Source organism: Conexibacter sp. W3-3-2, assembly GCF_009707605.1.
GTDB lineage: Bacteria > Actinomycetota > Thermoleophilia > Solirubrobacterales > Solirubrobacteraceae > Paraconexibacter > Paraconexibacter algicola.
Window position 1 is genome coordinate 1,568,665 of record NZ_WLYW01000001.1, and the last position, 55,724, is coordinate 1,624,388.

Annotated in this window: 51 protein-coding genes and 5 pseudogenes (2 of these 56 only partly in view); 30 read left to right on the top strand and 26 right to left on the bottom strand. The window is 74.4% G+C overall.

Annotated features, from left to right (window positions below):
* Window positions 1-680, bottom strand: the 5' portion of a protein-coding gene (locus GKE82_RS07760; RefSeq protein WP_309233486.1) for an enoyl-CoA hydratase-related protein. The gene continues 103 nt to the left of window position 1, outside the view; only the first 680 of its 783 coding nucleotides appear in the window; its start codon is at window positions 678-680; the stop codon falls past the left edge of the window.
* A 120-nt stretch (window positions 681-800) separates the two neighbouring features.
* Here GKE82_RS07760 and GKE82_RS07765 point away from each other — a divergent pair, with 120 nt between their 5' ends.
* From GKE82_RS07765 to GKE82_RS07800, 8 genes are all read left to right on the top strand, one after another.
* A complete protein-coding gene (locus GKE82_RS07765) occupies window positions 801-1,994 on the top strand; it encodes an acyl-CoA dehydrogenase family protein (protein ID WP_154732909.1) in 1,194 nt (397 codons plus the stop codon).
* A gap of 64 nt (window positions 1,995-2,058) precedes the next feature.
* Complete coding sequence (locus tag GKE82_RS07770) at window positions 2,059-3,630, top strand: helicase HerA-like domain-containing protein (protein ID WP_154732910.1); 1,572 nt, start codon at window positions 2,059-2,061, stop codon at window positions 3,628-3,630.
* A complete protein-coding gene (locus GKE82_RS07775) occupies window positions 3,630-4,832 on the top strand; it encodes an acyl-CoA dehydrogenase family protein (RefSeq protein ID WP_107570345.1) in 1,203 nt (400 codons plus the stop codon). Before GKE82_RS07770 ends, GKE82_RS07775 begins: the two co-directional genes overlap by 1 nt.
* A gap of 91 nt (window positions 4,833-4,923) precedes the next feature.
* Window positions 4,924-5,751, top strand: coding sequence for an SDR family NAD(P)-dependent oxidoreductase (locus GKE82_RS07780; RefSeq protein WP_154732911.1), 828 nt, complete (start codon window positions 4,924-4,926; stop codon window positions 5,749-5,751).
* A gap of 57 nt (window positions 5,752-5,808) precedes the next feature.
* The gene (locus GKE82_RS07785; RefSeq protein ID WP_309233487.1) at window positions 5,809-6,228 is read left to right on the top strand and encodes a GNAT family N-acetyltransferase; all 420 of its coding nucleotides are present in this window, start codon (window positions 5,809-5,811) and stop codon (window positions 6,226-6,228) included.
* Window positions 6,229-6,297: 69 nt separating this feature from the next.
* The gene (locus GKE82_RS07790; protein ID WP_154732912.1) at window positions 6,298-8,586 is read left to right on the top strand and encodes a hypothetical protein; all 2,289 of its coding nucleotides are present in this window, start codon (window positions 6,298-6,300) and stop codon (window positions 8,584-8,586) included.
* A gap of 4 nt (window positions 8,587-8,590) precedes the next feature.
* Entirely contained in the window at window positions 8,591-8,992 is a 402-nt protein-coding gene (locus GKE82_RS07795; protein WP_230316117.1) for a DUF4440 domain-containing protein, read from the top strand.
* A 163-nt stretch (window positions 8,993-9,155) separates the two neighbouring features.
* On the top strand, window positions 9,156-9,938 hold the full coding sequence (locus GKE82_RS07800; protein ID WP_230316118.1) for a hypothetical protein: 783 nt from the start codon (window positions 9,156-9,158) through the stop codon (window positions 9,936-9,938).
* A 27-nt stretch (window positions 9,939-9,965) separates the two neighbouring features.
* On the opposite strand, the gene GKE82_RS07805 is transcribed toward GKE82_RS07800, so the two are convergent.
* The 4 genes from GKE82_RS07805 to GKE82_RS07820 form a co-directional block, all read right to left on the bottom strand.
* Window positions 9,966-10,763, bottom strand: a complete 798-nt coding sequence (locus GKE82_RS07805) for a 1-acyl-sn-glycerol-3-phosphate acyltransferase (RefSeq protein ID WP_154732913.1) — start codon at window positions 10,761-10,763, stop codon at window positions 9,966-9,968.
* 57 nt (window positions 10,764-10,820) lie between these two features.
* On the bottom strand, window positions 10,821-12,287 hold the full coding sequence (glpK, locus tag GKE82_RS07810) for a glycerol kinase GlpK (protein WP_154732914.1): 1,467 nt from the start codon (window positions 12,285-12,287) through the stop codon (window positions 10,821-10,823).
* A complete protein-coding gene (locus GKE82_RS07815; RefSeq protein WP_309233488.1) occupies window positions 12,268-13,638 on the bottom strand; it encodes an APC family permease in 1,371 nt (456 codons plus the stop codon). Before GKE82_RS07815 ends, glpK begins: the two co-directional genes overlap by 20 nt.
* Before the next feature lie 376 nt (window positions 13,639-14,014).
* Complete coding sequence (locus GKE82_RS07820; protein ID WP_309233489.1) at window positions 14,015-14,692, bottom strand: glycosyltransferase family 2 protein; 678 nt, start codon at window positions 14,690-14,692, stop codon at window positions 14,015-14,017.
* Window positions 14,693-14,757: 65 nt separating this feature from the next.
* Between GKE82_RS07820 and GKE82_RS07825 the strand changes: the two genes are divergently transcribed.
* Together GKE82_RS07825 and GKE82_RS07830 are read left to right on the top strand one after the other, a co-directional pair.
* Window positions 14,758-14,970: a biotin/lipoyl-binding carrier protein gene (locus GKE82_RS07825; RefSeq protein ID WP_107570355.1), complete on the top strand. Its 213-nt coding sequence runs from the start codon at window positions 14,758-14,760 to the stop codon at window positions 14,968-14,970.
* A gap of 44 nt (window positions 14,971-15,014) precedes the next feature.
* A complete protein-coding gene (locus GKE82_RS07830) occupies window positions 15,015-15,803 on the top strand; it encodes an enoyl-CoA hydratase/isomerase family protein (protein WP_154732917.1) in 789 nt (262 codons plus the stop codon).
* Between the two features lie 10 nt (window positions 15,804-15,813).
* Here GKE82_RS07830 and GKE82_RS07835 read toward each other — a convergent pair whose 3' ends face one another.
* Window positions 15,814-17,274: a PLP-dependent aminotransferase family protein gene (locus GKE82_RS07835; protein ID WP_154732918.1), complete on the bottom strand. Its 1,461-nt coding sequence runs from the start codon at window positions 17,272-17,274 to the stop codon at window positions 15,814-15,816.
* 48 nt (window positions 17,275-17,322) lie between these two features.
* Between GKE82_RS07835 and GKE82_RS07840 the strand changes: the two genes are divergently transcribed.
* The 4 genes and pseudogenes from GKE82_RS07840 (at window position 17,323) to GKE82_RS07850 (ending at window position 19,474) form a co-directional block, all read left to right on the top strand.
* The gene (locus GKE82_RS07840) at window positions 17,323-17,709 is read left to right on the top strand and encodes a hypothetical protein (protein WP_154732919.1); all 387 of its coding nucleotides are present in this window, start codon (window positions 17,323-17,325) and stop codon (window positions 17,707-17,709) included.
* Window positions 17,706-17,870 (top strand): annotated as a pseudogene (locus GKE82_RS31275) (NAD(P)H-binding protein); the annotation flags it as partial. The gene GKE82_RS07840 and the pseudogene GKE82_RS31275, both read left to right, overlap by 4 nt.
* Before the next feature lie 344 nt (window positions 17,871-18,214).
* Window positions 18,215-18,652: a hypothetical protein gene (locus GKE82_RS28075; protein WP_230316119.1), complete on the top strand. Its 438-nt coding sequence runs from the start codon at window positions 18,215-18,217 to the stop codon at window positions 18,650-18,652.
* 42 nt (window positions 18,653-18,694) lie between these two features.
* Window positions 18,695-19,474: an exodeoxyribonuclease III gene (locus GKE82_RS07850; protein ID WP_107570360.1), complete on the top strand. Its 780-nt coding sequence runs from the start codon at window positions 18,695-18,697 to the stop codon at window positions 19,472-19,474.
* On the opposite strand, the gene GKE82_RS07855 is transcribed toward GKE82_RS07850, so the two are convergent.
* On the bottom strand, window positions 19,471-19,869 hold the full coding sequence (locus GKE82_RS07855; RefSeq protein WP_158276903.1) for a response regulator transcription factor: 399 nt from the start codon (window positions 19,867-19,869) through the stop codon (window positions 19,471-19,473). The genes GKE82_RS07850 and GKE82_RS07855 overlap by 4 nt on opposite strands.
* Window positions 19,870-20,064: 195 nt before the next feature.
* Between GKE82_RS07855 and bioB the strand changes: the two genes are divergently transcribed.
* The 3 genes and pseudogenes from bioB to bioD all read left to right on the top strand — a co-directional run bounded on the left by bioB (window position 20,065) and on the right by bioD (window position 23,241).
* Window positions 20,065-21,276, top strand: a complete 1,212-nt coding sequence (bioB, locus tag GKE82_RS07860) for a biotin synthase BioB (protein WP_154732922.1) — start codon at window positions 20,065-20,067, stop codon at window positions 21,274-21,276.
* A 14-nt stretch (window positions 21,277-21,290) separates the two neighbouring features.
* Window positions 21,291-22,535, top strand: a complete 1,245-nt coding sequence (gene bioF, locus GKE82_RS07865; RefSeq protein WP_309233490.1) for an 8-amino-7-oxononanoate synthase — start codon at window positions 21,291-21,293, stop codon at window positions 22,533-22,535.
* Between the two features lie 56 nt (window positions 22,536-22,591).
* Window positions 22,592-23,241: pseudogene (gene bioD, locus GKE82_RS28080) on the top strand (dethiobiotin synthase).
* Between the two features lie 11 nt (window positions 23,242-23,252).
* Here the strand turns inward: bioD and GKE82_RS07880 are convergent.
* The 3 genes from GKE82_RS07880 to GKE82_RS07885 form a co-directional block, all read right to left on the bottom strand.
* Window positions 23,253-24,782 (bottom strand): fused MFS/spermidine synthase, encoded by a 1,530-nt coding sequence (locus GKE82_RS07880; protein WP_309233491.1) that lies wholly within the window; start codon window positions 24,780-24,782, stop codon window positions 23,253-23,255.
* A gap of 74 nt (window positions 24,783-24,856) precedes the next feature.
* The gene (locus GKE82_RS26860) at window positions 24,857-25,567 is read right to left on the bottom strand and encodes a spore germination protein GerW family protein (protein WP_196189109.1); all 711 of its coding nucleotides are present in this window, start codon (window positions 25,565-25,567) and stop codon (window positions 24,857-24,859) included.
* Window positions 25,568-25,592: 25 nt separating this feature from the next.
* The gene (locus GKE82_RS07885; RefSeq protein ID WP_107571357.1) at window positions 25,593-25,769 is read right to left on the bottom strand and encodes a rubredoxin; all 177 of its coding nucleotides are present in this window, start codon (window positions 25,767-25,769) and stop codon (window positions 25,593-25,595) included.
* Between the two features lie 38 nt (window positions 25,770-25,807).
* Here GKE82_RS07885 and GKE82_RS07890 point away from each other — a divergent pair, with 38 nt between their 5' ends.
* Window positions 25,808-26,437: an NUDIX hydrolase gene (locus tag GKE82_RS07890; protein ID WP_154732923.1), complete on the top strand. Its 630-nt coding sequence runs from the start codon at window positions 25,808-25,810 to the stop codon at window positions 26,435-26,437.
* A 40-nt stretch (window positions 26,438-26,477) separates the two neighbouring features.
* Here the strand turns inward: GKE82_RS07890 and GKE82_RS07895 are convergent, their stop codons facing one another.
* Genes GKE82_RS07895 through GKE82_RS07905 form a run of 3 tightly spaced genes read right to left on the bottom strand, consistent with a single transcriptional unit; the run spans window position 26,478 to window position 29,189 of the window.
* Entirely contained in the window at window positions 26,478-27,506 is a 1,029-nt protein-coding gene (locus GKE82_RS07895) for a hypothetical protein (protein ID WP_154732924.1), read from the bottom strand.
* A 10-nt stretch (window positions 27,507-27,516) separates the two neighbouring features.
* A complete protein-coding gene (locus GKE82_RS07900) occupies window positions 27,517-28,713 on the bottom strand; it encodes an acetyl-CoA C-acyltransferase (protein ID WP_154732925.1) in 1,197 nt (398 codons plus the stop codon).
* The gene (locus tag GKE82_RS07905; RefSeq protein ID WP_107571353.1) at window positions 28,710-29,189 is read right to left on the bottom strand and encodes an alpha/beta hydrolase; all 480 of its coding nucleotides are present in this window, start codon (window positions 29,187-29,189) and stop codon (window positions 28,710-28,712) included. The genes GKE82_RS07900 and GKE82_RS07905 overlap by 4 nt, the downstream gene beginning before the upstream one ends.
* A 99-nt stretch (window positions 29,190-29,288) precedes the next feature.
* Here GKE82_RS07905 and GKE82_RS07910 point away from each other — a divergent pair, with 99 nt between their 5' ends.
* Complete coding sequence (locus GKE82_RS07910) at window positions 29,289-30,710, top strand: gamma-aminobutyraldehyde dehydrogenase (RefSeq protein WP_154732926.1); 1,422 nt, start codon at window positions 29,289-29,291, stop codon at window positions 30,708-30,710.
* 7 nt (window positions 30,711-30,717) lie between these two features.
* Here the strand turns inward: GKE82_RS07910 and GKE82_RS07915 are convergent.
* From GKE82_RS07915 to GKE82_RS07925, 3 genes and pseudogenes are all read right to left on the bottom strand, one after another.
* Window positions 30,718-31,774, bottom strand: a pseudogene (locus GKE82_RS07915) (sigma-70 family RNA polymerase sigma factor).
* Between the two features lie 22 nt (window positions 31,775-31,796).
* Entirely contained in the window at window positions 31,797-32,150 is a 354-nt protein-coding gene (locus tag GKE82_RS07920; RefSeq protein ID WP_154732927.1) for a Rieske (2Fe-2S) protein, read from the bottom strand.
* A gap of 51 nt (window positions 32,151-32,201) precedes the next feature.
* Window positions 32,202-32,381, bottom strand: a complete 180-nt coding sequence (locus GKE82_RS07925; protein ID WP_154732928.1) for a hypothetical protein — start codon at window positions 32,379-32,381, stop codon at window positions 32,202-32,204.
* 54 nt (window positions 32,382-32,435) lie between these two features.
* Here GKE82_RS07925 and GKE82_RS07930 point away from each other — a divergent pair, with 54 nt between their 5' ends.
* The 3 genes and pseudogenes from GKE82_RS07930 to GKE82_RS30630 all read left to right on the top strand — a co-directional run bounded on the left by GKE82_RS07930 (window position 32,436) and on the right by GKE82_RS30630 (window position 35,058).
* Window positions 32,436-33,989, top strand: a complete 1,554-nt coding sequence (locus tag GKE82_RS07930) for an RNA polymerase sigma factor (RefSeq protein ID WP_154732929.1) — start codon at window positions 32,436-32,438, stop codon at window positions 33,987-33,989.
* Window positions 33,990-34,123: 134 nt separating this feature from the next.
* Window positions 34,124-34,333: pseudogene (locus GKE82_RS31280) on the top strand (Glu/Leu/Phe/Val dehydrogenase dimerization domain-containing protein); the annotation flags it as partial.
* Between the two features lie 365 nt (window positions 34,334-34,698).
* Entirely contained in the window at window positions 34,699-35,058 is a 360-nt protein-coding gene (locus GKE82_RS30630; RefSeq protein ID WP_309233492.1) for a hypothetical protein, read from the top strand.
* Here GKE82_RS30630 and GKE82_RS30635 read toward each other — a convergent pair.
* The gene (locus GKE82_RS30635) at window positions 35,055-35,300 is read right to left on the bottom strand and encodes a hypothetical protein (protein ID WP_107571346.1); all 246 of its coding nucleotides are present in this window, start codon (window positions 35,298-35,300) and stop codon (window positions 35,055-35,057) included. The genes GKE82_RS30630 and GKE82_RS30635 overlap by 4 nt on opposite strands.
* Window positions 35,301-35,363: 63 nt before the next feature.
* Between GKE82_RS30635 and GKE82_RS07940 the strand changes: the two genes are divergently transcribed.
* A complete protein-coding gene (locus GKE82_RS07940) occupies window positions 35,364-35,831 on the top strand; it encodes a tRNA (cytidine(34)-2'-O)-methyltransferase (RefSeq protein ID WP_107571345.1) in 468 nt (155 codons plus the stop codon).
* Window positions 35,832-35,840: 9 nt separating this feature from the next.
* On the opposite strand, the gene GKE82_RS07945 is transcribed toward GKE82_RS07940, so the two are convergent.
* On the bottom strand, window positions 35,841-36,644 hold the full coding sequence (locus GKE82_RS07945) for an MBL fold metallo-hydrolase (RefSeq protein WP_154732930.1): 804 nt from the start codon (window positions 36,642-36,644) through the stop codon (window positions 35,841-35,843).
* A gap of 89 nt (window positions 36,645-36,733) precedes the next feature.
* Here GKE82_RS07945 and GKE82_RS07950 point away from each other — a divergent pair, with 89 nt between their 5' ends.
* The 3 genes and pseudogenes from GKE82_RS07950 to GKE82_RS31290 all read left to right on the top strand — a co-directional run bounded on the left by GKE82_RS07950 (window position 36,734) and on the right by GKE82_RS31290 (window position 38,511).
* Window positions 36,734-36,991: an SHOCT domain-containing protein gene (locus GKE82_RS07950; protein WP_154732931.1), complete on the top strand. Its 258-nt coding sequence runs from the start codon at window positions 36,734-36,736 to the stop codon at window positions 36,989-36,991.
* A gap of 40 nt (window positions 36,992-37,031) precedes the next feature.
* A pseudogene (locus GKE82_RS31285) lies at window positions 37,032-37,835 on the top strand (wax ester/triacylglycerol synthase domain-containing protein); the annotation flags it as partial.
* Window positions 37,836-38,031: 196 nt separating this feature from the next.
* Window positions 38,032-38,511: a WS/DGAT domain-containing protein gene (locus GKE82_RS31290; protein WP_375337038.1), complete on the top strand. Its 480-nt coding sequence runs from the start codon at window positions 38,032-38,034 to the stop codon at window positions 38,509-38,511.
* Here the strand turns inward: GKE82_RS31290 and GKE82_RS07960 are convergent.
* Window positions 38,477-39,727 (bottom strand): sorbosone dehydrogenase family protein, encoded by a 1,251-nt coding sequence (locus GKE82_RS07960; protein WP_154732933.1) that lies wholly within the window; start codon window positions 39,725-39,727, stop codon window positions 38,477-38,479. The two genes, GKE82_RS31290 and GKE82_RS07960, sit on opposite strands and share 35 nt — an antisense overlap.
* A gap of 57 nt (window positions 39,728-39,784) precedes the next feature.
* Between GKE82_RS07960 and GKE82_RS07965 the strand changes: the two genes are divergently transcribed.
* On the top strand, window positions 39,785-41,158 hold the full coding sequence (locus GKE82_RS07965) for an NAD(P)/FAD-dependent oxidoreductase (RefSeq protein ID WP_154732934.1): 1,374 nt from the start codon (window positions 39,785-39,787) through the stop codon (window positions 41,156-41,158).
* Window positions 41,159-41,186: 28 nt separating this feature from the next.
* On the opposite strand, the gene GKE82_RS07970 is transcribed toward GKE82_RS07965, so the two are convergent.
* Genes GKE82_RS07970 through GKE82_RS07990 form a run of 5 tightly spaced genes read right to left on the bottom strand, consistent with a single transcriptional unit; the run spans window position 41,187 to window position 50,179 of the window.
* Window positions 41,187-42,620 (bottom strand): MlaD family protein, encoded by a 1,434-nt coding sequence (locus tag GKE82_RS07970; protein WP_154732935.1) that lies wholly within the window; start codon window positions 42,618-42,620, stop codon window positions 41,187-41,189.
* Window positions 42,620-45,637, bottom strand: coding sequence for an MlaD family protein (locus GKE82_RS07975; protein ID WP_154732936.1), 3,018 nt, complete (start codon window positions 45,635-45,637; stop codon window positions 42,620-42,622). The genes GKE82_RS07970 and GKE82_RS07975 overlap by 1 nt, the downstream gene beginning before the upstream one ends.
* Window positions 45,634-47,157, bottom strand: coding sequence for an MlaD family protein (locus GKE82_RS07980; protein ID WP_158277001.1), 1,524 nt, complete (start codon window positions 47,155-47,157; stop codon window positions 45,634-45,636). The genes GKE82_RS07975 and GKE82_RS07980 overlap by 4 nt, the downstream gene beginning before the upstream one ends.
* Window positions 47,158-47,159: 2 nt before the next feature.
* Window positions 47,160-48,752 carry an MlaD family protein gene (locus tag GKE82_RS07985; protein ID WP_107571335.1) on the bottom strand — a complete coding sequence of 531 codons (1,593 nt, stop codon included), beginning with the start codon at window positions 48,750-48,752 and terminating at the stop codon, window positions 47,160-47,162.
* A complete protein-coding gene (locus tag GKE82_RS07990) occupies window positions 48,749-50,179 on the bottom strand; it encodes an MlaD family protein (protein WP_154732938.1) in 1,431 nt (476 codons plus the stop codon). Before GKE82_RS07990 ends, GKE82_RS07985 begins: the two co-directional genes overlap by 4 nt.
* A gap of 146 nt (window positions 50,180-50,325) precedes the next feature.
* Here GKE82_RS07990 and GKE82_RS07995 point away from each other — a divergent pair, with 146 nt between their 5' ends.
* On the top strand, window positions 50,326-51,498 hold the full coding sequence (locus GKE82_RS07995) for an acyl-CoA dehydrogenase family protein (protein ID WP_154732939.1): 1,173 nt from the start codon (window positions 50,326-50,328) through the stop codon (window positions 51,496-51,498).
* Between the two features lie 24 nt (window positions 51,499-51,522).
* Here GKE82_RS07995 and GKE82_RS08000 read toward each other — a convergent pair whose 3' ends face one another.
* Window positions 51,523-52,461: a DUF808 domain-containing protein gene (locus GKE82_RS08000; protein WP_309233493.1), complete on the bottom strand. Its 939-nt coding sequence runs from the start codon at window positions 52,459-52,461 to the stop codon at window positions 51,523-51,525.
* 68 nt (window positions 52,462-52,529) lie between these two features.
* Window positions 52,530-53,414 carry a M23 family metallopeptidase gene (locus tag GKE82_RS08005; RefSeq protein WP_154732940.1) on the bottom strand — a complete coding sequence of 295 codons (885 nt, stop codon included), beginning with the start codon at window positions 53,412-53,414 and terminating at the stop codon, window positions 52,530-52,532.
* A 267-nt stretch (window positions 53,415-53,681) separates the two neighbouring features.
* Here GKE82_RS08005 and GKE82_RS08010 point away from each other — a divergent pair, with 267 nt between their 5' ends.
* Together GKE82_RS08010 and GKE82_RS08015 are read left to right on the top strand one after the other, a co-directional pair.
* Window positions 53,682-54,950 (top strand): NAD(P)/FAD-dependent oxidoreductase, encoded by a 1,269-nt coding sequence (locus tag GKE82_RS08010; RefSeq protein ID WP_154732941.1) that lies wholly within the window; start codon window positions 53,682-53,684, stop codon window positions 54,948-54,950.
* Window positions 54,947-55,724 carry the start of a DUF1365 family protein gene (locus GKE82_RS08015; protein ID WP_196189111.1) on the top strand. Its footprint extends 1,280 nt past the window's final position, so the window shows 778 of its 2,058 coding nt (coding positions 1-778); it begins with the start codon at window positions 54,947-54,949; the stop codon falls past the right edge of the window. The genes GKE82_RS08010 and GKE82_RS08015 overlap by 4 nt, the downstream gene beginning before the upstream one ends.

Here is a 55,724-nt window from a genome sequence, read left to right on the forward strand (position 1 = left end):
TCCAGGGCGTCCTCGAACGGCTGGTCCATCTGGCGGTACATCGCGTCCTTGCCGAGCTTCATCATCAGCGGGGACTTCGCGGCCAGCCGCCCGGCCCACTCGGCGACCTTCGCGGCGTGCTCGTCGCGCGGCACGACGACGTTGACGATGTTCAGCCGCTTCGCCTCGTCGGCGTCGATGCGGTCGCCGAGGAACAGCAGCTCGTTGGTCGTCTTGCGCGGCACGTTGCGGTAGATCAGCGCGGCGATCATGAACGGGAAGACGCCGACGTTGATCTCGGGCGTGCCGAAGGTCGCCTTGTCCGACGCGACGATGAGGTCGCACGCGAGCGCGAGGCCGAACGCGCCGGCGAGGCAGTGGCCGTCGATCGACGCGATCACGGGCTTGCCGAGCTGGCCGATGAGCTTGAAGACCGAGGGGAACCGATCGGTGCCCCGGTGCTTGTGGACGAGCGGCGCGTCGGAGGCGAAGCCGGCGAGGTTGCCGCCGGCCGACCAGGTGGACTCGTGGGTGGAGGCGAGGACCACGACGCGGGCGGCGTCGTCGTCGCGGGCCGCGGCGAGCGCGGCGAGCAGGTCGGTCAGGAGCTCGTCGGACATCGCGTTGCGCGTGTCCGGCTGATCCATCGCGATGGTCGCGACGCCGTCGGTGACGTCGTACTGGAGCGTGTCGTAGGTCACACGCCGATCCTCGCACGTGGGCGGGGCCGCGCGCCGGGGTCGGCGACGGCGACCCGCCATGCGTGGAAAGTGGGAAGTGCCACTGTTTACTTTTGGGGCGGGCGGCGCTACCGTCGCGCCATGGCCACCACCGAGACGGTCCTCAAGCCCGACCACGCGGGCTCGCGCAAGCACTTCATCTTCACCGAGGAGCACGACCGCCTGCGCGAGTCGATCCGCGCGTTCGTCATCAAGGAGTGCGCGCCACACGCGGAGGAGTGGGAGGAGCAGACGTTCCCCGACTCGATCATCCGCCGCATGGGCGATCTCGGGTTCCTCGGCCTCGCGATGCCCGAGGAGTACGGCGGCCAGGGCGGCGACTACTACGCGAGCCTCGTGCTCGCCGAGGAGATGGCCCACGCCGACTGCGGCGGGCTCGCCATGGGCGTCGCCGTCCAGACCGACATGGCGATGCCGCCGATCCACCTGTTCGGCACCGAGGAGCAGAAGCAGCGCTGGCTCGTCCCGGCCATCAAGGGGGAGGCGATCCTCGCGCTCGGCATCACCGAGCCCGACGCGGGCTCCGACGTCGCCGGCATCAAGACCCGCGCCGTCTACGACGCCGCCACCGACGAGTACGTCATCAACGGCTCCAAGACCTACATCACCAACGGCCACCGCGCCGACGTGATCGTCCTCGTGACGAAGACCGACCCCGACGCCGGCCACGGCGGGATCACGCTGTTCCTCGTCCCGATGGACACGCCGGGCGTCATCCGCGAGCAGAAGCTCAAGAAGCTCGGCATGAACGCGTCCGACACCGCGCTGCTCGCCTTCCAGGACGTCCGCGTCCCGGCGAGCGCGATGCTCGGCGAGGAGGGCAAGGGCTTTTACCACATCAGCTGGGAGCTCCAGGGCGAGCGGCTGATCGGCGCCGCGGGCTGCGTCGCCGGGGCGCAGCGCGTCTTCGACCGCACGATGCAGTACGCGCTGGAGCGCAAGGCGTTCGGCCGCGAGATCGGCCGCTTCCAGGTCACCCGGCACAAGTTCGCCGAGATGGCCACGAAGATCGAGACCGCGCGGCAGATGGTCTACATGACCGCCTGGCGGTTCGAGAACGGCGAGTACCCGGTCCGCGAGATCTCGATGGCCAAGCTGTACGCGTCGCGGATCGCGGTCGAGGTCGCCGACGAGTGCATCCAGATCCACGGCGGCGCCGGGTACATGAAGGAGTACGGCATCGAGCGCGCCTGGCGCGACCTGCGGCTCAACCGCATCGGCGCCGGCACCGACGAGATCATGCTCGAGGTCATCGGGCGCTCGTACGGGCTGTGAGCGCGGGCTCGTCGGTCTCGTCGCCCGACGAGACCGGCCCCGGGGCCGCCGGGAGGTTCGGCGCATGAGCGACTTCGCCGCCGACATCACGAAGGCCTACGCGGTGGAGGGGCCGTACGTCGACCTCGGCCGCGGGGTGCTCGACGACGAGACCCACCCCGACGCGATGGTCCGGGTGCCGCTGGCGATGATGAACCGCCACGGGCTCGTCGCGGGCGCGACGGGCACGGGCAAGACCCGCACGCTCCAGGTGCTCGCCGAGCAGCTCTCGGCCGGCGGCGTCGCCTGCCTGGTGGCCGACGTGAAGGGCGACCTCAGCGGCATCGCCGACCCGGGAGACCCGAGCCCCGAGGGCGCGGCCGCCAAGCGCTGCGCGAAGCTCGGCGTCCCCTTCGAGCCGACCGGCTTCCCCGTCGAGTACCTGTCGCTCGGCGGGATCGGCGCGGGCGTCCCGGTCCGCGCGACGGTCAGCGACTTCGGCCCGCAGCTGCTCGCCAAGATCCTCGGCGCCAACGAGACGCAGGAGCAGTCGCTGCAGCTCGTCTTCCACTACGCGGACACGCACGAGCTGCCGCTGCTCGACCTCGCCGACCTGCGCGCGCTCCTGCAGTTCCTCGACAGCGACGCGGGGAAGGCCGAGCTCGAGGGCATCGGCGGGCTCTCCTCCGCGACCGTCGGCGTCCTGCTGCGCAGCCTCATCGGGCTCGAGACCGGCGGCGGCAACGAGTTCTTCGGCGAGCCCCAGTTCGACATCACCGACCTGATCCGCACCGCACCCGACGGGCGCGGCGTCATCAGCTGCCTCGAGCTCGCCGGCGTCCAGGACAGGCCGCAGCTCTTCAGCACCGCGCTGATGTGGATGCTCGCCGAGCTCTTCGAGACGCTCCCGGAGGCCGGGGATCTCCCGAAGCCCAAGCTCGTCTTCTTCTTCGACGAGGCGCACCTGCTGTTCGCCGACGCCACCGACGCGTTCCTGCAGTCGGTCGTCCAGACCGTGCGGCTGATCCGCTCCAAGGGCGTCGGCGTCTTCTTCGTCACGCAGACCCCCAAGGACGTCCCGGGCGACGTGCTCGGGCAGCTCGGCAACCGGGTGCAGCACGCGCTGCGCGCGTTCACGCCCGACGACGCCAAGGCGCTGCGGGCGACCGTCGGGACGTTCCCCAAGAGCGACATCTACGACCTCGAGGAGCTCCTCCCGAAGCTCGGGATCGGCGAGGCGATCGTCACCGTCCTGGACGAGGACGGCGTGCCGACCCCGGTGGTGCAGACGAAGCTCAGCGCACCCCGGGCGCGGATGGCGCCGACCGACGACGTCGCCGCGGCGGTCGCCGCCTCGCCGCTGAACGCGAAGTACGGCACGCGGCTCGACAACCAGAGCGCCCGCGAGATCCTCGCCGCGCGGATCGAGGACGCCACGGCGCCCGAGCCCTCCCCCGCGGCCCCCGCTCCCACCCCCGACGCCGAGCACGTCCCCTACCCCCGGAAGGCGCCCTCCCGCCGCAAGCGCACCCCGGCCGGCGACGCGGTCGGCGGCGGGACCGGCGCGATCGGCGACTTCCTCAACTCCCGCCAGGGCAAGACGCTGCAGCGCCAGGTGGTGCGCGGCATGTTCGACCTCCTCCGAAAGAAGCTGTGATGAGCACCTCCACCGACCAGTACCGCACGTCCGACACGGTCGCGATCCGTCCCCCGTTCACCCAGGAGCACGAGGACCTGCGCGCCTCGATCCGCCGCTGGGTCGCCGCGGAGCTCGCCCCCAACGCCGACCGCTGGGAGGAGGACCGCTGGTTCCCCGACAGCCTCTTCCACCGCATGGCGGAGCTCGGCTTCCTCGGCCTGAAGTACCCGGAGGAGTACGGCGGCCAGGGGGGCGACCACCTGCACCAGGCCGTGATGGCCGAGGAGCTCGCCTGGTGCGGCTCCGGAGGCGTGGCGGCGGGCGTCGGCGCCCACATGGACATCGCGACGCCGCCGATCTTCAAGTTCGGCACCGAGGACCAGAAGCAGCGCTACCTCGTGCCCGCCATCCGCGGCGAGAAGATCGCGGCCCTCGCCATCACCGAGCCCGACGCCGGGTCCGACGTGGCGGGCATCCGCACCCACGCCAAGCGGGTCGACGGCGGCTGGCTCATCAACGGCTCGAAGATGTTCATCACCAACGGCGTGCGCGCGCACGTCCACGTCGCCGCCGTGAAGACGACGCCCGAGGGCGGCCACGGCGGCATGAGCTTCTTCCTCGTCGACGCCCGCGGCGAGGACGGCGAGCTGCTCCCCGGGGTCACGACCTCGAAGATCGAGAAGCTCGGCTGGCACGCCTCCGACACCGGCCTCATCTCCTACGAGGACGTGTTCGTCGCCGACGACCAGCTGCTCGGCGAGCTCAACAAGGGCTTCTACCTGATCATGGCCAACTTCCAGTGGGAGCGGCTGCTCATGGCGCTCGGCGCGATCGGCGGCATGCAGGCCGCGTTCGAGCAGACGCTCGCGTTCGTGCAGGAGCGCCACGCGTTCGGTCGCGCGATCGGGTCCTTCCAGGTCAGCCGGCACAAGCTCGCCGAGATCGCCACGACGATCGAGGCCGGGCGCTGCATCACCTACAACGCGCTGCGCCTCTTCCACGAGGGCCACGACGCGGTCCGCGAGGTCACGATGGCGAAGCTCGCCACCCAGCGCGCCTGCTTCGACGTCATGGACCAGTGCCTGCAGCTGCACGGCGGCGCCGGCTACATGCAGGAGTACGGCATCGAGCGCGCCGCCCGCGACGCGCGCCTGGGTCCGATCGGCGGCGGCACCGACGAGATCATGAAGGAGATCCTCGGCAAGACCATGGGGCTCTGAGCCCCACGGGCATGGCGCCGCCCGCGCTCTTGGCCTCCTGCCAATAGCATCCGCGCCGCAGCACCCGTCCCCACCGAACAAGGAGCAGCACATGGGAGTCCTCGACGACAAGGTCGCCATCGTCACCGGCTCGGCCCGCGGCATCGGCCGCGCGACCGCCGAGCTGCTGAGCGCCCAGGGCGCGAAGGTCGTCATCAACGACCTCGACGCCGACGTCGCCCAGCAGACCGCGTCGGAGATCGCGGGCGAGACCGCCGTCTTCGGCGGTGACCTCACCAAGGGCGATGCGCCCGAGCAGCTGGTCCAGACCGCGATCGACGCCTGGGGCAAGATCGACATCATCGTCAACAACGCGGGCTACACGCTCGACGCGCCGATCCACAAGATGAGCGACGACTGGTGGGACCGGATGGTCGCGATCCACCAGACCGTGCCGTTCAAGGTGCTGCGCGCCGCCGCCCCGCACCTGCGCGAGCCGGCGAAGAAGGAGAAGGAGGAGGGCGTCGAGGTCTTCCGCAAGATCGTCAACGTCGCCTCGATCTCCGGCACGATGGGCAACGCCGGCCAGGCGAACTACTCCGCCGCGAAGAACGGCGTCGTCGGTCTCACGAAGACCGTCGCCAAGGAGTGGGGCCAGTTCAAGATCAACTGCAACGCGGTCGCGTTCGGCTTCGTCGACACGCGCCTGACGCAGTCCAAGGTGGACGACAACACCATGGAGATCGACGGCGAGAAGGTCCAGCTCGGCATCCCGGACCAGATGCGCGCGATGGCCGCGATGATGATCCCGCTCGGTCGCCCCGCGACCGTCGAGGAGGCCGCGGGCGGCATCTTCTTCCTCTGCTCGCCCTGGTCCAACTACGTGCACGGCCAGGTGCTGAACGTCTCGGGCGGCGTCATCAACGGGATGATGTCCTGACCGACGTCGCGATCACCACGGTGCGGGAGGAGGACCTCGACGTCCTCCCTCCCGCTCGTGCGCGCGTACACCCGCTTCTACGAGGAGACCGGCGGGTTCACCCCGCCCACCGACGAGGCGCTGCTCGCGCTCTCACGGGCGCTCCTGGACCAGCCCGACCACGACGGCGTGCAGCTGCTGGCGCGCGACCCGTCGACCGGCGAGGCGCTCGGCTTCGCCACGATCTACTGGACGTTCTCGACCCTGTCGGCCGCGCGCGTCGCGGTGATGAACGACCTCTACGTCACCCCTGCCGCCCGCGGGAGCGGCCTCGCCGAGCGGCTGATCGAGGCCTGCCGGGAGCGGGCCCTCGCGCGCGGCTGCGCGTCGCTGCAGTGGACCACCGCGCTCGACAACCACCGCGCCCAGCGCGTGTACGACCGCGTCGGCGGGACGCGGTCGTCGTGGCTGCACTACGCGCTCCCGACCGACCGGTAGGTCGGTCGCTCGCTGCGCGCACCGCAACCACGGCGCCCACGCGGCGTTGGGGGTTCGATGCCTCGTCCCGTGCGCGCGCTGCTGCCCCTCCTCCTCGTCCTGGCCGGCCTCGCCGCCCCCTCCGCGCAGGCCCGGGTGCTCGTCGTCGCCGACGGCGGGCGCTCCGCCGTCCTGACCGACGTCACCACCAACCGCGTGCTCGTGCGCGTGCCCGTCGGCGGCGTCGCGCGCGCCAGCGCCGTCTCCCCCGACGGCACGACCGGCTACGCGAGCGCCGACGACGCGGTCGCGGGCATCGACCTGCAGACCCGGCGGCTGACCCGGCGCGTCGCGGTCCGCGGGGTCGTCGTCGCGCTGGCGGTGTCCCCGGACGGCGGGCGGCTCTACGCGGTCCGCCGCGGCGGCGTCGACGTCATCGACACCGCGACGTTCACGCTCGTGCGGTCGATCGCGATCCCGCGCTCCTCCCCCGGGCCCGCGGCGCTCAGCCCCGACGGGCAGAAGCTCGTCACCGTCACCGGCGCCCGCCAGATCGGGATCGTCAACGTCGTCGAGGGCCGGTTCGCCCGGCGGCTGAAGCTCGCCGGGGCGACCGGGGTCGCGTTCGGGCCCACGGGGTCGATCGCCCGCGTGCTCACGGCGGGCCCCCGCGGGGCGCGGCTGCTGCCGCTGGACGTCAGCCGCGGCCGCCTCGGACGCCCGGCGCGCCTGAAGGCCGGAGTCGGCGGCGGCGTCGCCGTCACCCGTGACGGGCACCGCGCGATCGTCGGCGCCGCGAAGGGCCGCCGCGCGACCGCGATCGTCGACCTCGCCTCCGGACGCACGATCGCCCGCGTCGCGGCCGGCGCCGGGCCGGGCTACCCCGCGACCTCCCCCGACTCGCTGCGCTTCTACGTCGCCGACCGCGGCGCCGGGACCGTGTCGGTGTTCAGCACCTCGAGCCTGCGTCGCCTCACCGCGCAGCGCCTGGCCCGCACCGCCCGGCCGGTCGGCGTGGCGGTCCAGCCCGGGATCGCGACGACCTACGGGACCGAGGGGCCCGACACGCTCAGCGGCACCCGGCTCGCCGACCGCCTCTTCGGCCTCGGCGGGGACGACACGCTCAACGGCGGGCGCGGCAACGACCAGGTGTTCGCGGGCGCCGGGAACGACGTCGCGATCGGCGGCCCCTCCAACGACGTCCTCCAGGGCGAGGACGGCGACGACCGCCTGAGCGGCCAGGCCGGGGACGACACGCTCGTCGGCGGTCCCGGCCAGGACGCGGGCTTCGGCGGCACCGGCAACGACCAGCTCGACGGCGGGCCCGACAACGACTACCTCGACGGCGGGGACGGCGACGACACCATCCTCGGCGGCGAGGGCGACGACAAGATCGTCGAGGCCGGGTTCGGCAACGACCGGTTGCTCGACGGCGGCCCGGGCAACGACTACGTCGACGGCGGCCGCGGGACCGACAAGGTCGTCGGCGGCGACGGCAACGACCAGCTGTTCGCCGGGCCCGGCTCGGAGACCGTGGACGGCGGCGTGGGCGACGACCTCGTCGACGGCGGCACCGGCAACGACCTGCTCCTCGGGCGCGACGGCAACGACGTCCTGCAGGGCGACGCCGGCCGCGACCGGCTGCTCGGCGCCGCCGGCAGCGACGAGCTCGACGGCGGCTCCGGGGACGACGACCTCTCCGGCGGCGACGGCGACGACCAGATCGTCGCCGGTCCCGGACAGGACCGCGTCAGCGGCGGCCGCGGCGCCGACGTCATCCGCGTCGCCGACGGGGACGCCGACACCGTCGACTGCGGCAGCGGCCGCGACACCGTGTACGTCGAGAGCGACGCACCCGGCCGCGACACGCTGCGCAGCTGCGAGGTCGTCGTGCCCGTCGCGCCCGAGCCGGCCAACGACGCGCCACCGGCCGCGACCGTGGTCCGCGGCACCGCCGGGGACGACACGCTCAACGGCACCCCGGGCCCCGACACGATGCTCGGCGCCGACGGCTTCGACCGCCTCTTCGGGCTCGAGGGCGACGACTACGTCGACGGAGAGAACGGCAACGACGAGCTGCACGGCGGCCCGGGCGACGACCGCATGCACGGCCGCAACGACGACGACGTCATCTTCGGCGAGGACGGCGACGACTACATCACCGGGGACCGCGGCGCCGACGCGATCGACGGCGGTCCCGGCAACGACTCGATCTTCGGCAACCTCGACCCGGACACGATCCAGGGCGGGGACGGCGACGACCGCATCAACGTCGTCGGCGGCGCGCTCGACGTCGTCGCGTGCGGACCGGGCACCGACACCGTCTTCGCCGACGCCGACGACACCGTCGCCACGGACTGCGAGGTCGTGCGACGCTGAGGCCGTGCCCGATCCGCGCGTCACCGTCCCCGAGCTCCTGTCCGTGCAGGCGGAGCTGCTCGCGCTGGAGCCCGTGTTCCACCGGCCCGCGTTCGGCACCGGCGGCCCGGACTACGACGCGCGGATGGTGGAGGACTACTTCCACGTCGGCGCGTCCGGGGGCGTGTACGCGCGCGCCGACGTGCTGCGGACCGTGGTGGAGCGCGGCCCGACGCCCGGCGAGGAGACCTGGACGGTCACGGACCCCTGCTGCCGGCGCCTGGGCCCGGACACCTACGCGCTGACCTACGCGCTCGACCAGGCGGGACGGCGCACCCGTCGCGTCACGCTGTGGCAGCGCGCACCGGCGGGCTGGCAGGTCGTCTACCACCAGGGCACCGTCGTCACCGACGGCGCACCGGCCTGACGCCGCCGCGCCCGGGCGACCGCCGTACGAACCCCGCGCTGGGTGCGGGGGTTCGTACGGCGGTCGCGAGCGCGCGCCCCCACCGGAGCCCGGGGCGACGCTCACGGCAACCTGTCGGGCGCTCCCCAGGAAGCTCCCAGGATCCGGCGGGAAGCTCCCCGCCATGCCCACCCCCCACGCGCCCCACGACGACCACCACGACCACGGCGACGGCCTCCACGAGGACCTCGTGCGCATGGCCTCACGCCGCGACGCCCTGAAGCTCTTCGGCGCCGGTGGCGCCGCCGCGATCCTCGCCGGGCTCGGTGCGGGCTCGGCGCTCGCGAAGACGCCGACCGCGATCGTGCCGAGCGAGACCGCGGGCCCCTACCCCGGCGACGGCTCCAACGGCATCGACGTGCTCGACGACTCCGGGATCGTGCGCCACGACATCCGCCGCAGCTTCGGCAGCAGCCGCACCCTCGCGACCGGCGTCCCGCTGCGCGTCAACCTCACCGTGACCCGCAGGTCCAAGGACTACGCCCCGGTCGTCGGCGCCGCCGTCTACCTCTGGCACGCCGACCGCCTCGGCAACTACTCGCTCTACTCGTCGGGGATCACCGACGAGAACTACCTGCGCGGCATCGCCAAGACCAACAGCAACGGGACCGCCTGGTTCCGGACGATCTACCCGGGTGCTACAACGGCCGCTGGCCGCACATCCACTTCGAGGTCTACTCGTCGGTCGCGAAGGCGACCTCCAACGGGCCGATCGTCAAGACCTCCCAGATCGCGCTCCCGCAGGCGCCCAGCAAGCGCGTCTACGCCACCAGCCGCTACCCCACGAGCCAGGCGGCGCTGTCGCGGATCTCGCTGTCCAGCGACAACGTCTTCAGCGACGACCGCGCCATCCACCAGCTCGCCACCGTCACCGGCAGCGTCAGCAAGGGGTACGTCGCGAACCTGACGATCGCGATCTGACCCGCGGGGCGCCTCAGGCCGCGGGCGCGGTGCGCTTGGCGGCCTGACGGGCCGCCCGGCGCGCCGCGCGCACCCGTGCCCGCACGCGCGACTCGCCGTGCTCGGTGAGCCCGTCGTAGAGCGTCTTGATCTCCTCGAAGATCTCGTCGGACACGAGCTGCGACTGCGCGCGCGTCGGCGACTCGACCCGCTCGAAGACGAACGGGTCCCCGTACTGGATCGTGACCTTCGGGAACTGGCCGCGCTTCCAGTTGCGGACCTTCGCGGAGCCGTGGATCGCCACCGGCACCACGGTCGCGCCCGACTCGAGCGCCAGGCGGCCGATGCCCGGCTTCGCCCGCTCCGCGAGCGCGCCGGTGCGCGAGCGACCGCCCTCGCAGTACATGGCGATCGCGCCGTCGCGCGCGAGCACCGAGTGCGCGGTGATGAACGCGTCGTCGTCGCGGGCGCCGCGGCGGACCGGGAACACCCCGCCGTGCGTGTAGATCCACTGCAGCGGCGGCTTGAACATCTGCGACTTCGCCATGAACCGCACCTTGCGCCGCGTGAACGCGCCGACGAAGAAGTGGTCCATGAAGCTGAAGTGGTTCGGCGCGAGGATCAGCGGCCCGCTCGCCGGCACCTTCTCGGAGCTGATGCAGCGGGCGCGGAAGAACGAGAACGCGTACATCGACGTCATCATCCGGACGGCCTCGTAGACCCAGTCGGGGTCGCGCGTGCGCGACCGCTCGTGGAACCGCGCGAAGTACTCCTGCGGCCGCTCGTCCCGATAGACCTGGTCCTTCATCGACGCCAGCTTCTCGCCGCTCATCGCCCTCTCACTTCGTCGACCCGTACGGTGCCCCGCCAGGGTAGACCAAACACGGTGTCAGGAGAGCGTCCGGGACAGGGCGGCGGACCAGCCCTGCAGCAGCCCGGCGCGCTCGTCCTCCCCCATGCGCGGCTCGTAGCGGGTCCGGGCGCGCCAGGTCCGGGCGATGTGGTCCTGCGACCAGATCCCCGCCCCCACGCCCGCCAGCAGCGCCGCGCCGAGCGCGGTCGTCTCCGCGACCTCCGGGACGACGACCGGCACCCCGAGGATGTCCGCCTGGAACTGCATCAGCCAGCCGTTGGCGGTCGCGCCGCCGTCGGCCTTCAACTCGGTCAGCGGCGTCCCGCAGGCGACCTCCATCGCGCGGATCGCGTCGACGGTCTGGTAGGCCATCGCCTCGAGCGTCGCGCGCGCGAGGTGCGCCTTCGTCGAGCCGCGCGTCAGCCCGACGATCGTGCCGCGCGCGTACGGGTCCCAGTGCGGCGACCCCAGGCCGGTGAGCGCCGGGACGAAGTACACGCCGTCGTTGCCGTCCAGGGAGGCGGCGAGCGCCTCGGTCTCGTCCGCGCGCTCGATGATGCCCAGGCCGTCCCGCAGCCACTGCACGCCCGCGCCGGTAACGAAGATCGCGGCCTCGAGCGCGTAGACGGTCCGCTGCCCGATGCCCCACGCGACGGTCGTGAGCAGGCCGGGCGGCGCGAGCGGCGGCGCCGCCCCGGAGTTGAGGAGGACGAACGACCCGGTGCCGTACGTGTTCTTCCCCATGCCGGGGTCCAGGCAGGCCTGGCCGTAGAGGGCGGACTGCTGGTCGCCCGCGATCCCGGCCACCGGGACGACGTGCCCGTGCAGGGTCTCCGGGGTCGTCGTCCCGAACTCGCCGATCGACGGGCGGACCTCCGGGAGCGCCCGCTTGGGGACGCCGAGCAGCGCGCAGAGGTCGTCGTCCCACTCCCCCTTCGCGATGTCGTAGAGCAGCGTCCGCGACGCGTTCGACTGGTCGGTGACGTGCTCGCCGGTGAGCTTGAAGACGAGCCACGAGTCGATGGTCCCGAAGACCGCGCGACCGGCCTGCGCCTTCTCGCGCAGCCCGTCGACGTGCTCGAGCAGCCACTCGATCTTCGTGCCGCTGAAGTACGGGTCGAGCACGAGGCCGGTCTTCGTGCGCACGAGCGCCTCGTGGCCCGCGGCGCGCAGCGCGTCGCAGCGCTCGGCGGTCCGCCGGTCCTGCCAGACGAGCGCGTGGTGCAGCGGCTCTCCCGTGTGCGGGTCCCACACGCAGACGGTCTCGCGCTGGTTGGTGATGCCGACCGCGCGCAGCATGCCGGGTCCGCAGCCCGCGTCGTCGAGCGCCTCGCCCGCGACCGCGTGGACCGCCTCCCAGATCTCGGCGGCGTCGTGCTCCACCCAGCCCGGCCGCGGGAAGTGCTGCGTGAACTCCCGGTAGGCGCGGCCGGCGAGCGTGCCGTCGTCGTCGAAGACGAGGCACGTCGTGCCGGTCGTCCCCTCATCGATCGCCAGGATCATCAGCGAGGACCCTAACCGCATCCGCCTCGCTTCCCGGCCGCACCAGGAACGACAGCGCGAGGCCGGCGGCGAGCAGCGGCGCGACGAGCGTCCAGGCCGATCCGTCGGTCTGGGTGAGCAGCAGGACGATGACCGCGACCCCGACGACGGGCGCCCAGGTGGGGGCGCGGTAGTGGTCGTGGTCGACGACGTCGGAGCGCAGCGCGAGGACCGCGAGGTTGACGATGCTGAACACGAGCAGCAGCAGCAGGACGGTCGTGTCGGCGAGCTGGTCGAGCTTGCCGATCGCGATCAGGCCCGCCGCGACGAGCGTCGTCGTGGCGATCGCGACGTGCGGCGTGCGACGGCCCGGGAGGACCTTCGAGAACACCGGCGGGACGATCCCGCGGCGACTCATGCCGTAGAGGACCCGCGAGGCCATGATCATGTTCAGCAGCGCCCCGTTGGCGACGGCGAGCAGGGCGATCACGCTGAACACCTGGTCGTCGACGGCGAGCGGACCGCGGCTTGTGACCTCCAGCAGCGGTCCGGACGAGCCGGACAGCGTGCCGACCGGCACGACGGTGACGGCGACGATCGTGATGGCCACGTAGATCGCGCCGGCGATCCCGAGCGCCCCGAACAGCGCGGGCGGGTAGCTGCGGCGCGGGTCCTGCGTCTCCTCCGCGACGTTCACCGAGTCCTCGAAGCCGATCAGCGCGTAGAAGGCGAGCGTGGCGCCGCCGAGGATCGCCCAGGCGACCGCCTCGCCCTCCTCCACCTGGAAGGCGCGGCCGCCGTCGATGTCGCCGCCGCCGTCGGCGATCGCCGCGATGCCGATCACGAGCACGAGCAGCAGGCCGAGCACCTCGATCGTCGTCAGCACGACGTTGACGCGCACCGACTCGCTGATGCCGCGGGCGTTGACGAGCGCCACGACGCCGATGAAGACGAGCGCGGCGAGCAGCTCGGGGGCGTCGAAGAGCGCGTCGAGGTAGTCGCCCGCGAACGCGCGGCTGAGCGTCGCCGCCGAGGTCATGCCGCTGAGCATCACCGCGAACATCACGAGGAAGGTCAGCGTGCGCCGGTTGAACGCGCGGTGGGCGTAGAGCGCGGCCCCGCCCGCGTCGGGGTACTTCGTGACGAGCTCGGCGTACGCGGTGGCGGTGAGGACCGCGAGCACGAGCGCGACGAGGAACGCCGCCCACGCCGCGCCGCCGGTGCGCCCGGCGACCTCGCCCACGAGCGCGTAGATGCCGGCCCCGAGGACGTCGCCGAGGACGAAGAAGAGCAGCAGCCGGCCGGAGATGGCCCGCTTGAGCTCGGTCTCCTCCGGGGCGGGACTGGACGGGACGCTCGTGGCGGTCGACACGAGCGCCGTGCTACCCGCCGCGTCGCGTCCTCAAGCACGGTGAGGGCCGGGGCCCGCCCAGAGCCGGAGCTGTCCCGTCCCCGGTCCTGGGTCCCCTGGCCCCGGCCTTCCTCACCGAGCGGCGGCGTCACACGCGGGAGAACGCGCCCTGCCGGAGCAGGTCCGCCGTACTACGTGTCCCGTCGGCCCTGGGTCAGGGGGCGTGGGGACGGAGACCGGTCGACCGGAGCACCTGTTCGTCGCAGGAGGAGACGCGGCGGTGCTCCGTGTGTGTCGTCCGTGCCATGCCAGGACGGTACGACGGTGCCGCTCGGCCCCCCATCGACACCCGGTCCCAAGCTCGCGGGCGGATTTCGCCCGCAGGTCGATGGGCCGCTCAGCGGCGGGAGAGCTCGACGAGCACGAAGTCCTTCAGCTGCCGACCGCGGTGCAGGAAGCCCTTGAGCGTGCGCCCGGTGGCGCGGTGCGTGAGGTCGAGCTCGACCTCCCCGACCCGGAAGCCGGCGCGGGCGGCGTCGACCGTCATGCCGATCTCCATGCCGAAGCGGGGGGCGAACGGCACGACCGCCGGCAGCACCTCGCCGCGCATCGCGCGCTGCCCCGAGATCGGGGCGGTGAGCTCGAGCCCGCAGAGGCGCCGGATCGCGGCACGCGCGTAGCCGACGGCGACGCCGAAGCCGCCGCCCACGCGCCGGGAGAACGCGGCGACCGCGAGGTCGCACTCCCCCGCCCGGACGGCCTGCACGAGCCGTGGCAGCTGGACGGCGGTGTCCGCGAGGTCGCCGTCGCACAGCACGACGACGGGCGGGTCGGGCTCGAGCACCAGCGGCAGCACCTCGCGCGCGGCGAGCGTCGTCGCCCCGCCCTTGCCGAGGTTGCGCGGGGCGCGCACGAGCTCCGCGCCGGCCTCGAGGACCACGTGCGCGGTGGTGTCGGTGGAGTGGTCGTCGGCGACGACGATCCGGACCTCCTCGCCGTCCCGGGCGAACGCGTCGCGCAGGGCGGTGACCGTCGCCGCGATGCGGTCGGCCTCGTTGAAGGCGCTGACGATCACCACAACGTCGGGTCGGTGCGTCGATGCGCTTGCGGCGTCCATGGCGGCGGCTATCGTGGCAGACCGTGGCGAACGTCGAAGCGCACATCACCGGCACCGTCTGGAAGATCGAGGTCGAGGTCGGCAGCACGGTCGCCGAGGGCGACACGATGGTCATCCTCGAGTCGATGAAGATGGAGATGCCCGTCGAGACCGAGGACGCGGGCACGGTCCGCGAGATCCTCTGCGAGGAGGGGCAGGCCGTCAACGAGGGCGACGTCCTCGTCGTGCTGGACTGACCGGGCGGTCCCGGCGCGCCGCGGACCTCTACGCTCCGGCGCCCATGCCCGGAGAGCTGCACCTCGACACGCCCGCCGTAGGCGTCCTGCGCCTGACCTTCGCCAACCCGCAGAAGCGCGGCGCGCTGGACCACGCGATCCTCGACGCGATCGCCGAGGCGGTCACCGGGATCGACGACGACGTGCGCTGCGTCGTGGTGCGCGGCAGCGACGGGCAGTTCTCCTCGGGCTACGACATCGGCGACATCCCCGACGACGAGTTCGCCGAGCGCGCCGAGAAGCTCGTCGCGCATCCCTTCACGGGGGCGATCGACGCGCTGGAGGCATGCCCGGTGCCGACGCTCGCGGCGCTGACCGGGCACACGATCGGCGGCGGTCTGGAGCTGACGCTGGCCTGCGACTTCCGCATCGCCGCGGACGGCATCAAGCTCGGCATGCCGCCCGCCAAGCTCGGGCTCGTCTACTCCCACACCGGGCTGCGGCGGTTCCTCAACGTCATCGGGGAGCCGCGCACGCGCGAGCTGTTCCTGCTCGGGCGCTACATCGACGCGGGGACCGCCCGCGACTGGGGGCTCGTCAACGCGGTCGTCCCCGCGGAGGGCCTCGACGCGCAGGCGCTGGACTGGGCGACCGAGCTGGCCGCCAACGCGCCGCTGAGCGTGCGCGGGAACAAGCGCGCGCTGCGCGCGCTGCTGGACGCGGAGGGCGAGCTGCCGGGCGAGGTCGAGCAGGAGCTCATCGCGCTGCGCGAGGCCTGCTTCCGCAGCGACGACCTGCTCGAGGGCGTGCGCGCCTTCGCGGCCCGGCGCCCGGCGCGCTGGACCGGTCGCTGAGCGAGCGACCTCAGCGGACCTCGCGCAGCGCCGCGGCGAGCCCGCGCACGCCCTGGGCGATGGCCGCCTCGCCGAGCGCGCCGTAGCCGAGGACGACCGCGGAGGTGCGGGCGGGCGGGTCGGCGCGGTAGGCGCTCAGCGGGTAGACGCCGACGTCCCGCGCCCGCGCGGCGGCGACGAGCGCCGCCGCGTCGACCGCCGCGGGCAGCCGCACGAGCGCGTGCAGGCCGGCCGCGACGCCGTCGACGCGCGCCCCGTCGAGCTCGCGGGCGACGGCCGCGACGAGCGCGTCGCGGCGGCCGCGCTGGCGGCGGCGGGCGGCGCGCACGTGCCGGTCGTAGGCGCCGGCGGCGAGCAGCCGCGCGAAGGCGGCCTGCTCGAGCACCGGGGAGCCGCCGTCGGCGTAGCGCTTGGCCTGCACGACGGCGGCGAGCCGGTCCTCGGGCACGACCATCCAGGCCAGCCGCAGGCCCGGGGCGAGCGTCTTGCTCGTCGAGCCGAGGTAGACGACCTGCCGCGGGGCGAGCGCCTGGAGGGCCGCGACGGGCGCCCGGTCGTAGCGGTACTCGGCGTCGTAGTCGTCCTCGACGAGCAGCGCGTCGTGGCGCTCGGCCCAGCGGGCGAGCGCCGCCCGGCGGCCGGCGGCCAGCACGACCCCGGTCGGGCACTGGTGCGCCGGGGTGACGAGCGCGAGGTCCGGGCGCGCGGCGGCGACCGCCTCGTCGCGGACGCCGAGCTCGTCGACCGGCACGGGGACGACCTCGGCGCCAGCGTGGTGCAGGACGTCGCGGTGCTCGTGCAGGTAGGGGTCCTCGACGGCGACGCGGACCGGGCGTCCGGACCCGGCGGTGGCGCGCACGAGCAGGCCGAGCGCCTGCACGACGCCCTGGCAGAGCACGATCTGGCCGGGCCGGCAGACCACGCCGCGCGTGCGGGCCAGCAGCGCGGCGAGGGCGACGCGCAGCTCGCGCAGGCCGCGCGGGTCGGCGTAGCCGAGGGCGGCGTCGGGCAGCTCCCGCAGCGCCGCACGGGTGGCCCGCTGCCAGTCGGCGCGCGGGAAGGCCGCCAGGTCGGGGTGGCCGGGGAAGAAGTCGATCCGCGGCCGGCCGTCGGGCCGGGCGGTGGCCGGGACGCCCGTGGGCGCCGGCACGGGGTCGTCGGGCGGCGCGGCGCGCGCACCGTCGGGGTGGGCCGGGAGCGCCCGCCGGACGAACGTCCCCGCCCCCACGCGCGCCTCGAGCCACGCCTCGGCGACGAGCTGGTCGTAGGCGTCGACGACGAGCCGACGGGAGACGCCGAGGTCGCGCGCCAGCGTGCGCGACGGCGGCAGCCGGTCGCCGGGGCGCAGGCGCCCGTCGCGGACCGCGGCGCGCAGTCCCGCCTCGACCTGGGCGCCGAGCGGCGGGGCGTCGGCGGTGCGGCGGACGGCCAGGAGGACCTCCGGACCGCGATTGGACTCCTCGAGCGGCATCGGATTGGATCTTCCCAGGGTGCCACTGGCGCGTCTACGGTTCGCCGCATGCTCGCCGCCCGCGATCGCCCCGTCCGCACCGGACTGCTCGCCTACGGGACGCTCCAGCTCGCGATCGGGCTGTGGCAGGCCGTCGACCCCGGCAGCTTCTACACCGCGCTCGGGCCGTTCGACGGACGCAACGACCACTACGTCCGCGACGTCGCGTCCTGGACGCTCGCGCTCGGCGTCCTGTGCCTGCTCGCCGCCTCCCGGCCCGCCTGGCGGCTGCCGGTCCTCGCGCTCGCCGCGCTGCAGAGCGCGCTGCACACCCTCAACCACCTGCTCGACGCGGGGGACGCCGACACCCACTGGGTCGGGATCGCCGACGCGGTCTCGCTGGCGCTGCTCACCGTCCTGCTGCTCGCCCTCGTCCGCAAGGAGACCACCCCGTGAAGATCCTCGTCGCCGGCGCCACCGGCGCCATCGGCCGCCCGCTGCTCCCCCGGCTGCGCGCCGCCGGGCACGACGTCGCCGCCATCACCCGCGACGAGCGCCGCGCCGACGCGCTGCGCGCCGCCGGGGTCCAGGCGCACGTCGCCGACGTCTACGACCGCGACGCCGTGGTCGCGGCCTGCGTCGCCGCCGCCCCCGAGGTCGTCGTGCACCAGCTCACCGCGCTGCCCAAGGCGCTGGACGTCCGCCGCTACCGCGAGGCGATGCGCGAGACCAACCGGCTGCGCGCCGAGGCGACCCCCACCTCGTCGCCGGGGCCCGTGCGGCCGGAGCGCGACGCATCGTCGCCCAGTCGATCTCGTTCATCACCGCGCCCGAGGGCCCGCCGGTCCACGACGAGGACGCCCGGCCCTTCACCGACGCGCCGGCGCAGCTGCGCGACGCGGTCGCGGCCACGCTCGCGCTGGAGGAGACGACGCTCGCCGCCACCGACCTCGACCCGGTCGTGCTGCGCTACGGCTTCTTCTACGGCCCCGGCACGTACTACGCCCCCGACGGCGGGACCGCGCAGGAGATCCGCGCCCGGCGCTTCCCGCTGGTCGGGGGCGGCACCGGGATCTCGTCGTTCGTGCACGTGGAGGACGCCGCCGACGCCACGGTCGCCGCGCTGGCGGGCGGGGCCCGCGGCCGCTACAACGTCACCGACGAGGAGCCCGCCGCCGCGGCGCAGTGGCTCCCGCACGCCGCCGCCTGCCTCGGCGCCCGACGACCGCTGCGCGTGCCGGCGCTCGTCGGCCGGCTGGCCGCCGGGCCGCACGCCGTCCACTTCGCCACCACGCTGCGCGGCAACTCCGGGGCCCGCTTCCGCGAGACCTTCGGCTGGACGCCCGCGCACCCCTCCTGGCGCGAGGGCTTCCGCCAGGCGCTCGGCGCCCCGGCCTGACGGTCGCCACGGCCGCGCGGGCGGGGCACTAGCCTGCGCGACGTGCTCCTGGCGACCTGGAACGTCAACTCCCTGAACGCCCGGCTCCCGCGGGTGCTCGAGTTCCTGCAGACCGTCGCGCCCGACGTGCTCTGCCTGCAGGAGACGAAGTGCACGCCCGAGGCGTTCCCGCAGGACGCGCTGCGCGAGGCCGGCTACGCGGCCGTGCACCACTCCGGCGGCCGCTGGGCGGGCGTCGCGATCCTCGCCCGCGAGGGTCTCGCGCTCGGCGACGCGCGCGCGGGGCTCCCCGGCGAGGTGCGCCCCGACCAGGCCCGCTGGATCGAGGCGACGGTCGAGGGCGTACGGGTCGCGAGCGTCTACGTCGTCAACGGCCAGGCGGTCGACAGCGAGCCGTTCGCGGAGAAGCTCGTCTTCCTCGACGCGCTCGCGGCCCGCGCGGCCGAACTGCGCGACGCGGGCGCACCCGTCGCGATCGCCGGGGACTTCAACGTCTGCCCCACCGACCGCGACGTGTACGACCCGGCGGCGTTCGCGGGCGCCACGCACGTGACACCGCAGGAGCGCGGCGCGCTCGCGGCGATCCTCGAGCGCGGCGGCCTGCGCGACGCCCACGAGACGGTCCGCCCCGGCGAGCAGCAGTTCACGTGGTGGGACTACCGCGCCGGGCACTTCCACAAGGGCCTGGGCCTGCGGATCGACCTCGTGCTGGTCAGCGACGACCTCGCCGGCCGGCTGACCCGCTGCGGGATCGAACGGGACTTCCGCAAGGGCACGAAGCCCTCCGACCACGCCCCGCTGCTAGCCGACTGGTCCTCCTAGGCGGCGGCGCGGACGCGCTGCGCCGCGTCGTGGATCGCGCGGCGGATGACCGCGACGTCCTCGCCCTTCTCGATGTAGCCGTCGGCGCCCAGCTCGATCACCGGTGCGGCGAGGCGGTCGGCGGTGAAGCCCGACAGCGCGAGGATGCGCGTGCGCGGCGCCCGCTCGCGCATCAGCGGGATCGCCTCCATCCCGTCCATGCCGGGCATCGCGAGGTCCAGGAGCACGACGTCGGGCCGCGTCGCGTCGACCCCGTCGACGCCCGCGGCCCCGTCGGCCGCCTCGCCGCAGACGACGATCGCGGGGTCCTCCTCGAGCACGACGCGCATGAGCGCGCGGAACGCGTCGACGTCGTCGCAGAGGAACACGCGGATGGGTCGCTGGGAGCCGGGCATCGGGGCGGTGGATCGGGGACGGACCGTGCCGGGCGTCCCCGACCCGTCCGGCGAGGCTACCGGGGCGCCCGCGCCTGCACCATCCCCAGGTCTGGGGACCGTCCGTCCGTCGCCCCCGATCGTCCGGCCCCCGACCGGCGGGATCGACCCCGGCGGGGCGACCGGCATCCGCCGATCCCCATAATCTGCACGGTCATGCCGCCGCTCATCACCCGTGAAGAGGCCCTCCAGCTCGGTGAGCTCGAGGCGCCGGCCGACATCGAGGCGCTCGTCGAGCGCGCGTGGGCGGCCCGGCTGGAGACGTTCGGCGACAGCACCGACCTGTGCTCGCTCGTCAACGCGAAGTCCGGCGGCTGCGCCGAGGACTGCGGCTTCTGCGCGCAGTCGCGGTTCGCGGAGGCCGAGACGCCGATGCACGCGATGATGGAGCCCGAGCAGATCCTCGAGCACGCCCGTGCCGCCGAGGCCGCCGGGGCGCACCGGTTCTGCATGGTCACCCAGGGCCAGGGCCTGTCCAAGCGCGACTTCGAGAAGATCCTCGAGGGGGCCCGGCTCGTGTCGCAGCACACGAACCTCAAGCGCTGCGCGTCCGTCGGCCACATGTCCGTCGCGCGCGCCAAGCAGCTCAAGGACGCGGGCATCCAGCGCGTCCACCACAACGTCGAGACCGCCGAGTCGTACTACCCCGAGGTCTCCACCACCGTCCGCTACGAGGGCCGGCTGCGCACGATCGACGCGGTCCGCGAGGCCGGGCTCGAGACCTGCGTCGGCGGCATCCTCAACCTCGGCGAGTCGCGCGAGCAGCGCGTCGAGATGGCGTTCCAGCTGGCGTCGATCAACCCGACCTCGGTGCCGATCAACCTGCTGAACCCGCGGCCGGGCACGAAGTTCGGGGACCGCGACCTGATGGACCCGTGGGAGGTCGTCAAGTGGATCGCGATCTTCCGCCTGATCCTGCCCGAGGCGCTGTTCCGGCTCTGCGGCGGGCGCACCGAGAACCTCGGTGACCTGCAGCAGCTCGCCGTCAAGGCCGGCCTCAACGGCGTGATGATGGGCAACTTCCTCACGACGCTCGGCAACACGCCGTCGGAGGACCGCGCGATGTTCGAGAACCTCGGGCTGAACATCGCCCGCCACGCGGACAACGGCGCGAACCCGCGGCCGGACAACCGCTCCGGCTGGCTCGACGGCCAGACCCCGGACGTCATCGAGGAGTTCCTCGACACGCGCGCCGACGCGGAGAACGCGGGCATCGAGATCCAGCTCTGGGATCCCGCGTCGCAGCTGCGCTACGCGAAGAAGGGCGCGAAGGTGCCGCCGCGGCCCGACGGCGCACCGAACCGCTGGCCGCAGGGCACCCGGCCCGCCGAGCCCGCCGTGACCAGCGGCATGCCGTTCGGTCACTGAGCGCGCCGCAGGCCGTGTCCGAGATCGCGCAACGCCTCGAGGAGCTGCGGGAGTCCGGCCTGTACCGGCGGATGCGGCTGATCTCGGGGCCGCAGGGCGGCCGCGTGGTGCTCGACGGCACCCCGGTCCTGCTGCTGTGCTCCAACAACTACCTCGGGCTCGCCGACCACCCGGCGGTCACCGAGGCGGCCGCCGAGGCGGCGCTGCGCTGGGGCGTCGGCGCGGGCGCCTCGCGGCTGGTGTCGGGGACGATGACCGTGCACCGGCGCCTGGAGGAGCGGCTCGCCGCGTTCAAGGGGACGGAGTCGGCGGTCCTGTTCGGCTCCGGCTACCTCGCGAACGTCGGGGTGCTGCAGGCGCTCGCGAGCGTCGGCGCGGGCCGCACGACGATCTACTCCGACGCGCTGAACCACGCCTCGATCATCGACGGGTGCCGGCTCGCGCGCGCCGAGACCGTCGTGTACGAGCACAACGACGCCGAGCACCTCGCCTGGACGATGGCGCGGCGCGACCCCGACCCGTCGGCGCCGAAGATCGTCGTCACCGACAGCGTCTTCTCGATGGACGGGGACGTCGCCCCGCTCGTCGAGCTGCTGGAGCTGTGCCGGCGCACCGGCGCGCGGCTCGTCGTCGACGAGGCGCACGCGACGGGCTGCACCGGTCGCGGCGGTCGCGGCGCGGTCGCCGAGGCGGGCCTGGAGGGCGAGGTCGACGTCGTCGTCGGCACGCTCGGCAAGGCGCTGGGCTCCTACGGCGCGTTCGCGGCGGCGAGCCACGAGGTCGTCGAGCTGCTCACGAACGCGGCGCGGCCGCTGATCTTCTCGACCGCCCCGCCCCCGCCCGCGATCGCGGCGGCGCTCGCCGCGCTCGAGCTGCTGGAGGCCGAGCCCGAGCGCGTCACGGCGCTGCAGGCGGGCGCCGACGCGCTGCGCGACGAGCTGCACCGCGAGGGCTTCGACGTCGCCGGCTCGACGACCCAGATCGTGCCGCTGATCGTCGGCGACGCCGCCCTGGCGATGCGGATCTGCGAGCTCGCGATCGAGGACGGCGTGTTCGCGCAGGCGATCCGCCCGCCGACCGTGCCCGACGGCACCTCCCGGCTGCGCCTCGCCGTGATGGCGTCGCACACGAAGGACGAGCTGCGCGAGGCGGCGCGCGTGCTGGGTCGCGCCGCGCTGCAGGCGGGCTTCCGGCCCGGCAGCGGCGGTCCGGTCGCCGCGGCCACCCCGTCGTCCCGCGGTCGCGTCCGCGCCGCCTGAGCGCCGTGCGCGGACTGCTCGTCACCGCGACCGACACCGAGGTCGGCAAGACCGTCGTGGCGGCGGCGCTGACCGCGGCGCTCGTCGCCGACGGGCACGAGCCGCGCGCATACAAGCCGGCGGTGACCGGGCTGGACGAGCCGGTGGACGGCGTGCTCGCCGACCACGAGCTGCTCGCCCGGGTGACCGGGGACGACCCGGCGCTGGTCTCCCCGCAGCGGTTCGGTCCGGCGGTCTCCCCCATCTCGGCGCCCAGCTCGCGGGGACGGTCCTCGACCCCGGGGCGCTCGTCGCGGGCGCGCGGGCGCAGGCGGCACGGTCGCCCCGGGACCTCGTCGTCGTCGAGGGGGTCGGCGGGCTGCTCGTGCCGCTGACGCCCACCTGGCTGGTGCGCGACCTCGCGGTCGAGCTCGCCCTGCCGGTCGTCGTCGCCGCGCGGCCCGCGCTCGGGACGATCAACCACACGCTGCTGACGCTCGCCGCCGCGCGCGACGCCGGGCTCGACGTGCGCGCGGTGATCCTCACGCCGTGGCCGGCGCAGCCGTCGACGATCGAGGCGTCCAACCGCGAGACGCTCGAGGCGCTCGCCGGCTGCGAGGTCGCGGTGCTGCCCCGCCTGTCCGCGTTCGACGACGCGACGCTCGCCGCGGCGGGTGCCGCGCTCTCCCCCGCGCGCTGGATCGGCGCGGGCGCCGCGGCGGCCTGAGCCGCCCGTGCTCAGCCGACCGGCTCGCCGTCGGCGGCCACGTCGACGATCGACGCGTCGATGAGCCACTCGACGGGCGCGACGTCGTCGGTGTAGACCCGGCCCCCGCGCCGGGCGGGCTCGAGCCGGTCGGCGGTGGCGGCGGCGATCGGGCGGATCTCGTCGGGCAGCGACGGCAGGTGCGCGCGCAGGGCGTCCGCGGGCGGCACCGCGGAGGCGGTGGCGACGAGCATCGTGTTGACCGGCTCGCTCGGGTCCCGCCAGACGCGGTCGGCGCCGAACGCGGCGCGCATCGTGGCGGCGAGGACCTTCTCGAGCGCGTCCGAGCGCTCGGGGTGCCCGACGTTCACGATCACGACGCCGCCGGGCTCCAGGCGGTCGCGGACGAGCGCGAAGAACTCGCGCGTCGCGAGGTAGAACGGGATGTACGGCTGGCGGTAGGCGTCGACGACGATCGCGTCGTAGCGGTCGTCGGTGGCGTGCAGCCAGGGGCGGGCGTCGGCGGTGTGGGTCCGCAGTCGCGGGGCGCGCAGGTCGAAGAGCTCGCGGCCGACCTTCGTGAGCTCGGGGTCGATCTCGACGCCGTCGATGAGGGTCTCGGGCGCGTAGTGGCCGATCGCCCGTGCGGTCGTCCCGGCGGCGTTGCCGAGGATCGCGACCCGGCGCGGTGCGGGCCGTGCCCCGGCGAACGGGAGGACGAGCTGCTCGTCCCAGTAGTTGCCGGTGAGCACGGTGCCCGCGCGGTACAGGGAGTGGACGGCCTGGCCCTCGTTGAGCTCCAGGCGGCGCTCGCCGTCCGGGGTCTCGACGACGCGCGCGTACTGGTACTCGGTCTCGCGCTCCCACAGGACGCGCTCGCCGCCGGTGCTCTTCAGCGTGCCGACGGGGAGCGCGAGCAGCCCGACCATCGCGAGCGGGACCGCGCCCCCCGCGAGCCGCCGGGTGCGCAGCCAGGGGACCGCGACGAGCGCGAGCAGCAGCGCGAAGACGATGAACGTGCGCCGGCTGCCGATCAGCGGGATCAGCAGCAGCGTCGCGCCGAACACCCCGGTGAGCGAGCCGAGCGTCGAGAGCGCGTAGAGCCGGCCCGCCGCCCGACCGGCCTCCTCGACGGAGTCGACGGTCAGCCGGATCGCGTACGGGGACACCATGCCCAGCAGGACCAGCGGGACGGCCAGCAGGACGCTGACGCCCAGCAGCGAGCCGACGAACGCGCCGGCGCTGACCGACTCGAGCGCGTCGACCGACGTGCGCAGGAACGGGCCGCTGACGAACGGGACGAGCGCGAGGAGCGCGGCGGCGATCAGGACGATCCGCGCGAGGCCGGCGGGGGTCGGGTCGCGGTCCGCGACACGCCCGCCGACGGCGTAGCCGACCGAGAGCGACAGCAGCACGGTGGCGATCGTGTTCGCCCACACGATCGTGGAAGCTCCGAACCACGGGGCGAGCAGGCGTGCGGCGGCGATCTCGGCGCCGAGGCTCGCCGTTCCCACGACGAAGACGACGACGCCGATCGGGGGCCCGGAGCGACGGTCGGTCACCGCAGGCAGGCTACCCGTCGCGCACGGCCGGTACGCCGCGGCGGCGGACCGCGGGCGGCGGGATCCGCGCGGCGTCAGTCGCCGCGGGGCAGCAGTCCGGCGCCGCGCGCGCCGCGGCGTCGCCCGAGCCGCGGGGTCCGGCCCGGGGTGCCGCGCAGCGCGCGCGAGGCGGCGACCGCGGTCAGCAGGGTGGCCGCGCCGGAGGCGAGGAGCCGTGCGGCCCGGGCGCGGCCCTGCGGGTCGGGGATCGCCTCGTAGCGGCTGCTGCCGTCGGGCGCGATCGTGATGAAGCCGACCGGGTGGCTCTCGATCGACCCGCCGAGGCCGCCGCCCCCGGCCTCCCCCTGGTCGGCGGGCGCGTCGCCGGGGTCCCCGTGGCCGAACCCGGCGCCGCCGACCGCCCAGACCCGGGCGACGGGGATGACGGTCGTGCCGCCCGACTCGACGGGCTCGCCGAAGCACATCCGCGAGCCGTCGAGGCCGGTGACGAGCTTGCGCAGGGTGCTGAGGCCCGCGACCGTGCGGCCGGGCGCGGGCGGTGCGGGCGGTGCGGGTGCGGGCGGTGCGGGCGTGGGCGGTGCGACCGCGGCGGGCGGCGCCACCGGGACCGCGGGCGCGGCGGGCGGCGCCGGCGGTGCGGCGGGCGCCGCGGTCGGCGTCGCCGGGCCGGCCGGTCCGCCCTCGGGCGCCGGTCCGGGCGCAGCGGGCCGGGCCGGGACCGCGGGGTCCGGGCGGCCGGCCGCCGCGGCCTGCGCGGCGCGGCGCTTGTCCTTCTTCTTGCCCACGTCGCGCCGTCCGGTTCCCTGGGGTCTAGCCCTCGTAGGGGACGAAGTCCTTCTTGCGGGCGCCGCAGACCGGGCAGAACCAGGTGTCGGGGATGTCGTTGAACGCGGTCCCCTCGGGGATGCCGCCGTCGGGGTCACCCTCCGCCGGGTCGTAGATGTAGCCGCAGGACTCGCAGATCCACTGGGTGCTCTCGTCGCTCATGGCCGCCACCCTACCCACCAGAGGGTAGGGTGCGACGTGTGGAGATCACGGGTCCGGAGCCAGGCACGACGCTGAACACGGGGGAAGCGACGGTGCCGCGCCAGGCGGCGTCCGTGATCCTGCTGCGGGGCGGCGCCGCGACGCTCGAGCTGCTGCTCGTGAAGCGCACCGAGAAGGCCCGGTTCATGGGTGGCGTGTGGGTGTTCCCGGGTGGCGCGGTCGACGCGCACGACGGGGACGGCGACGCCGCGCACCGGGCCGCCGCGGTCCGCGAGCTCGAGGAGGAGGCGTCGGTGTCGCACGTCGATCCCGCCTCGGTCGTGAAGTTCTCGCGCTGGATCACCCCGCCCGAGGTGAACGTCCGCTTCGACACGCACTTCTTCCTCGCCCCGCTGCCGGACGGCGAGGTCCCGCAGGTCGACGGCGAGGAGTGCGTCGACCTCGGCTGGTTCACGCCCCGTGGCGCGCTCGAGGCCCACCAGGCGGGCGAGATCCTCCTCGTCTTCCCGACGATCAAGCACCTCGAGCAGCTGAGCGCGTTCGGCTCGGCCGACGAGGTCCTCACCTACGCGGCCGGCCGCGAGGTCCTCCCGGTGGAGCCGCGCGTGGTGGTCACCGGCGAGACGGCGCGGGTCCTGCTGCCCGGCGAGCCGGGCTACGACGACTGACGCGCGCCGGGCCCCGGGGCGGGGCCGCGGTGCACGGGCGCTACTCGGACTTCTCGACCTCGTCGCTGCCGACGGCGTCGACGTCCGCCGGGTCGCCGGTCGGGGCCTCCGCGACGGCCGGCTCGGCGTCGGCGTCCGGCGCGGGCGCCTGCGGAGCGTCGGCGACGACCTCCTCGGCGACCGGGGCCTCGGCCACGACGTCCTCGACCGCGGGCGTGTCGCCGAGGATCTCCTCGACGCTCGGGGCGGCCTCGACGATCTCCTCCGCGGCCGGGGCGGCGTCGACGATCTCCTCGGCGGTGGAGGCGGCCTCGACGACCTCGTCGGCGGCGGGCACCTCCTCGACCACGGCCTCGACCTCGGCGACGGTCGCGTCGGTCGCGGCGGCGATCTCCTCGGTCGCGGGCGCGGGCTCCTCGGCGGCCGCAGCCTCCTCAGCGGGCGCAGCCTCGTCCGCGGGCGCGGGCTCGTCGGACGGCGCAGCCTCCTGCGCCGGCGCGGGCTCCTCGGTCGCCGCCGACTCGTCGGCCGCGGGCGCCTCGGCCGCCGCCGCCTCGTCGGCCGGCGCCGGCTCCTCGGCGACCTCGGTGGGCACCTCGCCCGCCGGCGCGGCGGCATCTTCCGCCGCGGCGGACTCGGGGGCGGGCTCGGGCTCCGGCGGCGCCTCGGTCAGCCGGCCGCCGTTCTCGACGACGAGCTTGTACTGCTCGGCCAGCGCCGGGACCGCGGTGACGATCCGCAGGATCTTGTCCACCGGGCCGCTGGCGCGCAGCGCGCCCTTGGACAGCGCGACGGTCGGGTTGACCTCGCCGCTCAGCCAGCCGTGCACGGTGTCGCCGTCGGTGCGGACGATCACCTCGGGGTTGAGCTTCGACGGGCCGACCTCGACCCGGCCCGGCTCGCCGGCCACCGCCCGGATGGTCACCTGGCCGTCCGGGGACTTCGTCTGCACGCGGACGGTCGTGTCGACCTTCTGGAGCTTCGCGTAGAGCGCCTCGTCGGTGACGGCGTCCTGGAAGACACCGCCGACCTGCGCGTGGAGCTCGTCGGGGCTAGCGAACTGGGCCATGACCGGGAGGCTAGTCGTCGGAGCGCTGCAGCAGCAGCGCGATGCCCTGGCCGCCGCCGATGCACAGCGACACGAGACCGAACTCGTGGCCGCCGCGCTCCATCTCGTCGAGCGCCTTCGCGGTGATGACCGTGCCCGACGCGCCGATCGGGTGCCCGAGGGCGATCGCGCCACCGTTGGGGTTCACGCGCGGGTCGTGGTCGTCGAGCCCGAGCTCGATCATCACGGCCAGCGACTGGGCGGCGAACGCCTCGTTCAGCTCGATGACGCCCATCTGGTCGAGCGTCAGGCCGGTGCGGCCGAGCACCTTCTGGATCGCCGGGACCGGGCCGATGCCCATGATCTTCGGGTCGACGCCGCAGGTGCCGTAGCCGAGGATGCGCGCGCGGACCGGCGCCCCGAGCTCCTTCGCGCGGTCGGCGTCCATCAGCACGACCGCGGCGCCCGCGTCGTTCATGCCCGACGCGTTGCCGGCGGTGACGGTCGCGTTCTCGCCCTTCGCGAACGCGGGCTTCAGCGCGCCCATCGCCTCGAGCGAGGCGTCGTGGCGGATGTGCTCGTCCTTGAGGAAGTCCACGAGCTCGCGCTTGACCTTCACCGGGACCGGCACGATCGACGGGTCCAACCGGCCCTCGGCCTGCGCGGCGGAGGCCTTCTTGTGGGAGGCGACGGCGAACGCGTCCTGGCGCTCGCGGGAGATCTGGTGCTTCTCGGCGAGGTTCTCGGCGGTGACGCCCATGAGGATCCGGTTGAACGGGTCCGTGAGGCCGCCCATGACCGGGTCGGTCATCTTCGACTCGCCCATCCGCGCGCCCCAGCGGGCGTTGTCGATCCAGTACGGGCCGCGGCTCATCGACTCGGCGCCGCCCGCGAGCGCGACCGACGCCTCGCCGGTCTGGATCGTCTGCGTGGCGGTCACGATCGACTGCACGCCGGTGCCGCACAGGCGGTTGACCGTGTAGGCGGGCGTCTCCTTCGGGATGCCGGCCTCCATGCCCACGACCCGCGCCATGTACATGTCGGCGGGCTGGGTGTGGATGACGTTGCCGAAGACGACGTGCTCGACGGCGGACGGCTCGATGCCCGCGCGCTCGATCGCGCCGCGCGCGGCGATCGCCCCGAGCTCGGTCGGCTTGACGTCCTTGAGGCTCTTGCCGTAGCCGCCGATGGCGGTGCGGGCGGCGGAGGAGATCACCACGTTGGTCATGGCGCGAACTGTAGGACCCACGCGGCCGCGCGCGCGGCGACGTCCCGCTCGTGGCCGCGCAGGAAGTGGTCCGCCCCGGCGATCTCGTGGTGCGTCGTCGCCGCCCAGCCGGCGGTCAGCTCCCGCAGCGAGGCGGGCGGGAAGAACGCGTCGCGCTCGGCGGCGAGCACGAGCTTCGGGCGCGTGTCGGTCGCGATCACCGGGGCGACCATCGCCAGCGCCGGCGCCACGAGGATCCAGCCCCGCACGCGCGGGTCGTCGATCAGCGACGCGATCCCGCCGCCGAACGAGTAGCCCGCCAGCCACACCGACCCGTCCCCGAGCTCGGTCAGCGTCTGGTCGACCGCCCGCCGCGGGTCGGACGAGACGAAGTCGAAGGTGTGGGCCCCGACGAGCGCCCGGGCCAGCGTCGTGACGACCGGGTCGTGGCGGGTGCCGCCCATGTCGGGATGCGGGTGCAGGACGACGGCGCGCATGCGCGGACCCTACGCCCCGCCACGCGGGCGTCCACGCGCCCGTCGCGTACGCCGCAGCGTCCATGGGATCCGCCACATCGGCGCTGGTAGCGTCGCGCCATGCTCCAGAACTTCATCGCCGGCACGTCCGTCGCCCCGTCCGGGGACGGCGCCCACGACGTCCACAACGCCGCCACGGGCGAGGTCATCGCGCAGCTCGGCGTCTCCTCCCGCGACGACGTCGACGGTGCGGTGGAGGCGGCCCGCAAGGGCTTCGTCGAGTGGCGTGCCGCGACGCCGTCGGAGCGGTCGCTGGCGCTGCTGCGGATCGCCGACGAGATCGAGGAGCGCGCCGACGAGCTCGCCCGCATCGAGACCGAGAACACCGGCAAGCCGCTCGCGCTCGTGCTCAGCGAGGAGGTGCCGCCGGCGGTCGACCAGCTGCGGTTCTTCGCCGGGGCCGCCCGCAACCTCCAGGGGCTCGCGTCTGCCGAGTACATGGCGGGGCACACCTCGCAGATCCGGCGCGAGCCGATCGGGGTGACCGCGGGGATCACGCCGTGGAACTACCCGTTCATGATGGCGGTCTGGAAGTTCGGACCGGCGCTCGCGGCCGGCAACAGCATGATCCTCAAGCCGTCGGAGAACACGCCGACCTCGACGCTGTGGATGGCGGAGATCATCGCCAAGCACACCCCCGAGGGCGTCTTCAACGTGCTGCTCGGACGCGGCGAGACCGGCGAGGCGCTCGTCCGCCACGAGGGCGTCGACATGGTCTCGATCACCGGGTCGGTCCGGGCGGGCAAGGCGGTCGCGGCCGCCGCCGCGGACTCGCTCAAGCGCGTGCACCTCGAGCTCGGCGGCAAGGCCCCCGTCGTCGTGTTCGACGACGCGGACGTGGCCGCCGCCGCGGAGATGATCGCGGGCACCGGGTACTTCAACGCCGGCCAGGACTGCACCGCCGCCACCCGCGTGATCGTCGGCCCGGGCATCCACGACGCGTTCGTCGAGGCGCTCACCGAGCAGGCCCGCGGGACGAGCTACGGCGACCCGTTCGACGAGGACACCTACATGGGCCCGGTCATCAGCCAGGTCCAGCGCGAGCGCGTCGCCGGGTTCATCGAGCGCGCCCCCGCCCACGCGACGGTCACCACGGGCGGCAACCCGGCGTCCGGCGGCGGCTACTTCTACGAGCCGACCGTCGTCACCGGGCTGCGGCAGGACGACGAGATGATCCAGGAGGAGATCTTCGGCCCGGTCATCACCGTGCAGCAGTTCGCCGACGAGGCGCAGGCGCTCGCGTGGGCCAACGGCGTGAAGTACGGGCTCGCCTCCAGCGTCTGGACCAGCGACCACGGCCGCGCGATGCGGATGGCCCGCGACCTCGACTTCGGCTGCGTGTGGATCAACACCCACATCCCGCTCGTCGCCGAGATGCCGCACGGCGGCTTCAAGCAGTCCGGCTACGGCAAGGACCTGTCCGCCTACGGCTTCGAGGACTACACGCGCATCAAGCACGTGATGAGCAACATCGAGGAGTAGGTGCCGGCTACGGCAGCTCGCGCGGCAGCCCGAACAGCGGGTACACGTCCGGGGTCACGAAGCCGGTGATCTCGGTGATCCGCCGGTCCGCGTCGAGGGTGAGCACCTGCAGGACGGTCGGCAGGTGCACGCCCTCCCCCCTCGTCCCACGAGTAGGTGCCGAACGCCAGCTGGCCGTTGGCGCGGGCCGGGACCACCCGCACGCGCCGGCGGCCCTCCGCCCCGTACACGCGGCCGTTGAACGCCCACTCGCGCAGGAACACGAACAGCTGCTCGCCGCGGAACCACGTCGCCATCGGCGGCATCGTGATCGCCGCGTCGTGCGCCAGCATCGCGGCGATCCCGTCGACGTCCCCGCGCTCCCACGCCTCCACGTAGCCGTCGACGATCCGGCGCAGGTCCTCGTCGTCGAGCGTGCGCAGCGTCGCCTGCTGCGACTGCGCGGGCAGCTTCTCCTCGACCGCACGGCGGGCGCGCTGCAGGGCGCTGTTGACCGCGGGCACGGACGTCTCGAGCGTCTCCGCGGCCTCCTTGGCGCTGAAGCCGAGGACCTCGCAGAGGATGAGCGTCGCGCGCTGCGAGGCGGGCAGGTGCTGCAGCGCGGCGATGAACGCGAGCTCGACCGCCTCCCGCTGCTCGTAGCGGGCGGCGGGCGCGGCGCGCCCGTCGACGAGCCCGACGCGCTGGTCGGGGAACGGCTCGATCCAGGCGGTCTCGGTGAGCGGCGGGCCGGGCCCGTCGTGCGCGTCGGTCGCGGGCCCGAAGTCGGTGGGCAGCTGGCGACGCCCGGTGCCGGAGATGACGTCCAGGCAGGCGTTCGTCGCGATCCGGTAGAGCCAGGACCGCAGCGAGCTGCGCTGCTCGAACCGCGGCAGGCCCCGCCAGGCGCGCAGGAGCGTGTCCTGCAGCGCGTCCTCGGCGTCGTGCGCGGAGCCGAGCATCCGGTAGCAGTGGGCGTGCAGCTCCCCGCGGTAGGCCTCGACGAGCGCCCCGTAGGCGGTCTCGTCGCCGCGACGCGCGGCGTCCAGCAGCGTGCGTTGGCGGGCGGAGCTCAGCGCGACCATCCGCGCCGAGCCTACCCGGGGCTCAGGCGGTGAGCCAGATCGCGTCCTCGCGCAGCTCGACCGGGAAGGTCTTGAGCTTGCGCGCCCCGAGCGTGCCCTTGACGACGCCCGCGATCGGCTTGAACGCGCCCTGCGGGCCGCGGGTCATCGCGCCCGTGCGCACGTCGAACAGCGCCGAGTGCCACGGGCACTCCAGGCAGCCGTCCGCGTCGACGCGGCCCTTGCCCAGCGGCGCCCCGAGGTGCCGGCAGCGGTTGGACACCGCGAACGGCTCGCCGCCGCTGAGGCCCACGGCGAGCGTGCCGTGCGGCGTGTCCTCCACGATCGTCACCTGCGTCTCGCCGAGCTCGTCGACGCCCACCAGTCTCGTAGCCATGCCCCGCCTACGGGCGTCGACGCGCCAGGGGTCACGGCGGCGGCGGGACGTTCACCGCCGCCGCCGCGGGAGGACCGGACGGACGGTGGTCGCGCCCTGGCCGCCGTCGCGGGCGCGGACCGCCAGCCGCGCCCCGCGACGGCGCGGCAGCTGCCGCACCCCGGCGGCCGGCGGGTTCCGGGAGCGGCCCGCGCGGGCGAGCAGGTCCTGCCCCCAGCGGAGCGCCGACAAGACCGCAACTCCCGCCGACGGCGCCCGTTGGCGCGAGTACCCTAGGTCGAGACCGTGGACGCCCCCGTCACCAGAGCCCCCGCCGCACGTCGCCTCCTCCGGGGCGGGCCGTTGCTGCGCCTGCGCTCGGACGAGCAGCTGCTCGCGTCCTTCCGGGCGGGCAACGACGACGCCTTCCAGGTGCTCCACGACCGCTACCGCCAGCGGCTCTTCACCTACGCGCGGCAGATGCTCGGCGGCTCGACCTCCGACGCCGAGGACGCGATGCAGGACGTCTTCCTGCGCGCCTATGGCGCGCTGCGGGCGGACGAGCGGCCCGTCTCGGTGCGCGCGTGGCTCTACCGGGTCGCGCACAACCGCTGCATCGACCAGCTGCGTCGCCCGCGGCCCGCGACCGTGGAGCTGCACGACGAGCTCCAGGCCAGCGCGCTGCACGACCCGCTGACCGAGGCGTCGCGACGGGAGGACCTCCAGCGGCTCGTCACCGACGTCGGCCGGCTGCCCGAGCAGCAGCGCTCGGCCCTGCTCCTGCGCGAGATGGAGGGCCTGAGCTACGTCGAGCTCGCCACGGCGCTGGAGTGCAGCGTCCCCGCGGTGAAGTCGCTGCTCGTCCGCGCCCGGATGGGCCTCGTCGAGCAGGCGGAGGCCCGTGCGCTGTCGTGCGCGGACATCCGTGACGACCTCGACCAGGCGCACGACCGCGGCGTGCGGATGACCGGCCGCGCGCGCCGCCACCTGCGCGACTGCGCGGCCTGCCGCTCTTACCGCGACACGCTCAAGGGCGTCTCCACCGGCCTGCACTCGCTCAGCCCGTCGGCGGGCCCCTGGGGCCTCGTCATGAAGATCCTCGGCATCGGGTCCGCCGGATCCGGGGCTGCCGCCGGCGGTGCCGCCACCATGGGCGCGGGCGCCGCGTCGGGCGGCGGCGTCGCGCTGATCGGCGGGGGCGCGGCCGCGACGGCGAGCAAGGTCGCCGCCATCGTCTGCTGCGCAGCGGTCGTCGGGGGCGGGGCCGCCGAGGTCCAGCACCGCATCGTGCCGCCGAAGAAGCAGGAGGAGCGCGGGCAGCGTGCCGCCGCTCCGCGGGCCGCCGCCCCGGTCGCCGCGGCGGCCGTCGCCGCGCCCGCGCCTGCCGCCGCCCGCCGCGCGGCCGAGCGGCCCACGGGCGCCACGAGCGAGCGCCGCAAGGCCGAGAAGGACCGCCGGCGGACCGCGATGCACGCGGAGACCGACGACGCCGCGCTCCCCGCGATCGGCCTCGGCACCGCCGACGAGCCCACCGCGGACGGCGGCCTGGGCGGCGACCCCGCGGCGGCACCCGTCGTCGACCCGACCGGTGGCGCCCAGGCGCCGGACGAGCCGGTCGCGCCGACCACGACCGACACCGGCCCGACCGCGCCCACGACCGGGACCGGGCACGGCACCGGGACGGGTTCGGGCAGCGGGACCGGGACGACGACCGCCACCACGACGCCCGGCGCGCCCGCCGGGCAGCCGACCACGGTGGAGCCCCCGCGGGACACCGGGGCGCCCGCCGGCGCCGCGGCCCCCGCCGCCGGCCCGGGCGGTGCCAGCGGCCCCGGGCCCTCCGGCACGGTCCGCCCCTAGTGGCGCGCACCCCCGCCGCGGACGCCGGGCTCGAGCACGAGGAGGTGCTGCTGCGCCGCGGCCCGCGGTCCGGCCTCACCACCGTCGTCGCCGTCCACTCCACCGCCCGCGGCCCGTCGCTCGGCGGCTGCCGCATGTGGCGCTACGACGGCCACGACGCGGCGCTCGCCGACGCGCTGCGCCTGAGCCGGGCGATGACCTGGAAGTCCGCGGTCGCCGGGCTGCCGCTCGGCGGTGGCAAGGGCGTCATCGCGCTCCCCGCCGGGGCGCCGGCCCCCACGGGGGCGGCGCGCCGCGCCGCCCTGCTGGACTTCGCCGAGACCGTCGCGGTCCTCGACGGCCGCTACGTCACCGCCGAGGACGTCGGCACGTCCGCGCGCGACCTCGGGGTGATGGCCGGGGTCACGCCGCACGTGGCGGGCCTCAGCCGGGCACGGGGCGGCTCGGGCGACCCGTCCCCGTGGACGGCGCTCGGGGTCCTCGAGTCGATCCGGGCGAGCTGCGAGCGCGCGTTCGGCAGCGCGGACCTGCGCAGCCGCTCGGTCGCGGTGGTCGGGCTCGGGCACGTCGGCCTGGCGCTCGCCGGGCTGCTCGCCCGGGCCGGCGCGACGCTGCTCGTCACCGACATCGTCGCGGCGCGGCGCGAGGACGCGGCGCGCCCGGCGCCCGCTGGATCGCGTCGGGACGCGCGCTCACGGCCCCGGTCGACGTGCTCGCGCCGTGCGCCCTGGGCGGCGTGCTCGACGCCGACGCGGTCGCCGCCCTGCAGGCGCCGGTGGTCGCAGGCGCCGCCAACAACCAGCTCGCCGACGACGCGGTCGCCGGCCTGCTCGCCGACCGCGGGGTCCTCTGGGCGCCCGACTTCGTCGCCAACGCGGGCGGGATCGTGAACATCAGCGTCGAGCTCGAGCCGGACGGCTACGACCCGCGGCTGGCCCGCCGACGCGTCCGCGGCATCGGCGAGACGATGCGGACCGTGTTCGCGCAGGCCGACGCGACGGGATCCACCCCGCTGGACGCGGCGATGACGCTGGCCCGTCGGCGCGTCGCCGAGGCGGGCGGCGCCTAGACGACGCCGTCCGGATCGGCGGTCGACGTCTGCGCGCGGGCCCACTTCTGGGCCTCCTCGCGCTCGGCCTCCGCCTCCTCGGGCGTCTGGTCGGGCCAGTGCCCGTGCTCGTCGTAGAAGTCGCGCGCGGCCTCCTCGTCGCCACGCACCCCGTGACCGGTCGCCATGTACGCGAACATCGCGAGGACCGACAGGACCCCGGTCGCGAGGACGATCGTGCTCCAGATGCCGATGCCGAACACCCACCGAGGGTAGCGCCCGGCCGCGGCGGTCCACCCCGCCGCCCGACCCGGCATGCTGCGGGCGTGTTCCGCATCCTCTTCTTCGAGCCGCGCATCCCGCCGAACACCGGGAACGCGATCCGGCTGTGCGCGGTGACCGGGTGTGCGCTGCACCTCGTCCGGCCGCTCGGGTTCGACCTCACCGACGCGCAGCTGCGCCGCGCGGGCCTCGACTACCACGACCTCGCCGACGTGACCGTGCACGACGACCTCGCCGCCGCCTGGGCGGCCCTCGCCCCCGCGCGCGTGTTCGCGTTCACCTCGCGCGGGGGCACGCGCTACGCCGACGTCGCGTACGCGCCCGGGGACGTGCTGCTGTTCGGGCCCGAGCCCACCGGCCTGCCCGACCACGTCCTCGACGACGAGCACGTCACCGAGCGGGTCACGATCCCGATGCTGCCCGGCCGCCGCTCGCTGAACCTCACGAGCGCCGCGTCGATCGCCGCGTACGAGGCGTGGCGCCAGCACGACTTCGCCGTGCCCGACGCGTAGCGCGCCGGCTCAGATCGCGCCGTGCAGCCAGGTCGGGACCTCCGGCCGCTCGACGCCCCCGGGCAGCCGGCCCTCCTCCTCGAGCTTGTCGAGGTGCGCGGCCATCGTGATCGCCGCGGCCGGCCGCAGCTCCGCGGGCGCGTCGCCCCACGCGGCGTCCAGCAGGCCCTCGATCGTCCGCCCGCCCGCCGCGAGCGCGGCCACGAGCTTGCGCTCGCGCTCCAGGCGGTGCTCGAGGTACTCGTCGAGCTTCGCGTGCGGATCGTCCACCAGCGGGCCGTGCCCGGGGCAGATCAGCACGAGGTCGCGCGCCCGCAGGCCGCGCAGCGCGGCGAGATAGCCGGTCAGGGCCCCCGGGGAGGGGGCGACGAACACGCTGCCGGTGCCCAGGACGGCGTCGCCGCTGAAGAGCACCCCGTCGTCGGTGACGAACGCGAGGTGGTCCGGCGCGTGCCCGGGGCTCGCGACCGCGGTGAGCGGCCCGAACGCGGCACCGTCGGCGAGCGCGACGTCGGCCGGGAAGCGCGCGGCCCCGACGAGCGGGACCTCGCCGTCGCCGCGCAGCCGGTCCATCAGGGCGGCGTGACCGCCGACGTGGTCGGCGTGGTCGTGGGTCAGGGCGATCCCGCCGACGCCGCCGCGCTCCCGGGCGACGGCCGCGACCGCCTCCTGGTGCGACGCCTGCTCGGGACCGGGGTCGACGATCCAGCACGGCTCGCGACCGACCACCCAGGTGTTCGTGCCGGTCAGCGTGAACGGCCCCGGGTTCTCGGCGCGCACCAGCGCGATGTCGTGGTCCTCGAGCGTGCCCATCGTCGGCGGATCGTCGCACGCGGGCGCACGCCGCCGCCGATACCGGGTCGAGACCTCCGGGGCCCGGACCGCCGCTAGCGTCCGCGGCCATGTTCAGCAAGCTGTCCCGGCGCGCCAGGTCCAGTGGTGCACCGCCCGTCCCGGGCCCCGGTCCCGCCCCCGCCGGCGGGCCGTTCGCGGGCATGACCGCGGGCGCGTTCCCCGCGCTCGTGCCCGGCCGTGCACCGGTCGTCCTGCCGCCCGACCCGCTCGAGCAGCTCGAGCGTCTCGCGCTCCTGCACCAGCACGGGGCGCTCACCGACGACGAGTTCCGCCAGCAGAAGACGAAGCTCCTGGACGAGCTGTAGGGACCGCTCCGCCGCCGGGAGGGTCGCGGCCATCCTCCGGATGCGCCACGATGAGGGGGTGGCCCACCCGCCCGACCGGCTCAGCGCCCTCGACGCCTCGTTCCTGGACCTCGACACCGCGGTCGCGCCGCTGCACGTCGGCTGGACGATGCGGTTCGAGGGGACGGCGCCCCCGGTCGCGCAGCTGCGCCGCCACCTCGAGGCGCGCCTGGACCACGTGCCGCGCTTCCGCCGCCGCGTCACCGCGCCGCGCCTGGGCCTCGGCGACCTGCGCTGGTCCGACGACCCCGGCTTCGACGTCGCGCGCCACGTCCACGCGCTGCGGCTCGCCGCCCCCGGCGGCCCCGGGGAGCTGCGCGAGCTCGCCGGGACGCTGCTGTCCGTTCCGCTGGACCCCGCGCGGCCGCTGTGGCGGCTGTACCTCGTCGACGGGCTCGCCGGCGGGGGCTTCGCGCTGATCGGTCAGGCGCACCACGCGCTCGTCGACGGGATCGCGGCGATCGAGGTCGCGCTGCTGCTGTTCACCCCGGAGGCGCCCGCCCCGGCCGACGGGACGGACGGGGGTCCGTGGCTGCCCGCCGGGCCGGTGCCGCTCGTCGACGGGCTGACCGACGCGGTCCGCTCCCGGGTCGGGGGTGGCGGCCGGACCGCGCGGGCGCTGCTCGGGGCGGCCCGGCGCACCGACGCCGCCCGGCTGCGCGAGGTCGCCGGGGCGCTCGAGTCCTTCGCGCGGCCGTCGGCGGCCACGAGCCTCGACCGGACGGTCGGGCCGGCGCGCGAGGTCGCGTTCGCCACCACCGACCTCGAGGGCGTCCGCGACGCGGGCCGCCGCCACGGCGGGACGATCAACGACGTGCTGCTGGCCGCGTGCGCGCTCGCGCTCGGCCGGGCGCTGCGCCGCCGCGGCGAGCAGCCCGAGACCGTGAAGGTCCTCGTGCCGGTGAACGTGCGCGACGGCACGCCCGGAGGGCGCCGCCGCGGGCAACAAGATCTCGTTCGTCGGCGTCGACCTGCCGGTCGCCGAGACCGACCCGGTGCGCGTGCTGCGCCGCGTCCGCGCCCAGACCCGGGCCGCGAAGGCGGCCGGGGAGGCCGGCCCGCTCGCCGCGCTGGCCGACGCCGCCGACGTGCTGCCCGCCACGGCGCGTCGCGCGGTCACCCGCACCGCGGCGAGGGCCGCCTCGTTCACGGCGATCGTCAGCAACGTGCCCGGACCACCGGTCGACCTCGGGCTGCTGGGCCGCCCGCTGGCCGCGCTCTACCCGGCGGTGCCGTGCCTGGACGGGCACGCCCTGACGATCGGGGCGCTGAGCTACCGCGGGCGGCTGCACGTCGGGGTGACCGCCGACGCGGTCGTCGTGCCCGACGCGGTCGATCTCGCCCGGGACCTCGAGCAGGCGTTCGACACCCTGCGCGTCCTGCCCGCCGCGCGCGAGGGCACGCCCTGGCGCGAGCGGGCCCGCCGCCGCCGTCCCGCCGGGACCGCTACTTCGCGGCCAGGCGCGAGACGGTCCCGTTGAGCGACACGACGTAGACGCGGCCCGCCGTGTCCTCGCCGAACGAGGCGAGGCCCTCGACCTTCGGCAGGCCCGCGACGCGCCGCGACGTCGAGCCGGAGGCCTTGAGCTCGCCCGCGTAGATCTCGCCCTTGCAGAAGTCGCTGTAGACGTAGCGGCCGCGCAGCGCGGTCAGGGCGGGGTCGCGCACGACGTAGCCGCCGGTGATCGAGCACCAGCCGTCGTCGTGGGAGTGCTCGATGACCGGCTTGACGTGGCCCGGGGCGCTCTCGCCCTGGCGGAACACGCGCGAGCCCTCGAACGGCCGCCAGCCGAAGTTCGCGCCGGCGCCGGCCGCGCGGCCGTCGCGCCGCTGCACGAAGTCGACCTCCTCGATCTCCCCCTGCCCGACGTCCCCGATCACGAGGTCGCCGGTCGAGCGGTCGAAGCTGAACCGCCAGGGGTTGCGCAGGCCGTAGCTGAAGATCTCCCGGCGGGCGCCCGAGCGGCCGACGAACGGGTTGCTCGACGGCACCCGGTAGGCGCGCGAGCCGGTGCGGCGCGGATCGATCCGCAGCAGCTTGCCCAGCAGCGAGCCGAGGTCCTGGGCGTTGCCGCGGCTGCCGTGCTCGTCGCCCGCCCCGCCGCCGTCGCCGGTGGCGATGTAGAGCAGCCCGTCCGGCCCGAACTTCATGAGGCCGCCGTTGTGGTTGGACTCCGGGTCGTCCATGCGGAGCACCAGCCGGGCGCTCGAGCGGTCGGCGCGGTCCGCGGTCGCGCGGCGGTACTCGACGACCCGCTGCTTGGCGGCCTTGTCGGTGTAGTAGACGTAGAACCGTCCGGTCCTGGCGTAGTCGGGCGGGAACGCGACCGACAGCAGTCCCTGCTCGCCGCCCGCGGTGACGAGCGAGCGGATGTCCAGGAACGGCACGGCGAGCTTGCGTCCGCCGCGCACGACCATGATGCGGCCGCCCTGCTCGACGACGAACAGCCGCCGCCGGTCGCCGGGCGCGCCGGTGACGTAGAGCGGCTGGGTGAAGGAGCCGACGCGCCGCAGCTGCACGCCGGTGGCCTGGGCGGCGGCGGCGCCGGACCCGGTCGTCGCGGCGGGTGCGGCGTCCTGCATCGCCGAGGTCGGGGTCGAGCTCGCGACGGTCGCGGTGTCGTCGTCGGCCCCGCACGCGGCGAGCGCCGGGGCCAGCAGGCCGAGGGTCAGGAGCAGCAGCGGTCGCCGGGACATGCCAGCAGGATCGCACTTCGGAGGGCCCGCATGGCGCACCTGAGAGACTCGGCGCCTATGCGCGAACGCACCTTCGACGTGATCGTGATCGGCGCCGGCCCCGCCGGCGAGGTCGCCGCCGGACGCCTGGCCGACGGCGGCAAGGAGGTGGTGGTCGTCGAGGAGCACCTCATCGGCGGCGAGTGCTCCTTCTACGGCTGCATGCCGTCCAAGGCGCTGCTGCGCCCGGCCCAGCTGCTGGCCGAGGTGGCGCGCGTGCCCGGCGCCACCGAGGCGGTCACCGGCGAGCTCGACGTCGCGGCGACACTCGCGCGACGCGACCAGGTGATCCACGACCTCGACGACGCCTCCCAGCTGCCGTGGCTGCAGGAGCGCGACATCGCCGTCGTGCGCGGCCACGGCGTCCTCGCCGGCGAGCGCGAGGTCCGGGTCGGGGACGAGCTGCTGCGCGCGCGGGACGCCGTCGTGCTGGGCGTCGGGACGCGCGCGATGCTGCCCCCGATCGACGGGCTCGAGGCGGCCCGGCCGTGGACGAACCGCGAGGTCACCACGACGAAGGAGCTGCCCGCGTCGCTGGCGATCCTCGGCGGTGGCCCGATCGGCTGCGAGATGGCCGAGGCGTACCGGTCGCTCGGGGTCGTCGTGACGCTGCTGGAGGGCGGGGACCGGATCCTCTCCAAGGAGGAGCAGTTCGCCTCGGCGCTGGTGACCGAGTCGCTGCGCACGCGCGGCGTCGACCTGCGCACGGGCGTGCGGGTCGGGCGCGTGGAGCGCCCCGAGCCGGGCGGCCCGGTGACGCTCGTGCTGGAGGGCGGCGGAGACGTGACCGCCGACGAGCTGCTCGTGGCCGCCGGCCGCCGGTCGCTCACCGCGGACCTGGGCATCGAGGCGTTCGGCGGCGAGCCGGGCCGGCCGATCGAGGTCGACGACCAGCTGCGCGTGCCCGGCCACCCGTGGCTGTTCGTCTGCGGCGACGCCAACGGCAAGGCGCTGCTGACGCACGTCGGCAAGCACCAGGCGCGGATCGCCAGCGACGTCATCCTCGGCCGTGACGTGCGGCTGCGGCCCAGCATCGATCCGCCGCCGCGCGTCACGTTCACCGAGCCGCAGGTCGCGGCGGTCGGCTACACGCTCGCGCAGGCGAAGGCGGCGGGCATCAACGCCCGCTCGGCACGCGCGACGACCTCCGGCAACGCGGGCGCGTCCTTCCACGGACGCAACACGCCGGGCGAGTCGCGGATCGTCATCGACGACGACCGTGGCGTGCTCGTCGGCGCGACGTTCACCGGGCCCGACGTCCAGGACTTCCTGCACGCCGCGACCGTCGCGATCGTCGGCGCGGTCCCGCTGGAGGACCTGTGGCACAGCGTGCCGGCGTTCCCGACCCGCAGCGAGGTCTGGCTGCACCTGCTGGCCGACGCCGGGCTCTGAGCGCCCGGCCGCGGCGGGTCACCGCCCGCTACGGGCGGTCGTAGGACTCGGCGGGGAACTGCGGCAGCGCGGTCAGCGTGCCCGCCCGCGTGTACGGCTTCGCGAGGCGGCACGCGGGAGCCGAGGGCACCCCCCCGCCGGGCCGCTCGCCGACGTGGTTGCAGTCCCACGAGGCGTAGGCGCCGGTGTCGGCGAGCTCCTTGCCCGAGAGCACCCCGGGGTTGTGGTAGGCGTTGCCGCGGTTGCCGCTGACGCGGTTGGTGTGGATCGCGGCGGTCTCGACGCCGAGCGGGCCGAGCTGGCGCAGGTAGTGGCCGGGCGCGCCGGGCACCTGCGAGACGGTCTTCGCCCCGGTCGCCACGCCGAGGTTGCCGAACATGTCGGCGAGCGTCGCCTCGTTGTGCGCGACCCAGTTGAGGGTCGGGTTCAGCTCGCCCAGCCACGGGCCGAGCTCGTCGAGCACCGGCCGCAGGCCGTCGAGCACCTCCGCGGTCGCGGGCAGCGAGCGGCGGGAGATGTCGATCAGCGGGTCGAGGTCGGTGAACAGCCGCTGCAGGTCGGGTCCGAAGTCGCCGAGCGCGTCGAGCGTCGGGGCGAGGTCGTCCATCGCGACCTTCAGGTCGGCGACGACGGGCTGGCCGACGCGCGCGAAGCGGTCGAGCCGGCGGAACGTGCGGCGGGACTCGTCGAGGAACGTCGGGAAGACCTGGAAGGTGCGGGCGAACGCCTCGCGCTCGCGCTGGATCGCGGTGAAGACCGTGTTGCCGTTGCGGATGACGCGGTCGAGCTGGTTCTCGCGGCGGGTGATCGCCTGGAACACGAGGCCGGTGTTGCGGACGAGCCCGCCGAGCGCCGCGCGCTGCTCGTCGAGGACCTCGAGCAGGTCGCCGCCGGTCGTGACGAACCCGGGCAGGTTGCCGAGCGCGTCGTTGAGGTCGTCGCCGCGGTCGCGGATCGACCCGGCGGCGGAGCGCTGCCAGGTGCGGAACGCCTGCCGCGTGAACGGGTCGAGGGTGTTGAGGATCTCGTCGAGCTCGACGGTCGGCTGCACCTGCCGCGGGCGCAGGATCTCGCCCTCCCCGAGCTTCGGGGCGTCGCGGGTGCCCGTGGTCATCGCGACGTAGGTCTCGCCCAGCAGCGTCTTCTGGCGCAGCGTGACGCGCGCGTCGCTGGAGATCGGCGCGTACCGCGGGTCGATCTCGATCGTGGCGAGCGTCGCGTTGCCCTCCGGGTCGCGTTCCTTCGCGCGGACCTTGCCGATCGGCACGCCGGCGACGCGCACGTCGGCCTCGACGGCCAGCTGCGTCGCCTCGGGCAGCGCCACCTTGAAGCGGTAGCCCTCGGGCTTCAGCGGCGTCGAGCCGCCGAAGCTGATCCAGAGGAAGAGCAGCAGGCCGAAGCACGACAGCGCGAACAGCACCATCGTGAGCAGCCGGCCGACGGTGGGCGCCTGCTTGACCATCAGCCGGCCTCCCCCGTCTGCGCGAGCTTCGTCGCGCGCTCGGCGGCACGCTCGCTGGCGCGCAGGTCGCGGCGCACCTTGGCGCGGCGCGCGGCCGCCCCGTCGCCGCCGCAGATCGACGGGTCGGTGAGCACGCCGGTCAGGCCGAGCAGGAACTCCGAGGCGGGCAGGCTCGCGACCGTCGACTCGAGCACGTTGCAGGTGCCCGCGATCGTGATGCTGCGCATCGGGCCGTTGGCGTCCGCGTTGTTGAAGAGGTTCACCGACTGGTGGCCCAGCCACGCCAGCGCGAACGCGTAGCCCTCCTCGCGGCCGCGCTTGTCGGCGGGCTCACGACCGTTCGGGTTGTACCCGAGCATGTTGAAGAGGTGGTTGAGCACGGTGAACGTGCGCTTCAGCTGCGGCTCGGCCGCGACGAGGTCGGCGGCGGCGGGGCGCAGCTCGCGCACCAGCGGCCGCGCCTCGCGGACGAACGGGCGGATGTCGGTGCGCAGCAGCGGCGTCGCCTCGCGGGCGAACGGCAGCACCCGGTCGTTGGCGCGGCGCAGGGCGCGCGCCACGGGGCGCAGCTCGTCGGCGGCGGGCCGCAGGACCTTCGCGAGCTGCTCGACCTTCGCGAGCCCGTCGCGGGTCTCCTCCAGCGCGCCCGGCAGCTCGCGGACGGTGCCCTGGACGCCGTCGCGCTCGGCCGCGAGCGCGGTGAAGACGCGGTTGGAGGTCTGCACGAGCTCGGTGAGGTCCTCGGGCTCCTCGCCGAGCTTGGTGGTGAGCCGCTGCAGCGAGTTGATGAGCCGGCGCAGCTCGGTGCGCCGCTGCGCGACCGCGGTGGAGACGGCGGCGAGGTCGCGGTTGGTCGGCTCGAACCGGCGCAGGACCTCGCGCAGGTCGTCGTCGCGGCCCTTCAGGCCCTTGCCCGCCCCGTCCAGCAGCAGTTGCAGGTAGTCGCGCGTGTCGGTGTCCAGCGACTGCAGGAACTCGTCCGGGTTGACGTCCGGCAGCGTCGAGGCGATCGGGAGGGTCCAGCCCTCCTTCACCAGCGGTGCGGCCTTCGTGCCCGGGTCGAGCTCGATGAACATGTCCTTCAGGCCGGTCTTCGGCCGCAGCAGCGCCTTCGCGTCCTCGCGGACGAGGTCGTCGTACTTGCGGTCGAGCTCCATCGTGATGATGGCGCGGCCGTCCTTCAGCTCCGCCTTGGAGATGTCGCCGATCCGCACGCCGGAGACACGGACGGTCTGCCCCTGGCCGGGGGTGACCGCCTGCGCGGTCGCGAACTCGGCCTTGACGATGAACGGGCTCTCCTCGATCAGCGGGAACCGCAGCCGCTGCTTCTCGAGGATGTAGCCGCCGACGATCGCGGCGATGGTGAACAGGCCGATGACGGCGAACAGGTCGCCGCGACGCTTCTTGATCGCGCGGATCACTCGCCCGCCTCCCGGATGCGGCGGGCGTCGGCGGCCCGCTGGGCGGTGGCGCGCGCGCCGAGACGCTCGGCGGCGGCCTTCGTCAGCGGCTCGGTCACGACCTTCAGGGTCTTCTCGAGGCCCTCGATCTTCAGCTGGCGGCGCAGCCACGTGATCGCGCTGCCCTGGGACTTCGCGAGGCGCTCGGCGTAGGCCTCGCCGGAGGTGCGCACGCGGCGGCCGACGGGCGGGCCCTCGGGGATCGACTGCACGTTCGGCGCCTCCTGCGTCTCGCAGGGGGACGTCCGGCCGCATCGGCGGGTGCTTCGTCTTCGCGGGCGGGTTGACGCCGCCGAGCGGGGCGCTGGTGAGCAGGAAGCGGCCGGCCCCGATCGAGTACACGAAGTTCGCGCCGCCCTTGGCGGTCGTCTTGATGTACTGGCCGTTGCCGTCGAAGCCGCGGCTCTCCCCGGCGATGCCCGGGAGCCACTTCACGCCCTCCTGGAAGACCTTGCCGTTGGCCGGGAAGTTCTTGTCCTCGATCTTGCTGTTGGCCGTCGGCTGGATCACCTGGATCTGGCAGCTCGAGAGCAGCCGCGCCTGCTCCTGCAGCGGGACGCCGCCGACGTTCAGCTCGACGAGGTCGGGCACGACGCGGCGCAGGTCGCGGGCGAGGCCGCCGAGCTCGGCGGAGCGCAGCAGGCCGCGCAGCTCGCGCAGCAGCGGCAGCTGCGCGTCGAGCGACGGGCCCGCGGCGCGGACGGCCGGACGCAGCTCGCGCGCCAGGCGGCGCAGCGGCGGCAGCGCGGTGTTCAGCTCCCCGAGTGCGCGGTAGCCGGTCTCCAGCGTGTCGTCGAGCACGTCGACGGCACGCCGCAGGTTGCCCTGCTCGGCCTGGAAGGCGCCCGCGACCGTCGAGAAGTTCGTGATCAGGCCCTTGAGCGCGGCCGGGTCGCGGTCGAGCGCCTGGGCGACGACGCCGGCGCGGTCGACGTAGTTCGACAGGTCGTGGATGAGGATGCCGCGGGTGGCGTCGGCGACGATCGCGCCGTCGCGGTAGGCGGGCTCCCAGTACTGGATCGAGCGGTTGAAGCCCGCCGCACCGCCGTCCTGCAGCGCGCTGCCGTACTCCTGCAGCACGGTCTGCAGGTCCTCGCGGGTGTTCGCCTGCAGCGACTCGAGGACCTTGCCGAGGCCGACGGGCGCCGCGGTCTGCGTGAGCGGGATCGTGTCGCCGTCCCCGACGACCGGCGCGGTCGGCGACCCGGGCGTCATGTCGATGAAGACGTTGCCCTCGAGGAAGATCCGCGGCCGGATCTTCAGGCGCGCGTCGCGGTGCACGGGCAGGCCGCGGTCCTGGAGCTTCATCGTCACGACGACGCCGGGCGACCCGGGGTCGGGCTTCTCGACCTTCGTGACCTCGCCGACGGTGACGCCGGCGACGCGCACGGGCGACTTCGCCTTGACGCCCGCGGCGTCGCGGAACGCGGCCTTCATCTCGAACGGGTCGGCGAGCGGGTTGGCCTTCGTGAAGCCGAAGTAGACGCCGACGACGGCGAGGACGAGCACGAGCAGCCCGACGCGGAACGGATCGGCGGTCTTCTGGCCGCGTCTCATGGCAGGAGCTCCGGCGGCAGCTTCGGGCCCACCTGGGGCGAGCGCGAGAAGGTCTGGCCCTCGGGCACGCGCGGCCGACCGGTGAAGGTCGGGCCGGAGTTCCCGGGGATGTGCGGGTCGACGACGATGTTCTGGTCCGCGGGGCCGTACGCGTTGAGGCGCTGGTGGTAGCCGCGCTGCCCGGACTCGCAGTCGGCGTTGCCCTGCTCGTCGATCGCCGCGCCGTAGGGGGTCAGGTGCAGGTTCATCGGCGAGCCGGTGAGGGTCGGCTCGCCGTTGGCGGGCCGGGCGGCGCCGAGCGTCCCGACGCTCGAGGCGAGCGGGTTGACCGTGCGCGAGGCCTGGTTGAGCAGGGTGCGCTGCGACGTGCCGGTCGGGTCGGGCTCGGTGAGGTGCTCGCTGACGTGGGTCCAGGCGTAGTTGAAGTAGTTGCAGACCGTGATGTGCGGGCCGAGGAACCGCACGAACGGGTTGAGGATGTCGACCGTGCGGTTGACGCCACGGATCGCCGCCGGCGTCGCCGGGTCGCGGGCGAGCCGGTCCGCGGCCTGCAGGACGCCGCGCAGGTTGCGGTTGAGCTCCGGGGTGCGGCGCTGGACGCGCGCACCGGTCTCCAGGGCGGGCGTGATGCGGGGCAGCGTGCGCGGCAGCTGGCGGGCGACCCGCTCGACGGAGCCGCTGAAGGCCGCGAAGTCCCGCAGGAACGGCCGCTGCGTGCGGAGCGACGCGATGCCGGTGCGCAGCGTCGGGCCGGACTTCTCGATCGTCTGCTGGAGCTTCTCGGGGTCGCGCGACCAGGCCTCGAACACGTCCGCGCCGGCGGTGAACTGGTTGGCGTACTGGTCGGCGATCGGCGCGACGACGCGCGCGGCGTCGCCGAGCTCCTTGAGGAAGCGGACGAGCTGGGTGTCCTCGTCGGAGAGCACCGTCATGACCGGCTCGAGCGCGCCGAGGAACCGCGGCAGGTCGGCGATCGCCTCGTTGACGGCGACGCCGCGGCCGCTGAGCGCGGTGCCGAAGCCCTCGACGTTGCGCTGCACGGACGTCCGCGTCCGCTCGTCGAAGATCGAGTAGAAGTCGTCGAGCTCGACCGGGAAGGTCGCCTGGTCGGCGGGGAGCGTGTCGCCGTCGCGGAACGTCTGCGTGGCGGTGCCGCGCGTGATCTCGACGTACTTGAGGCCGAGCACCGAGCGCGGGCGCAGGTCGACGGTCGAGTCGACGGGCAGCGGGTCGCCCTTGTCGTCGAGCTTCAGCGTGATCTCGGCCCCGGTGGTGCCGTCCGGCAGCCGGACGGGCTCCATGTCGGACACGATGCCGACGCGGAAGCCGCCCTCGCGCACGTCGTTGCCGGGCAGGACGTTCGCGCCGCTGGCGACGCGCACCTTCAGCTCGGTGGTCGGGACGAACGGCAGCCCGGAGTTCGCGTTGTACGCCAGGAACACCGCGACCGTGACGATGAGGACGGTGACGGCGCCGACGAGGACCGGGTTGGCGACGACGCTGGGACGGTTGCGCGACACGCTCAGCCCCCCAGCAGGTAGTCGAGGAGGCCGGAGCTCTGCGTCTGCGGGCGGCCCTGGCCCTTGCCGGTCAGCGCGCCGCCGAGCCCGTCGAGCTGGTCCTGGAGCTTGGGCGGCAGCACGCCGTCGGGCAGCAGGCCGTCGAGCAGGTCGCCGAGGAGGCCCTCGGACTGCGGCGTCGCGGACGGGGCCGGCGTCGCCGTCGGGGCCGGCGCGGTCGGCGTCGGGGTGGCGGCCGGCTGCGCGGGACGGGCGTCGTCCTCGCGCTCGGACGCGCGCGTCTGGGTGGTGCCGGTCGCCGTCGGGTCGGGCTCGTTGATGCCCGGGGCCCGCGGGCCAAGCGCGGTCGAGCAGCGCTCGCGCGCCTTGTCGGTGCGGGCGCGGGCGGCGTCCCAGTAGAACGCGCACGAGGCGTCGACGAAGGCGGAGACCTTGAGCATGTGGCCGTTGCCGTCGAAGACGTTGGTGGCCTGGCCCTGGAAGAAGATGTAGCGCAGCAGCGCCTCGAGCCCGGTGTAGCCGCCGGTGCCGCGCGGGTTGCGGGCGTCGTCCTCGACGGCGTTGGCGGGGTCGTCGAGGTGCTCGAGCGTGATCGCGAGGTTCTGCGCCAGCTCGGGCAGGTCGGTGACCGCGCGGCTGAGGCGCCGGACCTGCGGGCGCAGCGCGACGACCGCGGTGCGGCCGGCGCGCGCGGCCTGTGCGAGCGAGGCGGTCGAGGGCCGCGACGCCTGCGAGAAGTCGCCGAAGGCGTCGAGGAAGCGGGTCAGGCGCGGCGCCTGCGCGGACAGGGTCCGCAGCGCGGGCACCTGCCGGTCGGCGGCGCGGCCGAGCAGCCGCATCGTCGGCTGGAGCTCGGCGAGGAAGGTCGGGAGCGCGCGGAACTGCTCGCGCAGCTCGTCGCTGCGCGACCCGCTCGCCGCGGCGGTGTCGCGCGCCTCGCGGACGAACCGCACGACGTCGTCGCGGTTGTCGGCCAGCGCGGTGACGACCGTGTCGGCGTCGCGGTAGAGGTCGCGGATCGTGCGGCGCTGCTGGGCGAGCTTCGCGAGGACCTGGTCGGTCTCGCGCAGCGCGGGCACGGCGCGGCGGATCGTCTCGTTGAGGTCGCCGCCGCGGGCCGCGAGCCCGGCGCCGAACTCGCTGAGCAGGATCGAGAAGCGCTCGCGGTAGGGGCGGCGCCAGATGTCGTTGACGAGGTCGACCGGGACGGTCGAGCGCGTCTGCGCGACGGGGATCGTGCCACCGCGCGGCAGCTCGGGCCCGGCGGTGCCGGGCTGGCAGTCGATGAAGTACTCGCCGATCAGCGACTGCGGGCGGGTCTCGCACACGGCGCTGCGGCGGAGCACGCCGAACCCGTCCTGCGTGATCTCGATCTCGACGCGGGCGCGGTAGTCGTCGCGCGTGATCTCCATCGTCTTGATCTGGCCGGAGCGGACCCCGGCGACCTTCACGTCGGCGCCCTCGATCAGCCCAAACGCGTTGTCGAGCTCGACCCAGTAGGTCGGGTTGCCGTCGCCGTCGCCCGCGCCGGTGCCGACGACCGCGAAGGTCGCCACGAGCGCGAGCGCGAGGAGGCCGAGGAGCGCGCGCTTCATCGTCCCGGGGGCACCTGGGTGCGGTCGCAGTCGAAGCCCTCGGGCACGTACGGGTTGGAGCCGTCGGCGGCGGGACGCTCGGCCGAGCCCGGGCAGCGGTTGTTCTGGCTGACCGACGCGGTGGTCTGGAACAGCGCGTCGCGCAGCGCGGGCGGGATCGGCTGCAGCACCCCGTCGGCGAGCGCGAACGCGTTGACCGTCAGGGCGTTGCGGCTCACCGAGCCGTTGGCGTCGTAGACGCCGGAGTGGCTGAAGTCGTCGAACCAGCCGGTGAGGTCGACCGCGTAGGGGCGCAGGAAGGCGAGGTGCTCGCGCGAGCCGGCGAGCGACTTCGCGGTCGTCGGGAACGTGCCCGGGCGCTCCTGGCCGTTGCGGACCTTCGTCGCGACCACCTGGTCGCGGAACGGCAGCACGGCGCGGCCGAGCTCGATGAGGTCGTTGTCCTTGCCGTCCCGGCGGATCGTCGTCGACAGGTCGCGCACGACCGGACGCGCGGTCTGCGCGAGCGGCCGCAGCTGCGCGAGCACGCGCCGCAGCTTCGGGGTGACCGGCCGGGACTCCTCGAGCAGCGGCTCGACGTCGTCGAGCGCGGAGCGCAGGTTCACGAACGTCGTGTTGCTGCGCCGCATGAAGTCGGGCAGGCGCGCGATGGCGCGCGAGAGGTCGTCCTCCTCTGTCGCGATCGCGCCCGTCGTGTCGGCGAGGCCGTCGATCAGCGCGCTGAGGTCCGCGGAGCGCTCGGCGATGTCGGTGACGAGCCGCGCGTTGGCGAGCAGGAAGCGCTGCAGCAGCGGCGTGTCGCGGTTGACCTCGGCGAACAGGCGCTGGGAGGCGATCAGCGTCGGGTTGAGGTACTGGAAGCCCGCCCGGGCCTGCGCCTCGCGGCCCGCGTAGAGCGTGCCGTTGCCGCGGATGAAGTCGCGCAGCCCGCGCTTGGTCCTGTCGTCGAACAGCGAGAAGAGCTGGTCGATGTCGACCGCGGAGGTCGTGCTGGCGGTCGGCAGGACGCCGCCGTCGGCGATCGTGGCGCGCGGGGAGCCGGGTGTCTCCTCCGGGATCTGCAGGTCGACATAGCGGCCGACGATGCTCGACAGCGACGCGAGCCGCAACGTGGCGCGCGTGCCCTCGCGCAGGGGCGCCACGTCGTCGTCGAGCTCGAGCGTCAGCTCGGCCTGGCCGTCGTCGGTGAGCTCGATCTGCTTGACGAGCCCGACCTTGCGGCCGCCGCTCTGGACGAGGTTGCCCTCGACCATCTGGGTGGCGGCCTGGAAGCGGGCCTTGACCGTGTAGGGCTCGTCCCCGGTCAGGACCAGCACGGCGAGCAGCGCCACGAGCGCGAGGGCAGCGGCGATCGCGGCGCGACCGACGGCGCCGATTCCCCCTCCTCCCTGCTGCTCGATCTGTGTGCTCTCCACTCGGGCTCCCACGCCGCTGGCGACGCTGTGCGATGACCCCGTCGTGTGCTGCGGCGCGCACGATACCCCGGACAGCGGTCGGGTGCGTCACCAATCGAACGACGACGTTCAGTCGAACGGCCTGTCCGAGGCCGTCACGGAGCGCTACCGTCCAGGGCATGAGCACTGTCGAGCAGCCCGCCAGCAGCCGCCGCGCGATCTTCGAGGACGAGCACGAGGACTTCCGCGAGAGCGTCCGCCGCTGGCTCACCAACGAGGTCGCGCCCCACTTCGAGCAGTGGGAGAAGGACGGCATCGTCCCCCGCGACGTGTTCGCCGCGGCGGGTGCGAACGGCTTCATCGGGACCCAGATCCCGGAGGAGTTCGGCGGCGCCGGCGTCGAGGACTTCCGCTTCAACGTCATCCTCGGCGAGGAGATCTGCCGGCAGGCGCTCGGCGGCGTCGCGGTCGGCCTGACGCTCCACAACGACGTCTGCCTCCCCTACTTCCTCGAGTACTGCAACGACGAGCAGAAGGAGCGCTGGCTCCCGGGGATCGCCGACGGCACGAAGATCACCGCGATCGCGATGACCGAGCCGGGCGCGGGCTCCGACCTCGCCGGCATCAAGACGAAGGCGGTCCGCGACGGCGACCACTACATCGTCAACGGCGCCAAGACGTTCATCACCAACGGCATCAACGCGGACCTCATCGTCACCGCGGTGAAGACCGACCCCAACGAGCGCCACAAGGGCATCTCGATGCTCGTCATCGAGGCCGACACGCCCGGCTTCGAGCGCGGCCGCAACCTCGAGAAGGTCGGCATGCACTCCCAGGACACCGCCGAGTTGTTCTTCAACGACGCGCGCGTGCCGGTCGAGAACCTGCTCGTCGCCGAGGGCGTCGGCTTCGGCCAGATGGTCCACAACCTGGCGCAGGAGCGCCTGAGCGTCGCCGTCGTCGGCGTCGCGACCGCCGCCGCGGCACTGCAGATGGCGGTCGACTACGTCAAGGAGCGCACCGCGTTCGGCGAGTCGATCTCGAAGTTCCAGAACACCCGCTTCGTGCTCGCCGAGTGCAAGACCGAGGTCGACGCCGCGCAGGCGTTCCTGGACCAGTGCACGATGGAGCTCGTGAACGGCACGCTGACGGTCGAGCGCGCCGCGTCGCTGAAGCTCTTCGCCACCGAGGTGCAGGGCCGCGTCATCGACAAGTGCCTGCAGCTCTTCGGCGGCTACGGCTACATGCTCGAGTACCCGATCGCCCGCCTCTACGCGGACGCGCGCGTGTCGCGGATCTACGCGGGCAGCAACGAGATCATGAAGGAGATCGTCGGCCGGTCCCTCACCTAGGACCGGCCCGCTCCGGGCGCGCCCTCAGTGGGCGTGCCCGGGACGCACCCGGTGCATGATCGCCACGATCACCGCGCCGACGACGACGCCCAGCAGCGCCGACGCCCCGGTGTTCGTCAGCCAGGCCCCGACGCCGCCGACCGCTCCGAGCGCGTCGTGGACGTCCTCCTCGAGGTGGTGCACGGCGTCGTAGAGCGCGTGCACGCCGAGGTCGTCGAGGCCGACGAGCAGGATGTGGCCGCCGACCCACAGCATCGCCGCGATGCCGACCGTGGACAGCACGCCCATGACGATCGGCATCCCGCGCACGAGGCCGCGGCCGAACCGGGCGGCGAAGCCCTCGCGGGTCTGCACGAGCCGCAGCCCGATGTCGTCCATCTTCACGATCAGGGCGACCGCCCCGTAGACCAGCGCGGTGATCGCGAAGGCGACGAGGACGAGGATCATCGCGCGCGTGAGGAACGGCTCGTCGGTGACCTCGTTGAGCGAGATCACCATGATCTCGGCCGAGAGGATGAAGTCCGTGCGGATCGCGCCGCCGACGAGCTCCTCCTCCTGGTCGGGTCCGAGCTCGGTGACCGGGGCGGCCGCCTCCCCGTGGTGGCCGGGACCGACCTTCTCCCAGATCTTCTCGGCGCCCTCGAAGCACAGGTAGGCGCCGCCGACCATCAGCAGCGGGGTCAGCAGCCAGTCCAGGAACTCGCTCAGCAGCAGCGCCGCGGGCAGGATGAACAGGAGCTTGTTGCGCAGCGACCCCTGCGCGATGCGCCGGATCATCGGCAGCTCGCGCTCGGGCGCGAAGCCCTGCACGTAGCGGGGCGTCACGGCGGCGTCGTCGACGATGACGCCGGCGGCCTTCACGCTCGCGCGGCTGGCGCCGGCGGCGACGTCGTCGATCGACGCGGCGGCGACGCGCGCGATCGCGGCGACGTCGTCGAGCAGTGCGGCGAGCCCGGCGCTCACGCCCGGACCGTCCTACGAGGGGTTCTCACGCGCCACAGGGTAGGGGGCGGCGCCCCCGGAAGGGGTGCTCAGCGGCGCTTGGCGGCGGTCACGTCGCGGTTGCCGCCGCTCTGCTCGTCCCACAGCCGCAGCTGCCGGGACGGGTCGATCGGCCGCCCGCCGGTGAAGTAGCCGGGACCGCTCCACAGCTCGAAGTGCAGGTGGCAGGCGGTCGAGCGGCCGGTCGTGCCGACGTCGCCGATCCGCTGCCCGGTGTGCACGTCGTCGCCGACCTTCAGCGGCGAGGGCTGCTGCAGGTGCATGTAGACCATGTCGCTCGGCGAGCCGACGACGTCGATCACCACGTAGTTCCCGCCGCCGCCGTCGTAGCCGGCCCGCTCGACGGTGCCGCCGCGGGCGGCCAGGAGCGGCGTGCCGCAGTCGGCGAGGATGTCCTGCCCCTGGTGGCCGCGACCGGCACCGGGACCGTCCCCGTAGACGTGCGGGCCACGGACCGGGAAGTACGCGCGCAGGTACTCGAACGACTCGGCGACCGGTGCCGGGGCGGCCCCGTCGACGCCGATGCGGAAGCGGTAGCGCCCGTCCTTCTCGCCGCGGCCGTCCTCGGCGCCGCCGTCCCAGCGCAGCCGCTGCTCCTCGCCGCGGGCGACGTCGCGCAGCTCCCAGCGCTCGACGGGCGCGACGGCCCCGGAGCGGTACAGCTCCACGACGACGGCGGCGGTGCCGCTGCCCGGCACCGTGAAGGTGAGGGTCTGCGGCCGCGGGCCGGCGAGCAGGACGCGGCGCGCGGCGATCGCGGCGACGAGCTCGCTCGAGCCCTCGGGGGTCGCGGTGGCGGCCGGGGCGTCGGCGGAGACGCCGCCGGCGCCGGGGTCCATCGGGGCGCCGGACGACTCGGCCGGCACGATGATCAGGGCGGCGGCCGTCAGGGCCACCGTCAGCGCTCGGTGCATGTTCTGGACTCTCGGGATCGGGCGGGTGCGTGCAGTCGAACCACCCCTTGGCGGGTGGCGGCCCGGATGCAGGTCCCCCGACCGATCCAGTCCATCGCGATCACGTCCCAGCCCCCCCGGGGCGCGTCGCTCGTCGGGAGAAACCCCCTGACAGCAGGCAGGTTACAGGTCCGTCACACGGGGTGTGACGGAGATCACACGAGGACCGTCGGCGCCGGGGCGGCGAACTGATCCGCCGCCGCGGTTCGCGCGAAGATCCCGTAGCGCATGCACATCGCGATCATCGGCACCGGCATCTCCGGCCTCACGGCCGCCCACCACCTCCACGCGGAGCACGACCTCACGCTGTTCGAGGCCGGCCCCTACGTCGGCGGCCACACGAACACCGTGCACGTCGAGACCGACGCGGGCGCGTGGGACGTCGACACGGGCTTCATCGTCTGCAACGACCGCACGTACCCGAACTTCCTCGCGATGATGGACGAGCTCGGCGTCGCCCGCCGCGAGACGCACATGGGCTTCAGCGTCACCGCCGAGGGCGAGGACTTCGAGTACGCGGGCACGCCGAAGGGCCTGTTCTGCCAGCCGCGCAACGCGGTGCGCCCCGCGTTCCTGCGGATGATCCGCGACCTGCTGCGCTTCAACAAGGAGCTCGCGGCGATCGTCGCCGACCCCACCGACACGCGCGGCGACCTGTCGCTGCTCGCCTTCCTGCGCGCGGGCGGCTACTCGGACTTCTTCCGCGACCGGCTGATCGTCCCGCAGGCGAGCGCCGTGTGGTCCGCCGAGCCCGACCAGCTCGACGCGTTCCCGATCCGGTTCATGGCGCAGTTCTTCGCCAACCACGGGATGCTGAGCTTCCGCGACCGGCCGACGTGGATGACGATCGCCGGCGGCTCGCAGACCTACGTGCGCGCGATCACCGCGCGGCTCGACCGCCCGGTCCGCACCTCGACCCCGGTCACGAGCGTCCGGCGGTTCGACACCCACGTCGAGGTCACCCCCGTGGGCGGCGAGCCCGAGCGGTTCGACGAGGTCATCCTCGCCTGCCACGCCGACCAGGCGCTCGCGATCCTCGGGGACGACGCGACGCCGCTGGAGCGCGAGCTGCTCGCCTGCTTCCCCTACCAGCCCAACGAGGCGGTGCTGCACACCGACACGCGGATGCTCCCCCGCCGCCCCGCCGCCCGCCAGGCGTGGAACTTCCACCTGCTCGACGAGCCGCAGGCCCGCACGACCGTGACGTACGGCATGAACCACCTGATGGGCCTCGAGGCGCCGCACGACTTCTGCGTGACGCTGAACCTCACCGACCGCATCGACCCGGCGAAGATCGTCGAGGTCATCCAGTACGCGCACCCGGTCTTCACCCCCGAGGGCGTCGCCGCCCAGGCCCGCCACGGGGAGATCAGCGGCGTGCGCCGGACCCACTTCTGCGGGGCGTACTGGCGCTGGGGGTTCCACGAGGACGGCGTCTTCAGCGCGCTGCAGGCGCTGCCGGGCGTCGGCCGCAGCCAGGTCGGTTCGCCCGCGTGACGCGGCGCTCCGCCATCTACCGCGGCACCGTCCGCCACCGCCGCACGACGCCGATCGCGCACGCGTTCACCTACGACGTCGGCATGCTCTGGATCGACCTCGAGGAGGCCGACGAGCTGTTCGCGCACGCCCCGCTGTGGTCGGCGCGCCGGCCCCGCACACCCGGCGGCGTCTCGCGCGCGGACCTGCTGGGCGACCCGGCGGTGCCGCTCGACGTCGCCGTGCGCGACCTCGTGCAGGAGCGACTCGGCACCCGGCCCACCGGCCGCATCGGCGTGCTCACGACGCCGCGGACGTTCGGCCGCGCGTTCAACCCCGTCAGCTTCTACCTCTGCTTCTCCCCGCAGGACGACGACGCCCCGGTCGCGATCGTCGCCGACGTCGAGAACACGCCGTGGAACGAGCGCCACGCCTACGTCGCCGCCTGCGACCCGGACGCGCGCGTGCAGGACCTCGCGTTCGAGAAGGTCTTCCACGTCTCGCCGCTGATGGGCATGGCCCAGCGCTACCGGTTCCGGCTCACGCGGCCCGGCCCGACCTGGAGCATCCACATCGCCAGCGACGGGGAGAGCGCGTTCGACGCGACGCTCAACCTCCGCCGCGAGGAGCTGTCCGGCGCCGCGCTGGCACGGCTGCTCGCCCGCTTCCCCCTCCAGAGCGCCCGCACCGGCGCGCTGATCTACTCCAACGCCCTGAGGCTCAAGCTCAAGGGCGCCCCCTACCACCCCCACCCGGTGAAGGACATGCGCGCATCGAAGACCCGGACCGTCCTGC

Excerpts from the sequence above, each read along its gene's own strand:
- GKE82_RS07765 (WP_154732909.1), top strand. The coding sequence starts at position 801 with ATGGCCACCACCGAGACGGTCCTCAAGCCCGACCACGCGGGCTCGCGC.
- GKE82_RS07770 (WP_154732910.1), top strand. The coding sequence starts at position 2,059 with ATGAGCGACTTCGCCGCCGACATCACGAAGGCCTACGCGGTGGAGGGG.
- GKE82_RS07775 (WP_107570345.1), top strand. The coding sequence starts at position 3,630 with ATGAGCACCTCCACCGACCAGTACCGCACGTCCGACACGGTCGCGATC.
- GKE82_RS07780 (WP_154732911.1), top strand. The coding sequence starts at position 4,924 with ATGGGAGTCCTCGACGACAAGGTCGCCATCGTCACCGGCTCGGCCCGC.
- GKE82_RS07800 (WP_230316118.1), top strand. The coding sequence starts at position 9,156 with ATGCCCACCCCCCACGCGCCCCACGACGACCACCACGACCACGGCGAC.
- GKE82_RS07805 (WP_154732913.1), bottom strand. The coding sequence starts at position 10,763 with ATGAGCGGCGAGAAGCTGGCGTCGATGAAGGACCAGGTCTATCGGGAC.
- glpK (WP_154732914.1), bottom strand. The coding sequence starts at position 12,287 with ATGATCCTGGCGATCGATGAGGGGACGACCGGCACGACGTGCCTCGTC.
- GKE82_RS07830 (WP_154732917.1), top strand. The coding sequence starts at position 15,015 with ATGCCCGGAGAGCTGCACCTCGACACGCCCGCCGTAGGCGTCCTGCGC.
- GKE82_RS07835 (WP_154732918.1), bottom strand. The coding sequence starts at position 17,274 with ATGCCGCTCGAGGAGTCCAATCGCGGTCCGGAGGTCCTCCTGGCCGTC.
- GKE82_RS07840 (WP_154732919.1), top strand. The coding sequence starts at position 17,323 with ATGCTCGCCGCCCGCGATCGCCCCGTCCGCACCGGACTGCTCGCCTAC.
- GKE82_RS07855 (WP_158276903.1), bottom strand. The coding sequence starts at position 19,869 with ATGCCCGGCTCCCAGCGACCCATCCGCGTGTTCCTCTGCGACGACGTC.
- bioB (WP_154732922.1), top strand. The coding sequence starts at position 20,065 with ATGCCGCCGCTCATCACCCGTGAAGAGGCCCTCCAGCTCGGTGAGCTC.
- GKE82_RS07885 (WP_107571357.1), bottom strand. The coding sequence starts at position 25,769 with ATGAGCGACGAGAGCACCCAGTGGATCTGCGAGTCCTGCGGCTACATC.
- GKE82_RS07895 (WP_154732924.1), bottom strand. The coding sequence starts at position 27,506 with ATGGCCCAGTTCGCTAGCCCCGACGAGCTCCACGCGCAGGTCGGCGGT.
- GKE82_RS07900 (WP_154732925.1), bottom strand. The coding sequence starts at position 28,713 with ATGACCAACGTGGTGATCTCCTCCGCCGCCCGCACCGCCATCGGCGGC.
- GKE82_RS07905 (WP_107571353.1), bottom strand. The coding sequence starts at position 29,189 with ATGCGCGCCGTCGTCCTGCACCCGCATCCCGACATGGGCGGCACCCGC.
- GKE82_RS07910 (WP_154732926.1), top strand. The coding sequence starts at position 29,289 with ATGCTCCAGAACTTCATCGCCGGCACGTCCGTCGCCCCGTCCGGGGAC.
- GKE82_RS07920 (WP_154732927.1), bottom strand. The coding sequence starts at position 32,150 with ATGGCTACGAGACTGGTGGGCGTCGACGAGCTCGGCGAGACGCAGGTG.
- GKE82_RS07945 (WP_154732930.1), bottom strand. The coding sequence starts at position 36,644 with ATGGGCACGCTCGAGGACCACGACATCGCGCTGGTGCGCGCCGAGAAC.
- GKE82_RS07950 (WP_154732931.1), top strand. The coding sequence starts at position 36,734 with ATGTTCAGCAAGCTGTCCCGGCGCGCCAGGTCCAGTGGTGCACCGCCC.
- GKE82_RS07960 (WP_154732933.1), bottom strand. The coding sequence starts at position 39,727 with ATGTCCCGGCGACCGCTGCTGCTCCTGACCCTCGGCCTGCTGGCCCCG.
- GKE82_RS07965 (WP_154732934.1), top strand. The coding sequence starts at position 39,785 with ATGCGCGAACGCACCTTCGACGTGATCGTGATCGGCGCCGGCCCCGCC.
- GKE82_RS07970 (WP_154732935.1), bottom strand. The coding sequence starts at position 42,620 with ATGGTCAAGCAGGCGCCCACCGTCGGCCGGCTGCTCACGATGGTGCTG.
- GKE82_RS07975 (WP_154732936.1), bottom strand. The coding sequence starts at position 45,637 with ATGAGACGCGGCCAGAAGACCGCCGATCCGTTCCGCGTCGGGCTGCTC.
- GKE82_RS07985 (WP_107571335.1), bottom strand. The coding sequence starts at position 48,752 with ATGAAGCGCGCGCTCCTCGGCCTCCTCGCGCTCGCGCTCGTGGCGACC.
- GKE82_RS07995 (WP_154732939.1), top strand. The coding sequence starts at position 50,326 with ATGAGCACTGTCGAGCAGCCCGCCAGCAGCCGCCGCGCGATCTTCGAG.
- GKE82_RS08005 (WP_154732940.1), bottom strand. The coding sequence starts at position 53,414 with ATGCACCGAGCGCTGACGGTGGCCCTGACGGCCGCCGCCCTGATCATC.
- GKE82_RS08010 (WP_154732941.1), top strand. The coding sequence starts at position 53,682 with ATGCACATCGCGATCATCGGCACCGGCATCTCCGGCCTCACGGCCGCC.